Origin of the sequence: Kumtagia ephedrae (assembly GCF_003012745.1) — a bacterium.
Lineage (GTDB): Bacteria > Pseudomonadota > Alphaproteobacteria > Rhizobiales > Rhizobiaceae > Kumtagia > Kumtagia ephedrae.
On sequence record NZ_PXYK01000013.1, the window covers coordinates 107,628 to 164,434 of the forward strand.

Consider the following 56,807-nt stretch of genomic DNA (forward strand, 5'->3'; position numbering starts at 1 on the left):
ACTGGGCGGAGCGGCTGGCGGCAGGCTGCGGCTTCGATGCCGAGGCCGAACGGCTGATTCAGGTATCGGAAGTGCTCGACCGCGTCTACGCATCGGCGCGGAAGTCATGAACCGCCGGTGTTTAGGCTTGCGTCGGGAGTTGGGCCGCGGCCGGGCGTCAATCGAGCTGCTGCAGCATGCGCGCTTCCTGCGAGAGGATATGGACGACCTCCTCGCGCGAAAGATGGGTCAGCATCAGGCTGATGCAGCATTCGAGATAGGTGATCGAGGCGCGCCTCAGGAATGCGGCGGTCTGCGCGGCGGCGATTTCCTCTATCTCTTCGGTCGAGCGCTTCGGCCTGGACATGACGCTGCTCCCTGGCTGTCAGGCCAAAACCATGAGCGGCGGCATTTGTTCCTGCGCGCCGCAGTCACAAGCCTGGGGCGCCTGCCTCGCCAACCGCAGGCAGAATGTTGAGGAGAAGGTGGTTGCCGACCGGCTTTTGCAACATCTTCACGCCGGAAAAACGCAGGGGAAGAGACCCTTCGGCATATCCCGTCAGGAAAGCGAACGGCACGCCTTTGCCGGTTAATGAGTCCGCGATGGCGTAGCTCGTCTCGTTGTTGAGCTGCACGTCCAGCAGCGCGAAATCGATGGTCTTGCGATCGGCGATTACGAGCGCTTCGCGGACGGAAGGCACACTGGCGACGACATCGTGGCCGGCCCGCCTGAGCGCATCGGCAAGATCTTCCGCGATCAGCCATTCGTCTTCGACGATCAGGATACGGAGACGAACGGCCATTTGAATCCTATGGATCGGTCGGAAACGATAGTCTTACCTCTAAACCCTTGGGATCGAATAAGGTTTCCGTGCTGCCGCCGAGGCGGTACTCGATTTCGCCATGGACGAGCGAAAGGCCGAAACCCTTTTCCTTGAGCGGCCCGACCGGCGGACCGTCGATTTCGCGCCAGTTCAGGTGAAACCGCCCATCCTCTACCGACCAGCGAACCTCGACCCTGCCATCCGTCATGCTCAGCGCGCCGTATTTCGCCGCGTTGGTCGCGAGTTCGTGGATCACCATGCCGAGCGACAGACCCTGCTGCGGCTTCAACTTGACCGTCTGCCCGGACAGCGCGAAGCGTTCGGTGCCGAAGGGTTCGGCTTCCTGGCCGACGATCTGCTCGACCGAGGCGTTGGTCCAGTTTTCACGCGACAGCACGGCATAGGCACGCGACATCGCATGCACCCGTCCAAGCAGCGCCTCGGCGAACTCTTCCTTGGTCGATGAGGTCTCTATCGTCTGGTTGACGATGCTGGTGACGACAGCGAGCATGTTCTTGACGCGATGGTTGAGCTCCGAGATCAGCACCTTCTGATGCTCCTCCGCCTCGGCGAGCAGGGTCACGTCGACAAGCGTCACTACGACGCCCTGCGGACGCGCCGCCTGGTCGCGGTAGGGGATGAGCCGCACGAGGTAGTATCTCCCCTGCCGGTCCCGCGCCAATCTGTGCGTAATCGGCTCCCCGGTATCGAAGACGGACTGGATGTCCGCGTGCATGCCGGGATAGTCCAGTTCGTTCGACAACTCGGTCAGCGGCCTTCCTATGTCCGACGGCCGCAGGTTGAAGAAGGACGAAGCCGCCGGCGTGAACGTCCTGATCATCAGGTTGCGGTCGAGGAAGATGGTCGCGATCTGGGTGCTCTCGAAAAGATGTCGGAGGTCGCTGTTCGCCCGGTCGAGCTCCTCTATCTTGCCGGTGAGCTCGACGTTGATCGTGTTGAGCTCCTCGTTGAGCGACTGCATCTCCTCCTTCGACGCTTCGAGCTCCTCGTTCGTCGATTGCGCCTCCTCGTTGACCGACACCAGTTCCTCGTTGGAGGATTTAACCTCCTCCAGCGCCGTCTCGTATTCCTCGATCGTCGATTGCAGGCGCTCCCTGGTGTCGCGCAGCTCGCGTTCGAGGTCGGCCGCTCCATCCGCGTACCGGCCATCGCCATCCGTTTCGGCGCGGTCGCGCCGCTGGGCCATCGCCTCGAACAGCACGAGATAGAGCGGTTCGCCGTTGCCGCGCTCGGCAATCGGCTCGACGGTGATCCTTGCCGTCTCCACATGGTCGTCCGTATCGTCGACCACCACGTTTTCGCGCGTGACCATCCGGCGCGTCGTGACGGCCTCGCGCAGGGCGGCGCGCAGTTCGAGCCGCAGTCCGCGCCGTGCCATGGTGAGCAGCTGCCGGCTGGGGGCGCCCTGCGGCGGCTCCAGGTACCGGCCGGTCCTCGCCGAATAATATACGACGTCGCCTTCCGAGTTGACGACGACATGCGGCGGCGAAAACCGCTCGAGCACGTGCGACTCGACCGCCTGGCGCAGGGGATAGCCGGACAGGCCGCGCTTGGCGTCGCTTGCTTCGTTCGCGGCGGCCGGGTTGCGCCCTTCGCCGATCAGAAGCGGAAGGCGCGCGGCCGGCGATACATGCTCGCGCGCCTGGAAGATGCGCTGCTTCTTGTCGACGGTGACGAAGAGATCGCCGTGCTGGCCGATGCTTTCCGACGTGCCGAGGAAAAGATATCCGCCGGGCTTCAGCGAATAGTGGAAGATCGGGATGACCCGGTTCTGGATGTCGGGACCGAAATAGATCAGCAAGTTGCGGCACGAGACCATGTCCATGCGGGAGAATGGCGGGTCCTTGATGACGCTGTGGGGCGAGAAGATGCAGATTTCGCGCACCTCGTTGGTCAGCACGTAGGCTTCCCCTTCGACCTTGAAGAAGCGCTCCTTGCGCTCCGGCGACAGACCTTCCATCAACCCCGCCGGATATCGAGCGGCGCGGGCCACCGACAGCGCCGGCTCGTCGATATCGGTGGCGAATATCTGGACTTTCGGGACGACCGAAAGCGTTTCCATGTATTCGCGCATCAGGATGCCGATCGAGAAAACCTCCTCGCCGGTGGCGCAGCCAGGAATCCAGATCCGCACAGAGTCGGTCGCGTTCTTGTCCGCGAAGAGTTTCGGGATGACGATCTCCTCGAGCAGCTTGAATGCCTCCGGATCGCGGAAGAAGTTGGTGACGTTGATCAGCAGATCCCGAAAGAGGTTCATGACCTCCCCCGGGTCGTCTCTCAGGCGCTCTATATAGGCGGGAAGGCTCGTTATCTGGCTGACCTGCATGCGGCGTCTCACTCGCCGCAGGAAGGTCTTGGTCTTGTAGCCGGAGAAGTCGTGCCCGGAATGGCCGCGCAGGATTTGGTAGATTTCGTCGCGGGCGCTTTCGAGCTCCGCCGCCTCCCGCTTGCCGTTGGCCTCGACGACATCATCGAGAACGACAAAACTGTCGGCAAACGCCAGCAGCTTCTCACCCATCTCGTCGGCGGGGACGGCGATGTCGATCAATCCGCTGGAGATAGCGCTCTGCGGCATGTCCGGATTGCGCGGTCCGGACTCGTCGGCGGTCTGGGCGATGGTCAGGCCGCCGCGTTCCTTGATCGCCTTGGCGCCAAGGGTGCCGTCCCCGTCTCCACCGGAAAGAATGACGCCGACCGCGTACTCCCCCTGGTCGGCTGCCAGGGAGCTGAAAAAAATGTCGATCGGCTTGCGTTCGCGGTTCAGCGCATTTGGCCGGCGCATGCGCAGCCGGCCCTTCTCGAGAGTGAGGACCGCGTTGTGCGGCATTACATAGACGCTGCCCGCCTCGACCGGCATATCGTCGTCGGCAACGGCGACCGGCATGTCGGTGTAGCGCCCGACGACCTCATGCAAAAGGCTCTCTCTCTCTGGGCTGAGATGGGTGACGATGACAAAGGCCATGCCGGCTTCGCCCGGCAGGCCCCTGAAGAACCCTTCCATGGCGGGAATGCCGCCGGCTGAGGCGCCGACGCCGACGATCGGAAATTTCTCTTTGCCGGCCATCGACCTCTCCCTGCCTGCAGGCGCCCGAGCGGAGAGCCACATGTCAACTTTATGCCTGTGCGGACCGGCAGGCCAGAGGACAACGGGCGGCCGGGCGAAAAGGGTCCGGAACTTTCCTCCCCGGATTCGCATTGGCTTTGGTGCAGCCAATTGGTGACGAACCACGCCGCGATCGAAGTTCGAGGACAACGATCGGCGCCGGCGGCTGCGACGAGGAATGCAACAGAACTCTCCTGTCGCCCGCCGGGGCGGCAGGCCTGCTTTTGCAAGTTCGCCAACACAAGCCGTGGCGGAGGAAGACGATGCAGACGCTCAGCGGAGTGCGAATATTGATCGTCGAGGACGAGTATTCCGTCGCCGACGACCTCGCCCGTTTCTTCACCAAGATGGGGGCGACGATCCTCGGGCCGGCGCCCGATCTGGAACGGGCGATGCAATATACGGAATGCGCCGATGCGGCCATCCTCGACATAAACCTCCACGGCGTCGCGGTCTTCCCCGTCGCGGACAGGCTGATGGAGCGGGAAATCCCTTTCGTGTTCTTCAGCGGCTACGAAGAAGACATCGTTCCCAGCCGCTTGCGTCACGTCTGCAACTTCACCAAGCCGGCTCCCCGTCACAGCCTCTTCGAGGCGCTGTTTCCCGAAGGCAGGCCGGAAGTCCCGCGAGACGACCCCGACGATATCGTCGTCCTTCTGCCCAAGCTGAGACTTGCCGCCCGCCTCATGCTGACCGACGAGAACGCCGCCGACCGCCTTGTCGAACGCACCTTGAAAGACGCGATCCGGACGGTCGACAGGCGCCCGGGCCATTGCTCGGCGGAAGATTGGCTGAACGGCCTGCTGCGGGAAGCAGCCATGGATGGGGCCGAATTCCTCAACTGACGTTCGGCCGGCCGGCTACCGCGGCGTTGTTTGCCGGGCAACGCAATGCTTCAGTCGGCCGATCCATCGGACAGGGTTTCGGACGGCACATCGGCCAAAGCGCGGATTCACGCTCTGCTGGAACCTCGCCGCGCCCCGCGCATTGCAGGTTTGAACCTTCGCTTCCGACCGGGAAAACCTCTCTTGAAGATCTCATCCTCCAGCGCCACTCGCGACGATGCCTCGATCGTCGACCTGATACCGGCATTGCGGGCATTCGCGCGGACGTTCTACCGAAATCCGACCGATGCCGACGATCTGGTTCAGGATACCCTGGTCAAGGCGCTGAACAGCTTCGACAGCTTCGAGCCCGGCACCCGCATGAAATCGTGGATGTTCACGATCATGCGCAACACCTTCTACACGCGCGTAAAAGTCTACAGCCGCGAGGCACCCGGCGCGGCGGATTGCGTCGCCGTCCGCCCGGCCGTCGAGGCCAGCCAGGAATGGTCGGTCAAAAGCCGCGAGGTCAAGGAAGCCATCGACCGCCTGCCTCCCCATCACCGCGAGGTGCTGGTGCTGATCGGCGTGCTCGGCGTGTCCTACGAAGAGACGGCCCAGATCTGCGGCTGCGCCATGGGAACGGTCAAGAGCCGGCTCAACCGGGCAAGGCTGCACATTCTGGCGGAACTGGGCGAAGCGTCGGCCCAGTCGCTGGTAGAATCGGGACCGAAATTCACCTCCGCCCGATATGAGGCCGATACGACGCGGCCGCGCTGAGGTGCAATCCGCCCTTCAGAATCATGCGTCCGAGCGCAACTCAGTTCGGGTTCTTTTGCTGTTTCCTCAGCATCAATTGCTGCTGAAGCTCGATCGCGAGCTTGAGAAGCCGCTCCGGCGTCTCCTCCTCGGCAATGTCTTCCAGGAGCTCCGCCAGCCGGCTTTCGGGGGAAAGCGGGTCGAGGTTTATGCCTGCTGGCACTTCAGGGCGTCTGGCCAAAAGGCGAATCTCGGTTGCAATACGTATTTTAATTTGGCTGCGCCGCCCGGCAATTGCAAGAACCGCTTGTTGGTCGTGCACACCGGAACCAGTCTTTGCTGATAGCGAGCGGCGGAGCCAAGCCGGCTCGCCGGCGGATGCGGCAGGCGCCGTCAGGACGGCAGCCGCAAGCTCCTATGGGGGCCCTGGCTGCGGGCTGCTCCCGCCGAAACCTGCTTGATCGCCCGCGGCACACCGCCCCTGCCGAGACTGAGATAGCGAAATCCGTGCCGCGGCATTTCCTGCGGCTCCAGCAAATTGCGGCAGTCGAAGAGGATGCGGTTGCGCATGCTCAGCGCGAGTCGCGCCAGGTCCAGCGATCTGAACGCCTCCCACTCGGTCAGGATGAGCCCGAGATCGACGTTTTCCAGCGCCGCATAGGGATCGTCGTGCCAGGCGACGGAAGGCAGCAGGGCGGCGGCTTTTGTCTGGGCCCAGGGGTCGAAGGCGCGCACCGACACGCCGGCCTGCTGCAGGATCGGCACGATGGCGAGCGCCGCCGATTCGCGCACGTCGTCGGTGTTGGCCTTGAAGGCCACGCCGAGAATGCCGACGGTCGGATTGCCGATGTCGGACAGTTCCCGCAGCACCCGTTCGGCGATGCCCCGCTTGCGCTTCTCGTTCCGCACGATGAGCGTCTCGACCAGTGGCTGTGGCGCCTTGTGCCGCCGTCCCGTCGCGGCGAAAGCCTCGGTATCCTTGGGAAAACAGGAACCTCCATAGCCCGGTCCTGGCGCCAGGAAGCTCGAGCCGATCCGCCGGTCGAGACCGATGCCCTGCGCCACGGCCGAGATGTCGCCTTCGATTTGTTCGCACAGGTCGGCGACGTCGTTGATGAAGCCGATCTTCAGCGCCAGAAAGGCGTTCGCCGCATATTTGATCAGCTCGGCATTGGTTGTCCCAGTCTCCACCAGTGGGATGCCCTCCCGCAGAAGCGGCTGGTAGAGCTGGATCAGCCTCTGGGCGGCGTCGTGATCGTCGGCGCCGATGACGATGCGGTCGGGGCGCAGGAAGTCCGCCACGGCACTGCCTTCGCGCAGGAATTCCGGGTTCGACGTGACCCAGAAATCGAGCGCTCCGCGCTCCGAGGCGATGATTTCGCGAACCTCGCGCGCCGTGCCGACCACGACCGTGGATTTCAGCGTGACCACCGTCTTCGGCGCGATCGCCGGAGCGATCTGGCGCGCCGCGTTGCGGACGAAAGAAAGGTCCGCCTCGCCCTCGGCTCCCTTGGGCGTGCCGACGGCGATCATGACGATGTCGCGCTCGGCCACTGCATTGGCCAGGTCGCAGGTGAAATGCAGCCTGCCGCGGGTCATATGCCGCGACGCCATCTCGGCGACACCGCTCTCTGCAAAAGGCAGGATGCCACGACGCAATTGCGCGATCCGGTTTCCGTCGATGTCCGCGCAAACCACGTCATGTCCCAGCTCGGCCAGGCACACCCCCGTTGTCAGGCCGACATAGCCCGTTCCGATCATAGCTACCCGCATCGTCTCACTCTTCCGCTTGCAGAACCGGCGGCCTAACCGGCCTTGCGAAGGTATGTTCCTTTTGCGGACCGTGTTTCACGCACGCTGCGGCAAGGCGTCGGCGCCCGGCCGCACACCTCCGAGCCGGCTGCCGGCCGCTGTGTTCGGTTTCCGCGGCATCCTGTTTTCCCTGGCCCTTGGATTGCGGACGCCGGCCGCGCGGCGGCCGGCTTGCCTCCACGGGTCGCTTCCACGTGAAAATCCGAAAGGAACAAACCTGCGATGCGGCGGTTCGGACGCCGCAACCGTTGTCCCAACCGCAGGAGGACATGTGCAACGCATACTGGTGACCGGCGGCGGCGGCTTCATCGGCCGCCATGTGACGCAGGAACTGATCGGCCGGAACTATGAGGTTCGCATCCTGGATTCTCTCATCGAGCAGGTCCATGGCGCGGACCCGATCGACGTGCCGGCCGGTGCCGAACTGATCAGGGGCGACGTCAGGGACGCGGCGATCGTGTCCGAAGCCCTGCGAGGCGTCGATGCCGTCATCCATCTCGCCGCCGAGGTCGGCGTCGGCCAGTCGATGTACGAGATCGCCCGCTATGTCGGCGCGAACGACCTCGGCACCGCCGTGCTGCTGGAAGCCATGATCAAGCGGCCGGTGCGCCGCATCGTCGTTGCGTCCTCGATGAGCGTCTATGGCGAAGGCCTGTACAGGACCGCCGACGGCCGGCATGTCGGAAATGTCCAGCGCGACCTCGCCCGCGTCAAGGCCGGGCTCTGGGATCCTGTATCGGATGGCGGCGAGGCTCTCGCTCCGGTGGCGACCGACGAGCGGAAGCCCGTCGATCTCGCCTCCATCTACGCGCTGACCAAATACGCGCAGGAGCGCGCCGTGATGATCTTCGGCGAGGTCTATGGCGTCGATGCCGTCGCCCTGCGGCTGTTCAACGTCTTCGGTCCGGGCCAGGCCTTGTCCAACCCCTATACCGGCGTGCTCGCCAATTTCGCCTCGCGCCTCGCCAACGGCCAGCGGCCGATGGTGTTCGAGGACGGTCGGCAGAAGCGGGATTTCGTCCACGTGCGCGACGTGGCGCGCGCCTTCCGTCTCGCCCTCGAGAGCCCGCGGGCGGGCGGTCATGTCGTCAACATCGGCAGCGGCCGCGACTACGCCATCGCGCAGGTCGCCTCGATGCTCGCCGATGCGATGGGCGTTGCGGATCTCGAGCCGGAAATCCTCGGCAAGGCGCGTTCAGGCGACATCCGCAACTGCTTCGCCGACATCGGCAAGGCGCGCGAGCTTCTCGGGTACGAGCCGCGGCACCGGCTGGAGGATTCGCTCGACGAAATCGTGCGCTGGGTGCGCGGCAGCGTCGCGCTCGACCGCGGCGCCGAGATGAAACGCGAGCTCGAATCCATGGGTCTCGTTTCATGAGACGGCCGCCAAGAAACGCCCCGATCGCCGTCATCGGCGGCTGCGGGTTCATCGGTTCCAACCTTGCCGACAGTCTTCTGTCCGGCGGCGAGGCCGTCACTGTCCTCGACAATCTCAGCCGGGCCGGCGTCGAGCAGAACCTTTCCTGGCTGCGCCAGCGCCACGACGGCAGGCTGACGGCGAGGATCGCCGATGTGCGCGACTGCGGTTCGCTGGCGGCGACCGTCGCAGAAGCGAAAGCCGTCTTCCATCTGGCGGCGCAGACGGCCGTGACCACCAGCCTGGTCGATCCGGTCGATGATTTCGAAGTCAATGCCCGCGGCACGCTCAACGTGCTGGAGGCCGTTCGCGAGACTGGGCGCGACATCCCCGTCATCTTCGCCAGCACCAACAAGGTCTACGGCTCGCTTTCCGATCTCGGGATGACCGATGTCGACGGCCGCGACATGCCCACCGATGCGACGCTGCGCAGCCATGGCATCGACGAGAACAGGCCGCTCGACTTCAGCACCCCTTACGGCTGCTCCAAGGGCGTTGCCGACCAGTATGTGCTCGACTATGCGAAGTCCTACGGCCTGTCGACCGCCGTCCTGCGCATGAGCTGCATCTACGGCCCGCGCCAGTTCGGCACCGAGGACCAGGGCTGGGTCGCGCATTTCCTGATCCGCGCCCTGAACCGGCAGCCGATAACCATTTTCGGCAACGGCCATCAGGTCCGCGACATCCTCCATGTCTCGGATGCGGTCGCCGCCTACCGGACGCTGCTCGCCGGCATCGGCCGCTTCCGCGGCAAGGCCTTCAATCTCGGCGGCGGCACGGCCAACGCGGTCAGCCTCGCCATGGTGCTCGACCACATATCCCGCATCGTCGGGCGCCGGGTGGAGGTCACGCACGATGCCCCGCGCATCGGCGACCAGCGCTATTTCGTCGCCGACACGCGCCGGCTGGAGACCGCGCTCGGATGGCGGGCCGCCATCGGCTGGCGCGACGGGGTCGAAGACCTCGCGGCCTGGCTGCAACGCAACCGTCCCGGCGAGGCGATGCCGGAAAGATTCGTCGCATGAGACCGGACCGCCGGGGGCGGCTCTCACACGAGGCGGAGAACCCATGCTCCAGCGCCTGAACCGCCGACGGCGGCGCATCCTCATGACTGTCGATGCCGTCGGCGGCGTCTGGCAGTACGCGCTCGGATTGGCGGCGCAACTGGCCGAAGCCGGCCACACGATCATTTTTGCCGGACTGGGACCGCTTCCGGCCGACGGGCAGCGGCGGCAGGCCGAGGCCGTCGCGACCGTCACCTGGCTGCAAACGCCGCCGGACTGGATGGCGGCCGCCGAGGGCGAACTCGACGGGCTGCCCGACGAACTCGCGCGGCTGGTGCGCGACCACGCCGCCGACCTCGTCCATCTCAACGCGCCGGCTCAGGCGGCAGGCCTGTCGCTGCCTTGCCCCGTCGTCGTCGTGTCGCATTCCTGCGTGGTCACCTGGTTCCGCGCAGTGCAGGGCGCCTCGCCGCCCGCTCCCTGGTCCTGGCACAAGCGCCGCAACCGCGCCGGTTTCCGCCGCGCCGACATGGCGGTCGCGCCAAGCGCCAGCCACGCGGCGGCCCTGACCGCCTGCTATGGCGACATCCAGCGCCTCGAGGTCGTCCACAACGCCGTCGCCGCGTTCGACTGCGAGGCGCCGCGCGAAAACGATGTGTTTGCCGCGGCACGCTGGTGGGATGCCGGCAAGAACGGACAGGTGCTCGACGCGGCGGCGGCCAGGACGACATGGCCGATCCTGGCCGCCGGTCCCGCAACCGGGCCGAACGGCGATGTGTTTGCCTTCCGGCACGCGACTTCGCTCGGCCCGCTGCCTCACGACGAGACCCGGCGCCGGATGGCCGCTGCCGGCATCTTCGTCTCGCCGTCGCTCTACGAGCCTTTCGGCCTCGCCGCCCTGGAAGCGGCGCAAGCCGGAACCCCGCTGGTGCTGGCCGACATCCCGACCTATCGCGAAGTGTGGGCGGACGCCGCCCTGTTCTTCCCGCCCCGCGACGCATCCGCGCTGGCGGACACGCTCGACTGTCTGGCTCGGGACGCCGCCCTCCGGCATAGCCTCGGCGCCGCCGCGCTCCGGCGCGCCGGCCGCTACACCATGGCCGGGCAGGCGGCCGCGATGAACGCCGCCTACGCCGAAGCCGCCGCCATCCATGCGGGGAGCCGCTGACATGCGCTTCCTCTTCTACACGCACTCGCTCGTTTCCGACTGGAACCACGGCAACGCGCATTTCCTGCGCGGCGTCATGCGCGAATTGGTCTGGCGCGGCCACGACCCTGTGGCGCTGGAGCCGGAAGACGGATGGAGCCGCGCCAATCTGCTGCGCGACGCCGGCGAGCCGGCGCTGCAGCGCTTCGCCGCGAACTTCCCGGAGCTGGCCTCGCGCACCTACGGCGCCAGCTTCGACCATGAAAGCGTGCTGGCCGACGCCGACGTGGTCGTCGTCCACGAATGGACTGACCCCGTCCTCGTCGCGCACATCGGCAAGGCACGCCGCCATGGCGGGCGCTTCACGCTGCTGTTCCACGACACCCACCACCGCGCCGTGTCGCAGGCTTCCGCCATCTCGGGCCTCGCGCTCCACGACTACGACGCCGTCCTTGCCTTCGGCGAGACGCTGCGCGAGCGCTATCTGCGCGCCGGATGGGGCCGGCGCGTCCATGCCTGGCATGAGGCGGCCGACGTCAGTCTGTTCCGGCCCCGCCCCGAAATCGCCCGGGACGCCGATCTCGTATGGATCGGCAACTGGGGCGACGGCGAACGCTCGGCCGAGATCACGGAATATCTGGTCGAGCCGGCGCGGCGGCTCGGCCTGTCGGCTGTCGTGCACGGCGTCCGCTACCCGGCGAAAGCCCTGGCGGCGCTGGCCGAGGCCGGCATCGCCTATCGCGGCTGGCTTCCCAACGCCGACGTGCCCGGCGCCTTCGCGCGCCACCGCGTGACCCTGCACATCCCCCGCCGCCCCTATGTCGAAAGCCTTCCCGGCATCCCGACGATCCGCATGTTCGAGGCGCTTGCCTGCGGCATCCCGCTCGTCTCGGCGCCCTGGGACGACGCCGAAAGCCTGTTCCGTCCCGGTAGGGATTTCCTGTTCGCGCGCAACGGTGCGGAAATGACGTCGCTGCTGCGCGACGTGCTGCACGACGCCGGTCTCGCCCGCTCCCTCGCAAAGCATGGCCGCGAAACCATCGCGGCGCGCCATACCTGCGCGCATCGCGTCGACGAACTGCTGACCATCCTGGGGCAATGCGGCAGCGCCCGCGTTCTCGACCAACTGGCACCGAAGGAGGCCGCCCAATGAAGATCGCGTTCTACGGATCGAGCCTGCTGTCCTCCTACTGGAACGGCGCCGCGACCTACTACCGCGGGCTGCTCAAGGCCCTCGCGGCGCTCGGCTACGACATCACCTTCTACGAACCCGACGTCTACGACCGGCAGAAGAACCGCGACATGGAGGCGCCCGGCTGGTGTTCCGTGGTGGTCTACGAGCCGACGCCGCAGGCGCTGATGCAGGTCACCGCGAGGGCCCCCGATGCCGACATCGTCGTCAAGGCGAGCGGCGTCGGCTTCGAGGACGAGGCGCTCCTGCTGGAAGCGCTGCGACACGCCCGGCCGGACGCCCTCACCATATTCTGGGATGTCGACGCGCCCGCCACCCTGGCGCAACTCGGGGACGAACCCGACCATCCGCTGCATCGGGCGCTGCGCAAGCTCGACCTTGTCCTCACCTATGGCGGCGGCGATCCGGTCGTCTACGCCTATCGCGCCATGGGGGCGAGGCACTGCATTCCCGTCTACAACGCGCTCGATCCGGACACCCATCATCCCGTCGAGCCCGACCGGCGCTTTGCCTGCGACCTCGCCTTCCTGGGAAACCGCCTGCCCGACCGCGAGAAACGCGTCGAGGAATTCTTCCTCGCGCCGGCCGCCCGCCTGCCGGCCAGCCGCTTCCTCATCGGGGGCTCCGGCTGGGACGACAAGCCGATGTCGCCGAACGTGCGCTGGATCGGCCATGTCGGCACCCGCGACCACAACGCCTTCAACGTCACGCCGAAGGCCGTGCTCAACATCAGCCGCGACAGCATGGCGAGCAACGGCTTCTCCCCCGCCACCCGGGTATTCGAGGCGGCCGGCGCCGGCGCCTGCCTGATCAGCGACGCCTGGCTCGGCATCGACCATTTCCTCAAGCCGGACGAGGAAATCCTGGCTGCCCGCGACGGGCAGGACGTCATCGACATCCTGGCGGACCTCACGGACGACAGGGCGCGCGCCGTCGGCGAGGCGGCACTGCGCCGCGTGCTCGCGGACCATACCTACAGCCACCGCGCGGCGCTCGCCGACGAGATCTTCCGCCGCTTCGCCAAACGCTCGCCGGTGGAGGCCGCCGCGTGATGGCCCCGCTCGACATCGTCTTTCTCGGCCTTTCGCTGTCGTCGTCCTGGGGCAACGGCCATGCCACGACGTTCCGCGCACTTTTGCGGGGCCTGCACCGGCTCGGCCACAGGCTTACCTTCCTGGAGCGCGACGTCGCCTGGTATGCCGACAACCGCGATCTGCCCGATCCGGATTTCTGCGACCTTCGCTACTATCGCTCCGTCGCCGGCCTTTGCACGGACCATCGGGAGCGGCTGCGGTCGGCCGACGTGGTCGTCGTCGGCTCGTTCGTTCCCGAGGGAGTCGCCGTCATCGACACCGTGGCGCCGCTCTGCGCCGGCAGCTTCTGCTTCTACGACATCGACACGCCGGTCACCCTGGCAAGGCTCGCGGCGGGCGACCGCGACTACCTGGCCGGCCGCCAGGTGCCGCTGTTCGACACCTATTTCTCCTTCACCGGAGGGTCCACCCTCGACCGCCTGAGAGAGCAGTTCGGCGCCCGCCGGGCCGAGCCGCTGTACTGCTCCGTCGACGAGGAGCGCTACGCGCCGACCAGCGAGCGGCCGGTCTGGGAACTCGGCTATCTCGGCACCTACAGCCCGGACCGCCAGCCGACGCTGGAGCGCCTGCTGATCGACGTCGCGCGGCGCATGCCGGACCGCCGCTTCGTCGTCGCCGGCCCGCAATATCCGGAGGGTCTGGTTTGGCCGCGGAACGTCGACAGGATCGCGCATCTGCCGCCTTCCGAGCACGCCTCCTTCTACAGCAGGCAGCGCTACACCCTGAACGTCACGCGGGCGGACATGATCGCGGCGGGCTGGTCGCCGAGCGTGCGGCTGTTCGAGGCCGCCGCCTGCTTCTGCCCCGTCATCAGCGACCGCTGGCCGGGCCTCGACGATTTCTTCCCGCTCGGCGAAGCGATCCATGCAGCCGACGGCGCCGACGATGTCTGCGCTGTTCTGACGGAAGAGGCCGAGAGCCAGCGCCTGGCCCTTGCCGAAAATGCGCGGAAGCGGGTGCTCGCGTCCCACACCGGGCTGGCGCGGGCGCGGGAGCTCGTCTCCTGCCTGACGTCCCCTTCCCGCGACAGCAGGTCCGCCGCGCCGCAGGCGGCCTAGTTTCAGGAGGAGCGAATGCCTCGTTCGATGGAATTGCAAACGGCGCTCGTCGCCGGCGGCGCGGGCTTCCTCGGCTCGCATCTATGTGAGTTGCTGCTGGCCGAGGGCCAGCGGGTGATCTGCATCGACAGTTTCGTCACCGGCAACCGCGACAATCTGCGGTCGATCCGCGATCACAAGCGATTTCAGCTCCTGAAGCACGACATCTGCCAGCCGCTCGAACTGCGTGCGCGCGTGGACCGCGTCTACAATCTCGCCTGCGCCGCCTCGCCGCCGCATTATCAGGCCGATCCCGTCCACACGATGCGGACCTGCGTCGTCGGCACGCTCAACCTGCTCGACCTGGCGCAGCGCCACGGCGCGCGCTTCCTGCAGGCATCCACCAGCGAGGTCTATGGCGACCCGGAGATGCACCCGCAGAAGGAGAGCTATGCCGGCAGCGTCAACTGCACCGGCCCGCGCGCCTGCTACGACGAAGGCAAGCGGGCGGCCGAGGCGCTGTGCTTCGACTTTCTGCGCGTCGGTCGCGCCGACGTCCGCGTGGCGCGCATCTTCAACACTTACGGGCCGCGTATGCATGCTGAGGACGGCCGCGTCGTCTCGAATCTCGTCGTCCAGGCGATGAAGGACGAACCGCTGACCGTCTATGGCGACGGCTCGCAGACGCGGTCCTTCTGCTACGTCTCCGACCTCGTCGACGGCCTGCATCGGCTGATGGAAATCGAGCTGCGGCCCGACGGCCCCGTCAATCTCGGCAATCCGGCCGAGTTCACGGTGCGCGAGCTCGCCGAGCTGGTCCTCGACCTGACCGGGTCGCGCTCGCGCATGCGCTTTCTGCCACTGCCGGTCGACGATCCCAGGCGCCGGCGTCCCGACATCGGCCGCGCCGGCAGCTTTCTCGGCTGGAGACCGGTCACGCCGCTGCGCGAGGGACTGCTGAAAACCATCCGGCATTTCCGCGAAACAGAAATCGAAGGCGATGCGGAATCAACTGAAGCGCGCTCAATAAGAAGCAGCGCTGCCTCCAATTTAGCCGTACTTACCTCGCGATAAATACAATCCGGCTCCATCAGCGCGGCTGCCGCAAATGGCGCAGAAGCTTGTCCGCATAGCTTGTCGCGCAGGCTTTTGTCTGGCCGGTCGAAGGCTCGGCCGTCGACCATAGGCCGAGCTGGAAGGCGAGGTAGCACGGAAGCATGGCCGCGATCATGGCGCCCTCCGCTTCCACACCCCCACGGCGAAGCTCGTGGCGCAAGGTCGCGATGTCGTCCTCCGTCAGATCGTGCTCGACGATGGCGCCGGCGACGTCCCAGGCGATATCCTGGCAGCCGATCAGGTCGTGCGCCTCGCAATGATCGACCGCGTCGATCTTCAACAGACCGCACCCTGCCGCCAGCCACTCCCAGCCATGCAAGCGGTTGTCGGTGCGGATGCGGCGGACGCGATCTTCGAGCGAAGCCACGCCGGACAGGCGACGCTCCAGTGCCGAGCCGGCTTCGGCGCCGAGCGCCTGCGAGGTGTTCCAGACCGCCATGTCGCGCAGCTTCTCCAGCGAGGCGCCTACGCCCGGCGCGCCCAGACACTTGCTCCGGCACGCCAGATAGGCGCCGAGCACCTTGAGCAAGACCTTGCGATCGCAAGGCGTTTCGCCGAGCGGGCGCCCCTCGACCCATTTCTGAACAAGAAAGCCGTGGCAAAGGCCAACCGTCTCGGGTCCGAATCCGGCGTGTGCCAGCGCCCGGGCGTCACAAAACTTTCGCTCGCCGACGTCGCCAAGGCCGGCGAACTTGATCAGCCAAAGACCTTCGGCATTGTGCGCCAGGAACTTTCGCCGCGCGAAACGCGTGTCGACCGGCTGCGGTTGGACGGCAGCGGCGGATTGGACTCCCGATAACTCCCGCAGCGACCCGTCGAGCGGCCCGAGCGTCTTCTCCACCCAGCTTCGCAATCCGCCTGCGCCTGAAAGGATGTCGTGCCGGCCTGCCGGGTGGCGCCGGACTGCATCCCAGACCGAACGCGTTTCCGCGGAGGCTTCCGGCCCCGGCTGACCGTCGTGGCTCGGGAAAAAATGGATGCGGCTCGCCGCAACGCCGTGCCCCGACAGCCATCGCGCCACGCTCGCAAAGGAGCTGCCCGACCGGCCCGGCCCTTCGTCGACGATGGCGAATTGCACCTCCGGATCGGCGGCATGAGGCTCGATCAGCTCCGCGTCGGCGCGGACCTCGCGATCATAGGGATGGCCGGCGGGCCGCAGGCTGATGGCCGGCGCCGCTCCGAGCGCGGCGGCAACCAGCGCTCCGAGGCCGAGGCCTATGCTCCTGATCCCGATCGCGACCGTGTTCGCCGCCAGGCCGGAAGCCCGCGCGGCCTCAAGATAGCTCTCCGGATAGAGTGCGTAGTGGGCAAAACCTTCCGCGGTACGCGTCTTGATGACACCGCCACCATGGCTTTGCCGCAGCAGCTCCGACAGCCGGCCGGCATCGACGTCCGCATCAAAACCGCGCCGCCACGAACGGCCGATCGCCGCCGCAAGAAGCAGCAGCAGCATCGCCCCACTTTCCTGCGATGCGGACCTCGCGTCCTTCCCCAGCCGGTCGAACCCGGCGTCGGCGACGCCCTGCACCAGCTCGGCCGCGCGGATGAAGGCGCCCACCAGGGCGGCATGCCGGTCGATCCCCGCCGGCATTGTTTCGACACGCCGCAGTGCGCTGGCGAGCGACGCTTCGACGTCGGCCGCCCGTTCAATCCGTTCGAGGTCGCCATAGACGATCATGAAATCCGCCAGGTCCGGGACTCGTCCAACCTGCGGATGCCGGGTTTGATCCAGTCCGGCCGGCTCCCGTCGAAAAGCGGAGGAACATTCCTTCGCTGTGCTGGTTCGGCCACGAGAAATGTCCCGGCCCTCAGTGGTCGTAAGGACCGGCCTTCGTCCGCCGCAAGGAAGAATGATGACGCGCAAGAAAATCCGCATCGGCATCGTCGGCGTCGGCAACTGTGCCTCGTCGCTGGTGCAGGGCACCCGCTTCTACCGGGACGTCTGCGACAACGAACCCGTGCCGGGCCTGATGCATGTCGAGCTCGGCGGCTACCGCCCGGACGACATCGAGGTCGCCTGCGCCTTCGACGTGGCGAACGGCAAGGTCGGCAGCGATGTCGCCGACGCCATCTTCGCGCCGCCGAACAACACCGCCCGCTTCGCCTCGGTTGAGCCGACGGGAGTCAAGGTGCAGCGCGGGCCGACGCTCGACGGCATCGGCAAATATCTGCGCGGCCCGATCGAGGAATCGGCCACGCCGGAGGCCGACGTGGCGGACGTCCTGCGTGCCACCGAGACGGACATCCTCGTCTCCTATCTGCCTGTCGGCTCCGAACGTGCCACCGCCTGGTATGCCGAGCAGGCGCTCGCCGCGCATTGCGCGTTCGTCAACTGCATTCCGTCCTTCATCGCCTCGCGGCCGGAATGGTCGGCCCGCTTCGCGGAGCGCGGCCTGCCGCTCATCGGCGACGACATCAAGAGCCAGGTCGGCGCCACTATCGTGCACCGCATGCTGACCAATCTGTTCCGCGAGCGCGGTGTCAGGGTCGATCGCACCTATCAGCTCAATTTCGGCGGCAATACCGACTTTTTGAACATGCTGGAGCGCGAGCGCCTGGAATCGAAGAAGATCTCGAAGACCCAGTCGGTCATGAGCCAGCTCGACGTCCCCCTCGAGCCCGACAACGTGCATGTCGGGCCGAGCGACCACGTGCCCTGGCTCGCCGACCGCAAATGGGCCTATATCCGGCTGGAAGGCACCACCTTCGGCGGCGTTCCGCTCAACGCCGAGCTCAAGCTGGAGGTGTGGGATTCGCCGAATTCCGCCGGCGTGGTCATCGACGCCATCCGCTGCGCGAAACTTGCCCTTGACCGCGGCATCGGCGGCGCGCTGGAGGGTCCGTCGAGCTACTTCATGAAGTCGCCGCCGCGGCAGTTCACCGACGCCGAGGCGCGCCGGCGCACGCTCGACTTCATCGCCGGCGAGCAATCGGAATCGCTGAAGGCCGCGGAATGACGACGACGTTCTTCCTATTGCGGCATGCCGCGCATGACGATGTCGGCCGCTATCTCGCCGGCCGCGCGCCCAATGTCTCGCTGGGACCGGCCGGACGCGCCCAGGCGCGGCGGCTCGGCGAAAGGATGTGCCGCGAGGATTTCGTCGCGATCTATTCGAGCCCGCGCGAGCGGACGGCGCAGACGGCCCGCGCCGTTTCCCTGCACTCCGAGATCGGCCCCGTCGAGTTGCGCGACGAGCTCGACGAGATCGATTTCGGGCCGTGGTCGGGCAAGACTTTCGTCGAACTCAATCAGGATCCGGCATGGCGGGACTGGAACAGCCGGCGTGCGGTCGCGGTCACCCCCACCGGCGAGAGCATGCAGGACGTGTGCGGTCGCGTCTGCGCCTGCATGGCCGACCTGCGCAAGAGACACGCCGGCGAAGGCGTCGTGCTCGTCAGCCATGCCGAGGTCATCAAGAGCGCGGTCTGCCATGTCCTCGGCCTTACCGCCGACGGCGGCTTCCGCTTCGACATCGAGCCCGCCTCCATCAGCGTGGTGGCGATGGGCGACTGGGGCGCCAAGCTTCTCAGGCTGAACGAGGGCGTGTGATGTCAATCGACGCGAACGGCTGCGCAGCGTGCGGATATCCCGCGCGCCCGGCCCGCTCGCCCGCGTGGAGAGCCCGGCCATGAGCATGTCCGACCAGGCGGTCCGCCGCCGCATCGAGGAACTTGGGCCTTGGTTCCACAACATCGAGCTGGGCGGGATTTCCACGGCACCCGATCATTTTCTCGGCAACTATCCCTATATGAAGTGGCGCAAGTTCGCGCACGCCATCCCGGCCGATCTCACGGGAAGGACCGTGTTGGATATCGGCTGCAATGCCGGCTTCTACTCCATCGAGATGAAGCGCCGCGGCGCCGAGCGCGTGCTCGGCGTCGATTTCGATGAGACCTATCTCGCGCAGGCACGCTTCGCCGCCGAGATCGCCGAGGCGGACATCGAGTTCCGAAAGCTCTCCGTCTACGACGTGGGCTCCCTGGGTGAGCGCTTCGACATCGTCCTGTTCATGGGCGTCCTCTATCATCTGCGGCATCCCCTTCTGGCCCTCGATCTCATCCGCGACCATGTGGTCGGCGACCTCATGGTGTTCCAGTCGATGCAGCGCGGCAGCGGCGACGTGGCTGCCCTCGACGAGGACTATCATTTCTGGCGCAAGGACCTGTTCGACGAGCCCGGCTTTCCAAAACTGCACTTCATCGAGCATCGCTACGCCAACGATCCGACCAACTGGTGGATTCCCAACCGGGCAGGCATGGAGGCCATGCTGCGCAGCGCCGGCTTCGACATCGCCGCGCACCCTGAGGCCGAGGTCTATATCTGCCGGCCGGCAGGAGCGCCGGCCGGCGAGGGCGCCGTCTATCCAGCCAGAGGAGCGAATAAATGATCGAAGCGGCAATGATCTGGAACGAGCCGAACAACAAGTCCCACTGGGACCCGGAACTCGACCCGGACTGGAGCCGCTACGCCGAGATGGCGATCCTGGCCGCCGATGCGATCGCGCGAGAAAATCCGGATGTGACGAAGGTCCTCGGCGGTATCTCGCCGATCGATCCTGCGTTCATGACCCGCATGAAGGAATTCGGCGTGCTTGACCGCGTCGATGCGGTTGCTGTGCATGGCTTCCCGCTCGACTGGAACCTCTGGCAGGTCCACGAATGGCCGCGGAAGATCGGCGAGATTGGCGCCGTGACCGACCTGCCGGTCTGGGTCAGCGAGGTCGGCATCTCCACCTTCGGCGCCGAGGAAATCCAGGTCTGGGGGTTGAAGCGCACCGCCGAGCTGCTGCTCGGCAAAGCGCCGCGGGTGCAATGGTACAGCCTCTACGATCTGCCGATGGCCTGGGGCGCGACGACCCGTCACCGGGAGGCTGAGGGATCATCCTACTACCGGCATTTCTACATGGGCCTGCTGCGCGAGGACGGCACGCCGAAGCCCGCCCTCGAAACCTTTGCCGGCCTCACCCCCGAGATGGGACTGGTTCAATGGTTCCATTTCGAGGATCCCCGCCTGGATGAAGCGGTCGAATGGATGAAGCGGCTCGGCGTCACCTATATCCGCACCGGCCTCTCCTGGGCCGATAGCTTTCGGCCGAACGCGTTCGACTGGTTCGACCGGCAGATGGAAGCGCTGGCCGATTTCGACGTGACGGTCACCTTCTGCTTCACCCCGGAGCATCGCGGGCTGATGCCCCACCACACCAGCCCGCCGCTGGTGCCCGACGAATTCGCCCGCTTCTGCGGCGACATGATCCGCCGATATGCGCCGGCAATGCCGATCGGTTCCGCGGATATGCAGCAGGGCCCGCCGCTCGGCCTCGTGGCGGCTCAGTAAGACGGATGCCCGCCTCGCGCAAAATCGGCGTGCTGACGTTTCACCGCTGCATCAATTACGGATCCTACTGGCAGGCCCGCTGCCTCGTCGAAGGTCTCCGGTCGATGGGACACGACGCCGTGCTGCTCGACCATCATTCACCGCTCGTGAACCGGCGCGAGTGGCGCTGCGCGCTGCGGCCGCAGGTCGACATTCCCGGCGACACCGTCGGCTACGTGTTGAAGACACGATTGTTCTTCGAGGCTTTTGACCGGCTCCCATGCTCGGCGCGCTTCGATCTCGACGACCCTTCTGCCCTCGCGCAATTCGACCGCATCGTCGTCGGCAGCGACGAGGTCTGGAACCTGCGGCATCCGTGGTATGGCGGCCATTCCATCTTCTATGGTGTCGGGCTCGAGCCTTGCCGCCTGGTGTCCTATGCGGCAAGCTTCGGCAATTATGATGCGGCGGAGGGGCTGCCGTCGCCCTGGACGGACCGACTCGCGACCTTCAGGCGGATATCCGTACGCGACGGCAACAGCGCCAGAATCGTCCGCGACGCGCTCGGCTCCAATCCCGAACTGGTGCTCGACCCCTGCCTGCAATTCCCGCCGGCGGCCGAGCCGGTCGCTGCCGACACGCCCTATGTGGCTGTCTACGGCCACTCCTTCCCCCGCTGGTTCACGGCGATGGTCCGGACCTGGGCCATTTCGATGGGCTATCGGCTGCTGAGCATCGGCTACCGCAACGCCTGGGCCGACGAGCAGCGCATCGCCGCGGGGCCGGAAACCTTTGCGCGCCTGATGGCCGGCGCCGCGGCCGTCGTCACCAACTTCTTCCACGGCTGCGTGTTCTCGCTGTTCAACGCAAAACCCTTCGCCTGCGTCTCGTCGGACTATCGCGCGAACAAGCTGCGCGACCTGACGCAGCTGCTCGGAGCCGGCAACCATCTGGTCGACGAGCATTCCGCCGGCGCGTCCATTGCGGGCCTGCTCGGCGCTCCGCTCGAAGGCGGCATCCTCTCGCGCATCGAGAAGCTGCGTCGCAGGTCGCATGACTATCTCCGCGAAGCCCTCGCCTGAACCGGCGGCCGCCGCGCCTCATGGCCGGCCTGTCGGCCCCCGCGACATCGTCGCCGCCGGGCTGTGCATCGGCTGCGGCAGTTGCGTCGCGCAGAGCGGTGCTCCCGACGCCGCCATGCGATGGGACCGCTATGGCCAGTTGAAACCCTCGGGCGGCGGCTGGCGGAAAAGGCCTTCGGCCGGCTTCACCCGGACCTGTCCGTTTTCCCCTGGCGCGCGCGGCGAGGACGAGCTGGCCCTGCTGCAATTTCCAACGGCCAGGCATGCGGACCCCCAAGTCGGCCGCTTCGAGGCTGCCTATGTCGGCCATGTGGCCGAGGCGGGTTTCCGTGCCGACGGCAGTTCCGGCGGCATGGTCAGCTGGGTCGCCGCAGAACTGCTGCGGCGCGGGCTGGTGGACGGCGTGGCGCACGTGACGGCGGTGCGCGAGCCGCAGCGCGAGCAGCGGTTCTTCCGCTACACGATCTCGCGGACCGAGGCGGATGTCCGCGCCGGGGCGAAGTCGCGCTATTATCCCATCGAACTGTCCGCCATGCTGGAAACGATCCGCTCTACCCCCGGACGCTACGCGGTGGTCGGCATTCCCTGCTTCATCAAGGCCGTCAATCTGCTGCGCCTGGAGGACGATATCTTCCGCGAGCGGATCGCCTTCACGCTCGGCCTCTTCTGCGGCCACATGAAGAGCGCGCGTTTCGTGGAGAGTTTCGCCCTGCAGATGGGCGTCGATCCCGCCGCGATCGCCGGCGTCGATTTTCGCGAAAAAAATCCGGATCGCCCGGCCAATTGGTACACCGCGCAGCTGACGCTCAGCGACGGAAGCGTCCACCGGAAGGACTGGTGGCATCTCGTCGATGGCGACTGGGGTTCCGGCTTCTTCCAGAACGCGGCATGCAATTTCTGCGACGACGTGGTGGCGGAGACGGCCGACATCTCGTTCGGCGACGCCTGGGTGGAGCCGTATTCGTCGGATGGCCGCGGCACCAACGTGGTCGTCGTCCGGTCGCCAGCACTGAACCGCCTGCTCAGCGAGGCTGCGACCGAAGGACGTCTCGACCTGCGCGAGGTCGACGGCGATTTCGTCGGGCAGACGCAGGCCGCCGGCTTCCGGCAGCGGCGCGAGGGATTGTCGTACCGCCTGCGGCTGCGGCGCTTCCCCTTTCGTCTGCGCAAGAGGGTGTTCGACGACCCGCCGCCGATCGAGCTGCGGCGCAGGCTCGTCTATCGCCTGCGCGGAAATATTTCCGCCTGGAGCCACCGCGTGTTCGGGTTGGCGCGGGGAACCGGGCTGCCCTTCCTCTATCTCGGTTGGGCGCGCGCCGCGCTGACCTTGTATCATGGCCTGGTCTATTCCCGGGATCGTTGCGGGTATGTCTTTGATTTGCTGCTGGGGAGAAGGGAGGCGCGGCGACGGCAGGACAGAGACGGGTGAGAGACTGCCCGGCCGATCGGGCCGCGCCGGAAGTTCATACAATCAGGAACAAACATTTATTGCGGAGGTTTGGGAGGCTCGTTGTCTGCGAGAAGTCCCATGCCTCCTGCCTCTCGAAACGGTCTGCCGTGGTCGCGGGGGGATGTCCGGCAGCTTCGACGGATGGCCGCGGCGGGAATGACGGCGGAAGACATCGCCGAGGCGCTGCGCCGGACGAGGATCGGCGTCAAATCGAAAGCGATGTCGTTGGGACTCGCATTGGGACCGCGCGACCAGGGTCCTGCGGAGCGGAGTCGCGTTAAGCTGAAACGGTCCCGCAAGCCGGATTCCGTCTCGGCATCCAAGCGATTACCGGAATGAACCAGTTGCCGCATTCTTCAGCGGATATTCTTCTTCTCTTCCCGCCGATCGCGCATGCTCTGCCGCCCGCAAGCGAAACGTCCGAGGCCTCGGTGTGCGAAACGGCTGTCGCGGCGCCGCTTGCCGCACGGCGCCGGTTGGCTTGGGCAATCAGGCTGCCTTGGCCATCTCATTGGCGGAGGCATCGGCAAGCCCGGTGAGCGCCTCATCGGTCGCGGACTCTTCGTCGAGCGTCTTGTCGAGCAGCTTGACGGCGTCCTTCATTCCGAGAACCTCGGCCCAGCGCTTCAGGGTGCCGTAACGCGTGATCTCGTAATGTTCGACGGCCTGGGCGGCCGATATCAGCCCAGCATCGAGGGCCGGCGTTCCCTTGAATTCCTCGGTGATCTCCTCTCCCTCCTCGATGATGCCATCGATCGCGGGACAGGTCTTTCCCTGGGCGCGCTTGCCGAGAATCTCGAAGACCTGCTGCAGCCGTTCGACATGGCCCTCGGTCTCGTCCTTGTGCTTTTCGAAAGCCGCCTTCAGCTCGGCCGACGACGCGGCGCGCGCCATCTTCGGCAGTGCCTTCAGGATCTTCCTCTCAGCGTAGTAGATGTCTTTCAGAGTATCGTGGAACAGATCATCCAGCGTCTTTTCTTTTGCCATGGGAGTTTCCTTCGAAGCCAGAGTTCATTCACGAGCGTTGCAATGCAGAACCAGAAAGCTCCGACGATTGAAAAGGTTCCTGATCTCTGCACGCCCGAGCTTGGCCTTTGCTTTGCTGGCAAACGAACGGCACGGGAGCTGGCGACGCACTGAAACGGATGGCTCTTGGAACGGCCGGCGGCGATTGACGCGCCGGCTTCGCCTGGCCACCTGGCTTCCCCGGAACGGAAGCGCCTCTCGACGGTTGGCTTGGGCAAGCGTTTTGGAGCGCACGGTGCCGTCCACCGCCATCCGCAGGACCGACTACGACCCGGAAAGCCACAAGCTCTCCGTCTGGTTCGTGCCGAGCGGCGACCGCTACGAATATGAGGGCGTCGAGCCCGAGATCTACGACGCTTTCCGGTGCGCACCGTCCAAGGGCCGGTTCTTCAACGCCTTCATCCGCGACCGCTACAGCTACCGCCTGGTCGAACGGGGAAAACCCGGTTTCGGCGGATGAGAAAGGAACTTGGCAACCCCGTGACGAGAGATCGCCGCTTCCGAGTGAATTGCGCGGCGTCGGCCGGCGCGGGCGGAGGGTGGAACGGAATTACGCTGGCGACATTGTGCACCGGCAGCGTTTTCGGCCTCTCCGCGTTCTAGCGGAGACGAAAGGGCGGAGGGCGCCGGCTTTGAGGAGAAACCGATGAACGTCGCCAACTTGCAGCTCGAAGGCATGATGATGGCGCTCGCCGCGCTCAACAACCTGCTCGTCCACAAGGGTGTGCTGTCGATCGACGAGATCGACCGCGCCCTGCGCACGGTCGAGGCCGACATCACCGGCGACGAGCGCCTCTACGAGGACATGACGCCGGCCAACCGCGACGCCGTCTGCTTTCCGCTCCGGCTGCTGATGATGGCGAACCAGGCGCAGTCCGAGACCGGCGTGCCGGGCTTTTCGGAGCTGGCGAAAATGGTCGGCAGAACCAAGGGATCCTACAACGACCAGATGTAGGGTTCGGGCGACGCCGCAATGACATTTCCGGGCAGCATGAACGCTGGCGGAGAGGGGGGGATTCGAACCCCCGATACCCTTGCGAGTATGCCGCATTTCGAGTGCGGTGCATTCAACCACTCTGCCACCTCTCCGCGGGGCGTGGTCCGCCTTGCGGCGCGGGCACTAGATAGCGACAGCCCTCGCCGGATACAAGGGCCTATCTGCGCCCCCTGCCCGCACGAAGCGAGCCCTGCCCGCAAGGCAGCGTCTTCGCTTCGTATGAGGGGCCCGCACCCGATCCCGACCTGCACTCGGAGCAACCAAAAACCTGCCCGGTGCAGCGGGATTGGCACCAAAACCGGCCGGTTTGCCTTGACTTGCGCCGGCTGTTCCGCTAGGGACGGCGCATCTCCGGCGTGGGGCGTTCCCCGCGCTGGTTTTTGTTTGAACCCATAACGACTGACAAAAAGACGGCTAGATCGCCTGAAGGCGCTCGAAATGCCGGACCGAACAGCGAAAGGCAAGAAATGTTCGCAGTCATCAAGACCGGTGGCAAGCAGTACCGCGTTGCCGCCAACGACGTGATCACCATCGACAGGCTTGCCGGCAATGCCGGTGACGTCGTCGAATTCGGCCAGGTGCTGGCCTTCGGCGAAGGCGACAGCGCCACCTTCGGCGCTCCTTTCGTGGAGGGCGCGACGGTGACCGCGGAGCTGCTCGAGCAGGGCCGCGCCGCTACCGTCATCGCCTTCAAGAAGCGCCGCCGCCAGAATTCGCGCCGCAAGCGCGGCCAGCGGCAGCTGGAGACCACGGTGCGGATCACCGAGATCCTCACCGGCGGGGCCAAGCCGGCGAAGAAGGCAGCCGCCAAGGCCGCCGCTGAGCCAGAAGCCGCCGAAAAGCCGGCCAAGGCTCAGAAAAAGACTGAAGCCGCTGGCGAATCCGAGTAAGTATTAGGACCGAAGGAGCAAAACCATGGCACACAAGAAGGCTGGCGGTTCGTCGCGTAACGGTCGCGATTCGGAATCCAAGCGCCTCGGCGTGAAGAAGTTCGGCGGCGAGGCCGTGCTTGCCGGCAACATCATCGTGCGTCAGCGCGGCACCACCTGGCACCCGGGCACCAATGTCGGCATGGGCAAGGACCATACGCTTTTTGCGCTGCAACCCGGCGCCGTCCAGTTCAACAAGAAAGCCAACGGCCGAACCTACGTATCGGTCAACCCGATTGCCGAAGCCGCGGAATAGCCGGATCCGCACCACAACACCGGCGCCCCATCTCGGGAACCGGTGTCTGGCAAGGCCAGAAAAGGATCAGGGGAGATGGGCCGCCATCTCCCCTTTTTCTTTGGCTGGAGGACTGCCATGGTTGCCGAGAAGGAAGACAGCGAAGACGAAAGTCTGGCGATCGACCGCCCGACGCTTCACACCGAACGTCTCGTCCTGCGCCGTCCCAACGAGGCGGACATTCCCGCTCTCGTGGCGCTGGCCGACAACCGCCACGTCGCCGAGATGCTGGCGCGCATGCCGCATCCCTATGGCGGGGCCGAGGCACGCGCCTTCCTCGCCATGGCCGGGGCCAGCCGCGCCGGCGCCGTCTACGCGCTGACGCTTGCCGGCGGCGGCACGTTTATCGGCTGCGCGGGGCTGAACGCCACCGACCGCGGGCTGGAGCTCGGCTACTGGATCGGCGAGCCCCATTGGAAGCAGGGTTACGCCACCGAGGCGGCGCACGCGCTGGTCGACCTCGGCTTCCACGCCACCGGCGTCAACGTGCTGCACGCGTCCTGCCGGGTCATCAACCCGGCGTCGCGCCGCGTCATCCACAAATGCGGCTTCCAATATGCCGGCCAGGGGATGATGAACTCGCTGGTGGCCGGCCAGGTGCCGATCGAGCGCTACCGCCTCGACCGCAAGACCTGGGCGAGCCTGCGGAACTGGGCGCTGAGCTGAGCGCCGGACCCTCCCCTCGAGGGGAGGGTCCGGCCGCAGGCGGGGGAGGAGTTGTTTTGGCCAAGCTCGAACATTTCTTTGCGTCGAGCACTGCCGCACCGACCCCACCCGGCCGCTTCGCGGCCACCCTCCCCTCACGGGGGAGGGAAACCCTCGCGCTCGGCAGAACTTTCCGCTAGAGCAGGCCCGTCCGAAGAGCCGCCAGAACAAAAGAACCATGAAATTTCTCGATCAGGCCAAAGTCTATATCCGCTCCGGCAACGGCGGCGCCGGCGCGGTGTCGTTCCGGCGCGAGAAGTTCATCGAGTTCGGCGGTCCGGACGGCGGCGACGGCGGGCGCGGCGGCGACGTCTGGGTCGAGGCGGTCGACGGGCTGAACACGCTGATCGACTACCGCTACCAGCAGCATTTCCGCGCCAAGACCGGCGTGCACGGCATGGGCCGCAACATGACTGGCGCCAAGGGCGCCGACGTCACGCTGAAGGTGCCGGCGGGCACGCAGGTCTATGCCGACGACAACGAGACGCTGATCTGCGACCTGACCGAGGTCGGCCAGCGTTTCCGCCTCGCCTCCGGCGGCAATGGCGGCTTCGGCAACCAGCATTTCAAGACCTCGACCAACCAGGCGCCGCGCCGCGCCAATCCCGGCCTGCCCGGCGAGGAGCTGACCATCTGGCTCCGTCTCAAGCTGATCGCCGATGCCGGGCTGGTCGGCCTGCCCAATGCGGGCAAGTCGACCTTCCTCGCCGCCGTCAGCGCGGCAAAACCGAAGATCGCCGACTATCCGTTCACCACGCTGCATCCCAATCTCGGCGTCGCCCGCATCGACGCCCGCGAATTCGTCGTCGCCGACATTCCCGGCCTGATCGAGGGCGCGCATGAGGGTGTCGGCATCGGCGACCGGTTTCTGGGCCATGTCGAGCGCACGCGCGTGCTGCTGCATCTGGTCTCGGCGCAGGAGGAGAGCCCGGCAAAGGCCTACAAGACCGTGCGGGCCGAACTCGCCGCCTATGGCCACGGGCTGGCGGAGAAGCCGGAGATCGTGGCGCTGAGCCAGGCCGATACGCTCGATGCCGACACGCGCAAGAAGAAGGTTTCGGCGCTGAAGCGCGCCGCCGGCCGTGCGCCGCTGCTGCTTTCCGCCGTCACCGGTGAAGGCGTCGAGGTAGCGCTCAGGGCGCTGATCGCCGAGATCGAGGATGCCCGCCAGGCGGAGGCACCCGCCGAGCCCGATGTCCGGTGGCAGAGATAGCTGCGGCTTGTCGATGACCGCGCCTCTTCGCACCCCCCTCTGGCCTGCCGGCCATCTCCCCCGCAAGGGGGGAGATCGGACGGCCGCTTTGCTTTCGCCAATCGCCGGCGGTGCCGGAAGGGCGGTAGGCGCGAAGCTGCCGATCTCCCCCCTTGCGGGGGAGATGTCCGGCAGGACAGAGGGGGGTGCGAAGGAACGCGATGTTCTGCGCGTTTCTCGCCATCGCAAATCTGCGAGTGTTGCATGACCACCCTCTCCCTCAAATCCTACCGCCGCATCACCGTGAAGATCGGCTCGGCGCTGCTGGTCGACCGCGAAAGCGGGCTGAAGCGCGGCTGGCTGGACTCGCTTGCCGACGACGTATCGGCCCTTGCCGCCGGCGGAGCGGAGGTGCTGGTCGTCTCCTCCGGCGCGATCGCGCTCGGCCGCACCGTGCTGGCGCTGGGCAAGCGCGCGCTGAAGCTGGAGGAGAGCCAGGCCGCCGCCGCCGTCGGCCAGATCGCGCTGGCCAGCGCCTGGGCCGACGCGCTCGGCCGCCACGGCCTGCGCTCCGGGCAGATCCTGCTGACGCTGGGCGACACCGAGGAGCGCCGCCGCTATCTCAACGCCCGCGCCACCATCTCCAAGCTGCTGGAACTCAAGGCTGTGCCGGTGATCAACGAGAACGACACGGTCGCTACCACCGAAATCCGCTATGGCGACAACGACCGGCTCGCCGCCCGCGTCGCCACCATGATGGGAGCCGACCTGCTGGTGCTGCTGTCCGACATAGACGGGCTCTACACCGCCCCGCCGGCCCGCGATCCGCAGGCACAGTTCATCCCCATCGTCGAGCGCATCACCCCCGACATCGAGGCGATGGCCGGCGCCGCGGCCTCCGAGCTGTCGCGCGGCGGCATGCGCACGAAACTCGACGCCGGCAAGATCGCCACCCTCGCCGGCACGGCGATGATCATCGCCGCCGGCACGCGGCAGAACCCGCTGATGGCGATCGAGCGCGGCGAGCGCGCCACCTTCTTCAAGCCGAGCGCCAATCCGGTGAAGGGCTACAAGACCTGGATCGCCGGCCAGCTCGAGCCGGCCGGTCGGCTCACCATCGATGCCGGAGCGATCGGCGCGCTGATGGCGGGAAAATCGCTGCTGCCGGCCGGCGTAAGACTGGTCAGCGGCAATTTTTCCCGCGGCGACACGGTGGCGATCCTGACGCCGGAAGGGCGCGAGGTGGCGCGCGGGCTGGTTGCCTACGACGCCGCCGATGCCGTAAGGATTGCGGGGCTGAAGACCGCCGAGATCGAAGCCGTGCTTGGCTACGAGGCACGCTCGGCGATGGTGCATCGCGACGACCTGGTGGTCCGGGAGCGCGAAGAAGCAAGTCAGGGTTGAGCCATGCTGAACAGGCACGACGCGAACGACACGATTGCCATCATGGCCGAGATCGGCCGCAAGGCGCGGGCCGCCGCCCGACCGCTGGCGCTGGCACCGGCCGAGCAGAAGCGCAAGGCCCTGATTGCCATGGCCGACGCCATTTTGCGCGACGAGCCGAAGATCCTTGAGGCCAACGCCATTGATATGAAGAACGGCGAGGAGGCGAAACTGTCGCCGGCGATGATGGACCGGCTGAAGCTGACGCCGGCGCGCATCAAGGCGTTGGCCGAGGGCGTGCGTGCCATCGCCGAGCTGCGCGACCCGGTCGGCGACGTCATCGCCGAATGGGACCGCCCCAATGGGCTGCACATCGAGCGCGTCCGCACGCCGCTCGGCGTCATCGGTGTGATCTATGAGAGCCGCCCCAATGTCACCGCCGACGCCGGCGCGCTGTGCCTGAAGGCCGGCAACCCGGTGGTGCTGCGCGGCGGCTCGGATTCGCTGAATTCGTCCGCCGCCATCCATGCCGCGCTGGCAAGGGGGCTGACCGAGGCCGGCCTGCCGGCCGACGCCGTCCAGCTCGTGCCGGTGGCCGACCGCGCCGCCGTCGGCGAGATGCTGAAGGGTCTGTCGGGCAATCTCGACGTGATCGTGCCGCGCGGTGGCAAAAGCCTGGTGGCGCGCGTGCAGTCGGAAGCCCGCGTGCCCGTCTTCGCCCATCTCGAGGGGCTCTGCCACGTCTATATCGACCGTTCGGCAAAACTCGACATGGCTATCCCGTTGGTCGTGAACGCAAAAATGCGCCGCACCGGCATCTGCGGCGCGGCCGAGACGCTGCTGGTCGACCGCGCCGTCGCCGATACGCACCTGACGCCGGTGCTGGACGCGCTGGCCGAGGCCGGCTGCGAGATCCGTGCCGATGCCGAGGTGCTGAAGCTCTATCCCGCCGCGAAGCCGGCGAGCGAGGCCGACTGGTCGACCGAATATCTCGACGCCATCATCTCGGTGAAGCTGGTCGACGGCATCGGCGGCGCGATCGAGCACATCGAGACCTGGTCGTCGCACCACACCGAGGCGATCCTCGCCGAGGACGCGGCGGCGGTGGAGCGCTTCTTCAACGAGGTGGACTCGGCCATCCTGCTGCACAACGCCTCGACCCAGTTCGCCGACGGCGGCGAGTTCGGCTTCGGCGGCGAGATCGGCATCTCCACCGGCAAGATGCACGCGCGCGGGCCGGTCGGCGTCGAGCAACTCACCTCGTTCAAGTACCGCGTGCGCGGCACGGGGCAGACAAGGCCTTGATTTTGCGGTGGGTTTCGATTCCTATCCGATGACCCACCGTTCCCCGCAGGCTCTCCAGGCGCGCTACCTCGCCATGCCGCATGTCGAGAAGGGCATGCAGGTCGGCCTGTTCGGCGGCTCCTTCAACCCGCCGCATGCGGGGCATGCGCTGGTCGCCGAGATCGCGCTGAGGCGGCTGGCGCTCGACCAGCTCTGGTGGATCGTCACGCCGGGCAACCCCTTGAAAAACGGGCGCGATCTGGCGCCGCTCGGCGAGCGCATCCGGCTCTCGGAAGCGCTCATGCACGATCCGCGCGTGAAGGTGACGGCCTTCGAGGCCGCCCACAACGTGCGCTACACCGCCGACACGCTGGCGCTGATCAAGGCACGCAATCCGGGCGTCGACTTCGTCTGGATCATGGGCGCCGACAATCTGCGCGACTTCCACCGCTGGCAGCGCTGGCGGCAAATTGCCCTTACTTTTCCGATAGCTGTCATCGATCGCCCGGGCGCGACCCTGTCGTTCCTGTCCTCGGTCCTGGCGAAAACCTTCGACCATGCGCGCATCGACGAGGCGGACGCGCCGCGGCTCGCGCGCAGCAAGGCGCCGGCCTGGACCTTCATCCACGGCCCGCGCTCGTCGCTGTCCTCCACCGCGATCCGTGCGAATCGCAATGGCGAGGCGGAAAAAGGGGGATAGATTTCGCCCCGCGCGCCGCGCCGGCCACGTGAAATCATTGGGAAATCAAGTGCCCGGCTGAAGGCAGGCACGAAAAGCCGCGCTTTTGTGTTCACATGGCCGCCGGCACGGCCATGGCCGGTCGTTTCCTCGGCAAAGCGCGCCGCAATTGCGTCGAAAGCCGGTCTCGACGCACGCTCGTCCGGCGATGTCGCTTTTGCAGCGTTGCGGCGACCGCGGCTCGGGCACTTTCGGGCCATGGGCGACACGCTTCTCACTGCCGGCGGGACAAGGGCTGTTGCCGGCAGGGGACCGGCGCCGCTGGTCGCCATCACCAGCATCATCCTGTCGATGACGCTGCTGGCGGTCGGCAACGGCCTGCTGTTCGCCTATGTGCCGGTGCGGCTCGGCGCCTCGGGCTTCGCGCCGACCTGGGCCGGGCTGATCCTCACCGGCCTGTCGGCCGGCGGGCTGGTCGGCTGCCTGCTGACCGGCCAGCTGGTGCGCCGCGTCGGCCATGCCCGCGCCTTCATGACCTACTCGGCGCTGATCATCCTGGCCAACACGCTGATCACCGCCGGCATCGACCCGGTGCTGTGGATCGCCTCGCGCGCCCTCTACGGCTTCGCCATCAACAGCCTGTTCATCGTCGCCCAGAGCTGGCTGAACGACGCGGTCGGCAATGCCATCCGCGGCCGGGTCATGGCCGCCTTCTATATCTGCTACGTGGTCGGGCTGGGGCTGGGCTCGCTGGCGCTGGCCTTCATCGACATCGACACGCCGGCGGCACCCATCGTCGCCGTCGCCTTCGCGGCGCTGTCGATCATTCCGGTCGGGCTCACCAGCCTGAGGCCACCGCCCCCGCCGGAATCGGCCAGCCTCGCCATCGGCCGCGCCTGGCGCATCTCGCCGGTCGGCATAGCCGGCATGCTGGCGGTCGGCGGCCTGTCGATGATGGTCGCCGGCTTCGCGCCGATCCACGCCACCGCCAGCGGCTTCGGCAAGGACCAGGTATCGGTGCTGATGGTCGCCATGCAGTTCGGCACCATCCTGTTCCAGCTGCCGCTCGGCTGGCTGTCGGACCGTACCGACCGCCGCTATGTGCTGGTGGGAACGTCGCTGCTGGTGGCGCTTGCCGGCCTCGCCGCCAGCCAGACGGCCGGCGTTCCGTTCCTGTGGATCGTTGTGGTCTTCGTCATATGGAGCGGCGCGACCGAGACGATCTATTCGATCTCCAGCGCCCATGCCAACGATCGGGCCGGCCAGGCCGACCTCGTCCCGCTCTCCAGCGCCATGCTGTTCACCTGGTCGTTCTCCGGCTTCATCGTCCCCGGCGTGGCGACGGCGCTCACCGCGCTCTACGGGACGGAGGCCTTCATGCATGTGGCGATCGTCATCGCCGTGGCGTTCAGCGGCTTCGTCGCCTGGCGCATCGCCAAGGCGCCGCCGGCGGCGGAACAGTCGGGCAATTTCGCGCCGATGTCGGCGCAGGCCCCCCTGCCCGCCGAACTCGCCTTTCCGCAGGACGACGGCGCCGGACAGCCGGGCCGCTGACCTCGTTGCGCCACCCCGTCGGCTGCTGGTGCCGCATCTCTCCTTTCGACCGGCGGAGGCGCAACGGATGGCAGCGTCGCGCGTTCCTCCGGCAAGATGCGGGCCACGAAGCCCCGTCTGGCGCCCGCAAAGCAAAAAGAGCGGAGACGACTGTCTTGAAACCTTAACCCAGCTGCGCCTATCTTCGGAGCATCCGCTGATTTGGCGGATGATTTGGTTGTTCCTGTCGCGAAAGGAAAGACACTGAGAACAGCACTGCGGAAGAAGGCATACCCCATGCCTTCGCCGGCCGGGATCAGCGGAATGGACTCCGTGTCCCGCGCCCTCGAAACAGTCCTTGCCAGTCTGGAAGACTCCAAGGCCGAAAACATCGTCTCGATCGATCTCCAGGGAAAGTCCAGCCTCGGCGACCACATGGTGGTGGCGTCGGGCCGCTCGCATCGTCATGTGGCGGCCGTGGCGGACCACCTGCTCAAGGCGCTCAAGGATGCCGGCTTCGGCAATGCGCGCGTGGAAGGGCTGGCGGCCGCCGACTGGGTCCTGATCGATTCCGGCGACATCATCGTCCACGTCTTCCGCCCCGAGGTCCGCGAATTCTACAATCTCGAAAAGATGTGGCAGACGCCGGACCTGGAGGAGGGGACGATCCACTGACCGGTTTCGGGCGTCGCGGCCAGGCGGCGCCGGGACTGGCGGCGGGCGGCCACCGCCTGTAAGCAGGCGGCGATGAAGATCGCCGTTTTTGCCGTGGGCCGCATGAAGGCCGGCCCCGAGAGGGATTTGGCCACGCGCTATCTCGACCGCTTCGCCAGGAGCGGTCCGGCGGTGGGCCTCGATTTCGCCGGCCTGACCGAGATCGCCGAGGGCCGCGGCGCAAGCGCAGCCGAGCGCGCCCGCGAGGAAGCGGAACGCCTGCTCGCCTTCGCCGACGACAAGGCCGCGCTGGTGCTGCTCGACGAGCGCGGCAAGACCTTCTCCTCTCCGCAGTTTGCCGAGCGGCTGGCGTTGCTGCGCGACGACGGCCGGCGCCTGGCGGTGTTCGCCATCGGCGGCCCGGACGGCCACGAGGAGCGCCTGCGCCAGCGGGCGGATCTGGTGTGGTCGCTCAGCCCGCTCACCTGGCCGCACCAGATGGTGCGCATCATGCTGGCCGAGCAGCTCTACCGGGCAACGACGATTCTTTCGGGGCACCCGTATCATCGGGCGTGAAGGGCGGCGGGTCTCGCGACTGTCTGTCCTTCGGAACCGATGGGGCGGTTTGACTGGTACGGCTTGGAAGTCCTTATGCGCCGCCGGAGCACTTCGCCACCGGTACGGCATGGATCCTAGGGTCTCCGCGACGGCCTTCGGCCTGCTTCGCCCTAGGATGACGAAGGCAATGGAGTTCGCGGTTAATCGCCAACGCGGGAGATTGGTGGAAACGCTTTTCACATTCGTCATCCTAGGGCGGAGCCGGAGCGAAGCGGAGGCGCAGACCCTAGGATCCATGCCGTACCGGTGGCGAAGTGCTCCGGCGGCAAAGACACAGGTCGATCTTGCCTCGGCTCCCGGCCGAGCTACCATCCCGTCATGACCGGCTATGTCTACATGACCGCCAGCCAGAAGCGCGGCACCATCTATATCGGCGTGACCAACGATCTCGGCCGGCGCATGCCCGAGCACAAGTCCGGACAGGGTTCGCGCTTCTCGGCGCGCTACGGTGTCCAGCGGCTCGTCTGGTATGAAGAGCGTTTCGACGTCCGCGACGCCATCCAGAGGGAGAAATCGCTGAAGCGGTGGCCGCGGCAGTGGAAGATCGAGCTGATCGAGAAGGCGAATCCGGAATGGCATGAGCTGTTCCGAGGACTGGGGTGGTAGGGCGTGCGAGGAGCACCCTCGCGAGATGGTGGTTGGCATCACGCCCGGAGATTCTCAACCGCCGGAGCATGTCACCGCCGGTACGGCATGGATCCTAGGGTCTGCGCCTCCGCTGCGCTCCGGCTCCGCCCTAGGATGACGAAGGAAAAAAGGGCGTCTCCGCCAGTCGCCAACGTCGGCGATTGGCGGAGACGCCCACGAATTCGTCATCCTAGGGCGGAGCGCGAGCGCAGCGAGTGCGGAGACCCTAGGATCCATGCCGTACCAGCGGCGAAGTGCTCCGGCGGTTGAGGCTTTTCATCCGGAGCCGCCGGCAGGACATCCCCAACAACCTCCACACCGCCCCTATTCTCGACAAGATCCTGTCCGAAACGGTGATCTGCGGGGCGATCACGGTATGGTTGATGGTTCGTTAACGACCGGGCCGCTAGATTGCGCAGCGTTTGGAGTGTGCGTTCCGGCAGCATGACAGGATCGGGAAAAGGGTTTGCGGACATGCTCCGCCGCGGCGCGGTTGCAGCGGCCGTGCTGTTGCTTGCCGCCGCCCCGGTGGGAGCCCGTGATGCGGACGGCTCCGACGCCGCGCCTGCCACCGCCGAAGCCGATCCCGCCGCCACCAAGCGCAGCGAGTACGATGCCGTCGCCCGCGAGATCGAGCTGTCGGCGGAGCGCATGGAAAAGCTCGCGGCCGAGATCGCCGGGGTGAAGCAGGATTATACCTCGATCACCGCCGCGCTCATCCAGGCCGCCAAGACCGAGAAGAAGCTCGGCCAGGACATCGACGAGATCTCGGCCAGGCTGCAGGATCTGAACGGCCAGGCCGACACGGTGCGCGCTTCGCTCGCCGCCCGCCGCGGCGTGCTTGCCGAAGTGCTGGGCGCGCTGCAGCGCATGGGCCTAAACCCGCCGCCGGCGATCCTGGTCAAGCCGGAAGACGCCCTGTCATCGGTGCGCAGCGCCGTGCTGCTCGGCGCCGTCGTGCCGGAACTTCGGCAGGAGACCGAAGTTCTGATGGTCGAGATGGCGGAGATGAACCGCATCACCGGCTCGATCGAGGCCGAACGCGCGCGCCTGACCGCCTCCGTCACCGAGCAGCTGGCGGAGAAGCAGCGGCTTGCCTTGCTGCTGGAGGCCAAGCAGAAGCTGCAGAGCGAGACCGAGTCCGAGCTCGCCGCCGAGCAGCGGCGCTCCGAGGATCTGGCGGCCAAGGCCGGCAGCCTGAAGGAGCTGATCGCCGCGCTGGAGCAGCAGGCGGCCAAGGATCGCGCCGCGGCGGAAGCCGCGCGTGCCGCCAAGCGCAAGATCCTCGAGCGCGAGGCGGAGATCGCCGCGCTGCCCGAGAACAACCGCGCCATGGTGTCGCTGCCCTTCGCGGCGCTGCGCGGCCAGCTCGCGACGCCGGTCAACGGCCGCTTCAGGTACCGTTTCGGCAGCAAGGACGATAACGGCGGCGTGATGCAGGGCGACATGGTTGCGACACAATCGGGCGCAATCGTCACGGCGCCCGCCGACGGCAAGGTGCTCTATGCGGGTCCGTTCCGCTCTTATGGACAACTCTTGATCCTCGACGCCGGCGACGGCTATCATGTCGTGCTGGCGGGGATGGACAGAATCACCGTCGCGCTCGGCCGATCGGTGATGGCGGGAGAGCCGGTGGGAGCGATGGGGGAAGCCAGGGTGGCGAGCACCCTGGCAAGCAGTGTGACGAATGGGCCGGAACTCTATGTCGAGTTCCGGAAGGATGGAAAACCCGTCGATCCCTCACCCTGGTGGGCGGAGCGTGTTTCTGGAAGGACAGGAAATGATACGTAAATTGTCGCTTCTGTTTGCCGGCGCGCTGATGGGCGCCTCCGCCATGGGCCTGGTCTACGGCGCGGCGGGGACGACGGCGAACGCGGCGGGCTCCGAGACCTACAAGCAGCTGGCGATCTTCGGCGACATCTTCGAGCGGGTGCGCGCCCAGTATGTGACGCCGCCGGAAGAGAAGGCGCTGGTCGAAAGCGCCATCAACGGCATGCTCACCTCGCTCGATCCGCACTCCTCCTACCTCAATCCGGACGCCGCCAAGGACATGCGCGTCCAGACCAAGGGCGAGTTCGGCGGCCTCGGCATCGAGGTCACCATGGAGAACGAGCTGGTCAAGGTGATCACGCCGATCGACGACACCCCGGCCGCCAAGGCGGGCGTGCGCGCCGGCGACTACATCTCGGCGATCGACGGCACCGAGGTGCGCGGCATGACGCTGAACGACGCGGTCGAGAAGATGCGCGGCCTGGTCAACACGCCGATCAAGCTGACCATTTTGCGCGAGGGCGCCGACAAGCCGCTCGAGCTGACGATCGTGCGCGACATCATCAAGGTCAAGGCGGTCAAGTTCCGTGTCGAGAACGACATCGGCTACATGAAGATCACCTCCTTCACCGAAAAGACTTTCGACGACCTGGAAAACGCCATCAAGGAGATCAGGAAGGACGTGCCCGACGACAAGCTCAAGGGCTACGTGCTCGATCTGAGGCTCAATCCGGGCGGCCTGCTCGACCAGGCGGTCAGCGTCTCCGACGCCTTCCTCGACCGCGGCGAGATCGTCTCGACGCGCGGCCGCGATCCGAAGGACGTGACCCGCTTCGACTCGCGGGCCGGCGACGACATCGACGGCAAGCCGCTGGTGGTGCTGATCAACGGCGGTTCGGCGAGCGCTTCGGAGATCGTCGCGGGCGCCCTGCAGGACCACCGCCGCGCCACCGTGGTCGGCACCCAGTCCTTCGGCAAGGGTTCGGTGCAGACGATCATCCCGCTCGGCGAGAACGGCGCGCTCAGGCTCACCACGGCGCTCTATTACACGCCGTCCGGCAAATCGATCCAGGGCAAGGGCATCACGCCCGACATCAAGGTCGACCAGCCGCTGCCTGAGGATCTCAAGGGTGCCGACGTGTCGCGTGGCGAATCGGACCTGAAGGGCCACATCAAGGGCGTCGAGGAGAGCGACGCCGGCTCCGGCTCGGCCGCCTACGTGCCGCCGGATCCGAAGGACGACATCCAGCTCGGCTACGCGCTCGACCTGCTGCGCGGCGTCAAGACGGACCCGGCCTTCCCGCCCAATCCGGACCGGGCGGTTCTCAACCAGTAGTGTTCGAGGGCGGCGAAGACTTCGCCGCCCTTTCGGAATCGGCGAGCGTACCCGCCTCCGGTCGGAGGCGGGATTTGCCTGAACGGGGGATGGGCAAAGGGCATCGCCGTGTCGTTGACGGATAAGGAAATCGACCGCCCGCTCGGGCAGTCCGCCGGTGCGCGCCCGGCCGCCCGCCGGCCGGTCTCGGCCGGAGCTGTGGTCTCCGGCCTGGCGGTTGTCGCCATCGTCGGCGCCGCCCTGTCGATCGCGCTGCGCGAAAAGCCGTTCCGCCAGCCCGCGCCGGTCGTCACCACCACGCCCGAAGTTGCAGAGGTCGCTCCAGCATCTTCCGCCGCCGCTCCGCCTGCCGACGGCCCCAAGATCATCCAGGTCGATCCGGAGAAGCGGCCGGCGCCGAACGGCGTCGTCGTGATCCGCGATCCCTCGGCGGTCGGCCAGAACCTGCGGGTCGCCCACCTGCCCGAGCGCGACCTGATCGAGGACAGCCCGACCGGGCCGCTGCCGGTACGCGCCGCCGACGGCCGGCGGCCCTTCGACGTCTATGCGCGGCCGTGGTCGGGCACGCGCGGCACCCGCGTCGCCATCGTGCTCGGCGGCTTCGCCATCTCGCAGACCGGCACACAGGCGGCGATCGCCGACCTGCCGGCGGAGGTGACGCTCGCCTTCTCGCCGCAGGGCAACAGCATCGGCCGCTGGATGCAGGAGGCGCGGCGCAAGGGCCATGAGATCGTCATGCAGGTGCCGCTGGAGCCGTTCGATTACCCGAACGTCGATCCGGGCCGCAACACGCTGACAGTCGAGGCCGGCGCGGCGGAGAACCTGAAGCGGCTGCGCTGGGCGCTGTCGCGCACCACCAACTACACCGGCGTGATGAATTTCATGGGCGCGCGTTTCTCGGCCGACCAGGCGGCCATGCAGCCGCTCCTTGCCGAACTCGGCAAGCGCGGCCTCGCCTATCTCGACGACGGCTCCTCGGCCCGCAGCGTCGCCCCGGAGCTGGCGCTGAAGAACGGCGTGCCGCTGGCCGTCGGCGACGCCGCCATCGACGCCACCCGCGACCGCCGCGCCATCCTGCAGAAGCTCGACGAACTGGAGCGCATGGCACGCGCCAAGGGTTTTGCCATCGGCACCGGCTCGGTGTTCGGCGAGACCGTGGAGGCGGTGACGTCCTGGGTCGCCGAGGCGAAGAAGCGCGGCATCGAGATCGTGCCCGTCTCGGCGCTGGCGAGCGATCCGGAGCGGTAGGGGCCTGGCCGTTCATAAATCTCAGGCGTTGCTGCTATAGATCGGCGCTTGCGCCCATAGATTCGTCCGGACCTGCGATGCCCAAATCGAAAAAACCCGTCGATCCCGAAACCCTGCCCTACCGGCCCTGCGTTGGCGTCATGGTGCTCAACCGCGACGGGCTGGTGTGGACCGGCCACCGCATCGCCGAGCCGGACACCGAGTTCGCCGGTACGACGATGCTGTGGCAGATGCCGCAGGGCGGCATCGACGACGGCGAGGACCCGTATCCGGCAGCCCTGCGCGAGCTCTACGAGGAGACCGGCATCAAAAGCGTCTCGCTGCTGGCGGAGGCGCCTCATTGGATAAAATACGACCTGCCGCCGCATCTGGTCGGCGTCGCCTTCAAGGGCAGGTATCGCGGCCAGACGCAGAAATGGTTCGCGCTGCGCTTCGAGGGCGACGAGCGCGAGATCGCGATCAACCCGCCGCCGGGCGGCCACAAGGCGGAGTTCGACGCCTGGGCGTGGAGGCCGATGGCCGAGCTGCCCGACCTGATCGTGCCGTTCAAGCGCCACACCTATGTCGCGGTGGTAGCCGCCTTCCGTCATCTGGTGGGATGAGGTCCGGCGCCCGGCTCGCCGCGGCGGCGGCGCTGCTGATGCGTGCTGCCGTGCCGAGGGCCGGCGCTTCTCCAGCTTGGGTTCCTCGCCCCCACGAAGTGGGGGAGAGGTGTCGAGGGCGAAGCCCGAGACGGAGAGGGGGTGCTCGGCACCCAGCCTTCCACACCGATCGGCTTCTGCAAGGATTCGTGCATTGCGCATCGGAATGGCGTGCATCGTTTCGAGCTCGCGCCGGCTAGCAGCAAGAAAGCCGCGCATCTTCTGTCTTGATGACACGAATCTTGCTGAGGGAATCGTATCCCTCCCGAACAATTGCAGGATTTTGCACCAGACCCGCTGTATCTTGCGCCTCGTTCAGGCCGAGGGGCCGGGAAGTGAGGGACAGGACTCTTGGACGCGCTGCCGTCATTCACGACATTGGATGCCGATCTGGCCGGGGCGATCCTGACGATCGACCTCGGCGCCATCCGCGCCAACTACCGCCTGCTGCGTGACCGGCTGGGCGGGAAGCGTTGCGCCGCCGTGGTCAAGGCCGATGCCTACGGTCTCGGTGCCGACAGGGTGGCGCCGGGCCTGGCGGACGAGGGCTGCGACAGCTTCTTCGTCGCCCATGTCGGCGAAGGCATCGTGCTACGGAAAATCCTCGGCGCAGCGCCGGACATCCATGTCCTCAACGGCCTTCCGCCGGGAGCGGAGGAGGCCTGCATCGCCGCCGGCCTGGTGCCGGTGATCAACAGCGCGGCGCAGCTCGCCGCCTGGCGCGGCAAGGCGGCAGCTTGCGGCCGCATCCTGCCGGCCGCCGTCCAGGTCGACAGCGGCATGGCCCGGCTCGGCATGCCGCCGCAGGAGGTGGAACTGCTGGCCGCCGATCCCGGCGCTTTCGCCGGGATCGAGGTGAAGCTGGTGATGAGCCATTTCGCCAGAGCGGACGAGCCGCATGAGGCGAGCAACGGCGCGCAGCGTGCCGCCTTCGAGGCGCTGGCGCAAAAGCTGCCGGCGGCACCGCGCTCCCTCGCCAATTCCGCCGGCATCTTTCTCGGGACCGACCATCCGTTCGACCTGGCGCGGCCCGGGGCGGCGCTCTACGGCATCAATCCGACGCCGGGCCTGCCCAATCCGATGGCGCCGGTGGTGCGGCTCGACGCCAAGGTCATCCAGACGCGCATCATCGAGCCCGACACCGGCATCGGCTACGGCCATGCCGCGCGGGCCGATCGCCGCATGCAGGTCGCCACCATCGCGCTGGGCTATGCCGACGGCTGGCACAGGCGGGCGGCATCGGCGGCCTTCTTCGACGGCGCGCGGCTGCCCTTCGTCGGCCGCGTGTCGATGGATTCGATCATCCTCGACATTTCCGCCCTGCCGCAGGGCGCGCTCGCGCCCGGCACGCTGGTCGAGCTGATCGGCGAGCACCAGACGGTCGACGAGGTGGCGGCGCAGGCCGGCACCATCGGCTACGAGATTCTCACCAGCCTCGGGCGGCGGTTTCATCGGGTTTACAAGAACGGCTGAGCGGCCGGACGGAATTTTTGGGGCGGCAATGAAAGTCTTGATCCTCGGCAGCGGCGTCATCGGCGTGACCGCCGCGCATTATCTCGCGGAGGCCGGCCACGAGGTGACGGTCGTCGACCGCCAGAGCGGACCGGCGCTGGAGACCAGCTTCGCCAATGCCGGCGAGGTGTCGCCCGGCTACTCCTCGCCCTGGGCCGGTCCCGGCGTGCCGGTCAAGGCGATCAAATGGCTCCTGATGAAGCACGGCCCGCTGGTGATCCGCCCCGCCCTCGATCCGGCCATGTGGAGCTGGGTGTTCCGCATGCTGCGCAACTGCACCTCGGCGCGCTATTCGGTCAACAAGGCGCGCATGGTGCCGATCGCCGAATATGCGCGCGACTGCCTGCGCGAGCTCAGGGCCTCGACCGGCATCGCCTATGACGAGCGCAGCCAGGGCACGCTGCAGCTTTTCCGCACGCAAAAACAGCTCGATGGGATCATCGGCGACATCGAGGTGCTGAAACAGTTCGGCGTGCCGTTCGAGGTGCTGGACCCGGCTGGCTGCATCGCCGCGGAGCCGGCTCTGGCCAGGGTGAAGGGAAAATTCGTCGGCGGCCTGCGCCTGCCGGGCGACGAGACTGGCGACTGCCAGATGTTCACCGAGCGGCTCGCCTCGCATGCCGCGGGACGCGGCGTGACCTTCAAATTCGGCACGACGATCGAGCGGATCGTCGCCGAGGGCGGAAAGATCGCCGGCGTCGCCACCAGCGCCGGGCTGCTGACCGCCGATGCCTATGTCGTGGCGCTGGGCAGCCATTCGCCGAAGCTGGTGCGCCCGCTCGGCCTGTCGCTGCCGGTCTATCCGATCAAGGGCTATTCGATCACCGTGCCGATCGGCGACGAGGGAGGCGCGCCGGTGTCGACCGTCATGGACGAGACCTACAAGGTGGCGATCACCCGGCTGGGCAACCGCATCCGCGCCGGCGGCACGGCGGAGATCGCCGGCTTCGACCTGCGCCTGCACGACAGCCGCAAGGCGACGCTGCTGCATTCGGTCGGCGACCTGTTCCCGCAGGGCGGCGACCTGGAAGGCGCCACGTTCTGGTGCGGGCTCCGGCCGATGACGCCGGACGGCCCGCCGATCATCGGCGGCACGAAATACGGCAACCTCTATCTCAGCACCGGCCACGGCACGCTGGGCTGGACCATGTCGTGCGGCTCGGGCCGTGTGTTGGCCGATATCATCTCCGGCGGGACGCCGGAGATCGACGTGAAGGAGCTGGGCTTGAGCCGCTACGCGGCGTAGGGTCCGGCCGACGACAGAACTGTTCGTCCACCCGCACTGCCCCTCACTGTCCTGCCGGACATCTCCCCGCAAGCGGCTGGGCTATCGGATATGAGTTGTATCGGAGGGGCAGACAGCTCTGCGTCGTCATTCCGGGGCCGCGCAGCGGAACCCGGAATCCAGAGTGCCGACGCTGCTCGAAATTCCTGGATATCTGCGAGGTTTCGCTTTTCCTTCGACACCAACGCTCTGGATTCCGGGTTCCGCGGCGCGGCCCCGGAATGACGGTCATCATCGGCATATGCCGCGTGCGGGAGAGATGTCCGGCAGGACAGTGAGGGGCGGCGCCGGCGGGTCGGACACGCAGCCGGCGGTGCTCCATTGTGCACCTACCGTCCGCCGTCGCCATCGCAATGACGGCCGGCGAGGCGCTGCGACACGGCGAGCCCGATCATCATCGCAACGGCGACGAACAGCAGCAGCACCGGGTAGAGCAGCAGCCGGATGTCGTCCTGCGAGACCTTGAAGACCAGCACCAGGCCCTCCAGGAAGACCGCGATCGAGATGATCGAGATGAACTTGTGGAAACTCGCCCGCGGCAGGAACTCGCGGTCGCGGTTGCGCCAGTCGCGCACCTCCTCGTCGAAGATGTGCTTGGTGACGTCGAGGATGGCGATGGCGATGACGACATAGCCGACCGCATCGATGACGATGTAGCCGAAATCGCCCGACGCCAGCGTCTGATTGGCGTTCATCAGCGCCTTCACCAGCTGATAGGCGGCATAGCCGATCAGCGCCATGGCGAGCGCCACCAGCAGCGCCGCCGCGGCCGCGAACATCACACGGCTTGCCTGTTCCATCGATCCCCCCTGCCTCGAGCGCGCCCTCGACGGGGCGATCGAGCTTATACCGGAAAGCGAGGAAGCGAATCCAGGCGGCCGTTCGCCCCCTCCACCACGCTTCGCGTTTCGAGTGGAGGCGCGGGGCTGGCCGTGCTCCCGTCGGTGGCAGGACGCCCCCTCCACCACGCTTCGCGTGGTCCCCCTCCCCCGTAAACGGGGGAGGATCAAGGGCGCGGCCGGCCGCAATGCCCGGATCCTCCTCTGCGAAACGGGGGAGGGGGACCGCCGAAGGCGGTGGAGGGGGCGCGTCCTGGCTTACGCCGACAGGTTCTTCACGATCGGCAGCTTGCGCACCGTGCGGCCGGTAGCGGCCCTGAGCGCGTTGGCGACGGCCGGGCCGATCGGCGGCACGCCGGGCTCGCCGACGCCGGTGGGCGGCTCGTCGGAGGCGACGATGTGCACCTCGACCTTCGGCATCTGGTCGATGCGCAGCGGCGTGTAGGTGTCGTAGTTCTCCTGGTCGACCACGCCGCCGGTCAGCGTCAGTTCCTCCTGCAGGATGGCGCCGAGGCCGAAGCCGACGCCGCCTTCCATCTGCGCCCGAATCTGGTCCGGGTTGATGGCGATGCCGCAATCGACCGCGCAGACGACCCGCTCGACGGTGAAATCGTTGCCGCCGCGATAGGCGATCTCGACGACCTGCGCGACATAGGTGGCAAAACTCTCGTGCAGCGCCACGCCGCGGAAGCGGCCTTCCGGCAGCGGCGTGCCCCATCCGGCCTTTTCCGCCGCGAGCCTGAGCACGCCCGCGTGGCGCGGATGCGCATCCAGCATCGACAGGCGGAACTCGACGGGATCGCGGCCGGCGGCGGCGGCGAGGTCGTCGACGAAGGTCTCGATCACATAGGCGGTGTGGGTCGAGCCGACGGAGCGCCACCACAGCACCGGAATATTCACATCCGTGGTGGTGAGGTCGACCTTCACGTTGGGGATCGCATAGGGCAGGTTCGAGGCGCCCTCGACCGAGGTGGCGTCGACGCCGTTCTCGACCATCGCGGCGAAGGGCGAACCGCCGAGGATCGACTGGCCGACGATGTGGTCGGACAGCGCGACGAGCTTGCCGTCCTTGTCGAGGCCGCCCCTGACGGCATGCACATAGGCCGGCCGGTAGCGGCCGCCGCGCATGTCGTTCTCGCGGGTCCACTGCACCTTGACCGGTCTGCCGGGGCCGAGCGCCTTGGCCACCGCGACCGACTCGACGATGAGGTCGCCGTCGGAGACGGCGCGCCGGCCGAAGCTGCCGCCGGTCTTCAGGACGTGCAGTCGGATCTTGTCCGGCGTGGTTCCCGCCACCTGCGCGGCGATCGCCTGGTAGAGGTCCGGCATCTGGTGGCCGCCCCATATGTCGACGCTGCCGTCTTCGCCGATGCGGGCGACCGCGTTGAGCGGCTCGATCGACGCATGCACCAGATAGGGGAACTCGTAGTGCCCCTCGACCACCTTGGCGGCGCTTGCGAGCGCCGCCGCCGCGTCGCCGTCGTCGCGGGCGCTGGCCGCCGGCGGACCGTCGGCGAGCCGGTTGTACTCCGCCATGATCTCGGCGGTGCCGCGCGTCTCGGCTTTCGACTCGTCCCATTCGACGGTGACCGCGTCGCGACCCCGCAGTGCCGTCCACATGTTGGTGGCGACGACCGCGATGCCGCGCGGCGTCTCGACCACCTCGACCACGCCGTCTAGCGCCTTGGCCTTGCCGGCGTCGAAGCTTTTCACCGTCGCCCCGAACTTCGGCGGGTGGATCATCACGGCGGTGAGCAGCCCGTCCATCTTCACGTCGATCGTGTAGGGCTGGGTGCCGTTGGCCTTGCCGGGGGAATCGTAGCGCTTGAGCGTGTCCGAACCGATCTGGGTCCACTTGTCGCGGGATTTCAGCGGCACGTCCTGCGGCGCCGGCAGCTCGGCAGCCGCGGCGGCCAATTCGCCGAAGCTGGCGCGCTTGTCCGACCCGTGCGAAACGACGCCGGCGGCGACCGCGATCTCGGCTTCGGGCACGTTCCACTGCTTCGCCGCGGCCGCGACAAGCATGGCGCGCGCCGCGGCGCCGGCCTTGCGGTAGCGCTCCCAGGACGAGGTCATGGAGGTGGAGCCGCCGGTGCCCTGGGCGACGCCGCCCCAGGCCAGATTGCCGTAGAGCGCCGGATTGCCGGAGCCGCCGACGACGTCGACCTGCTTCCAGTCGCCGTCGAGCTCTTCCATGACCAGGGTGGCGATGCCGAAATAGGAGCCCTGCCCCATCTCGAATTGCGACGAGCGGATGACGATCCGGCTCTCCGGCGTGATCTCGACATAGGTCTGGAACGGATTGCCGGCGTCGGCCGCCGCCGGCGCTGGCTGCGCGCCGGCCGGTTCGGCGGCAAGGAGGCGGTAGCCGACGGCGAGGCCGGCGGCCGCCGCGGCGGTGCCTAGCAGGAACTGGCGGCGGCTCGGCCGCACGCTGCTGGGATCGATGCGGGATTGCAGCATGGCTCAGGCCTCCAGGCGGTGGGCGGCTTCGTGGATCGCGGCGCGGATGCGCTGATAGGTGGCGCAGCGGCAGAGATTGCCGCTCATCGCCGCATCGATGTCGTCGTCGTTGGGTTTCGGCGTCTCGGCAAGCAGCGCCGTGGCCGACATGATCTGCCCGGACTGGCAGTAGCCGCATTGCGGCACGTCGAGATCGGCCCAGACAGCCTGGACGGTCTCGCCGACCTTGCCGGCCAGGCCCTCGATGGTGGTGATGCTGGCGCCTTCGATGTCGCCGACCATGGTCTGGCAGGAGCGCGTCGCCACGCCGTCGATATGGACGGTGCAGGCGCCGCATTGTGCCATGCCGCAGCCGAATTTCGTGCCGGTCAGGCCGACAATGTCACGGATCGCCCACAACAGGGGCATTTGCGGGTCGGCGTCGAGGCTTCGCGCCTCGCCATTGAGGGTGAAAGCGACCATTCTTATTCTCCAGATGGAAGGAAATAGAATTCGAAGATGGGCTGTCGCATTCCGCCTCGGCTGGCTGGCCAAACGACAGGGTCGAGGCGTAGCTATTCGCGCACGTAGGACCGCCGGCGGGGATCAACAAGGCTGGCTCAAACTGATCGCGGGATCGTGAAGAGGCGACCGGCCGCAACCCTCAGACGAACAGCGCCCGCTCCTTCTCCACGGCCTGGGCGATGAAGCCGGCCACCGCCTGGATGCGCGACAGGCCGCGCATCGATTCGTGATAGACCAGCCAGTAGGCGCGGCGGATCGGCGGCGCGGCGGCGACCTCGACGAGGTCGGCATGGCGGCGGGCGATGAAGGTGTGCAGGATGCCGATGCCGGCGCCCGAGCGCACCGCCTCCACCTGGCCGAGCGCCGAGGAGATGGCGAAGCGGCTCTCCCAGTGCGGGCTGAACTCGCTGGCATAGTCGAGCGTCGGGCTGAACACGAGGTCGGGCACGTAGCCGACCAGCCGGTGCGCCGAAAGCCCGGCCGCATCGTCGGGCAGACCGCGCGCCTCGGCATAGGCGCGCGCGGCGAACAGGCCGAGCGAATAGTCGACAAGCTTGACGGCCACCAGCCGGCCCTCGGTCGGCCGCTCCGTGGTGATGGCGATGTCGGCCTCGCGCCGCGACAGCGAGAAGGAGCGTGGCACCGGCACCAGCTGGATCCTGAGTTCCGGATGAAGCTCTGTGAGCTGGCCGAGCCGCGGCGCCAGGAAGGCGACGCCGAAACCGTCCGGCGCGCCGATGCGCACGGTGCCGGAGACGGCGTCGCCCTCGCCCGCCACCTCGGCGCGGGCGGTGATCATCTCCGCCTCCATGCGCTCGGCAACGCTGAGAAGGCGCTCGCCGGCCGGCGTCAGCTCGCTGCCGGTGGTGAGCCGGCGAAACAGTTTTGTCCTGAGCGCCTCCTCCAGCGCGGCGACGCGCCGCGACACGGTGGCGTGGTTGAGGTCGAGCCGCTTCGCCGCGCCGAGGATCTGCCCGGCGCGGGCGACGGCGAGGAAGATGCGCACGTCATCCCAGTTCATGGGACGGCATCCTCGTTGGGCGAAGGTTGCGCTCCTCCGCACCCCCTCTGTCCTGCCGGACATCTCCCCCGCAAGGGGGGAGATTACGCCGGCCGCTTTTGTTTCGCCAATCGCCACGGTTGCAGGAAAGGTGCCGAGCGCGAAACTGCCAATCTCCCCCCTTGCGGGGGAGATGTCCGGCAGGACAGAGGGGGGTGCGGAGGAGCGCAAGCATCAAATCCGCTATATATGCGAAAATTCGTGGCCGATCAAAGTGGCCTATCAATTTCCGCACAACGGCTGCGATTTCCCTCGCGTTGCCATCGTCCGCGTAAAGACCGACAATGCAGGCACCTAATTCCAGGGAGCGAAACCATGATCGAATATGGCCATTTCATCGGCGGCAAGCACGTCGCCGGCACCAGCGGCCGCAAGCAGGACGTGATGCAGCCCATGGACGGCACGGTGCGCGGCACGGTCGCGCTCGCCTCCAAGGCCGAGCTGCGCGCCGCGGTGGAGAACGCCAAGGCGGCGCAGCCGGCCTGGGCCGCCACCAACCCGCAGCGCCGCGTGCGCGTGCTGATGAAGTTCCTCGAACTCGCCAATCGCGAATACGACGCGCTGGCCGACATCCTGGCGCGCGAGCACGGCAAGACCATCGCCGACGCCAAGGGCGACATCCAGCGCGGACTGGAAGTGGTCGAGGTGTGCATCGGCGCCCCGCACATGATGAAGGGCGAGTTCACCGACGGCGCCGGTCCCGGCATCGACGTCTATTCGATGCGCCAGGCGCTGGGCGTGGTCGCCGGCATCACCCCGTTCAACTTCCCGGCCATGATCCCGCTGTGGAAGATCGCGCCGGCCATCGCCTGCGGCAACGCCTTCATCCTGAAGCCGTCGGAGCGCGATCCGGGCGTGCCGCTCAGGATCGCCGAGCTGTTCATCGAGGCCGGACTGCCGGCCGGTATTTTGAACGTCGTCAACGGCGACAAGGAGGTGGTCGACGCCATCCTCGACGACCTCGACGTCAAGGCCGTCGGCTTCGTCGGCTCGACGCCGATCGCCGAATACATCTATTCGCGCGGCTGCGCGGCCGGCAAGCGCGTGCAGTGCTTCGGCGGCGCCAAGAACCACATGATCATCATGCCCGACGCCGACATGGACCAGACGGTCGATGCGCTCATCGGCGCCGGCTACGGCTCGGCCGGCGAGCGCTGCATGGCGATCTCGGTCGCCGTGCCGGTCGGCAAGGAGACCGCCGACCGCCTGATCGAGCGGCTGATCCCGCGCGTCGAGAGCCTCAAGGTCGGCCCGTCCACCGACGCCTCGGCCGATTTCGGCCCGCTGGTGACCAAGCAGGCGCTGGACCGCGTCAAGGGTTACGTCGATCTCGGCGTCGAGGAAGGCGCCAAGCTCGTCGTCGACGGCCGCGGCTTCAAGATGCAGGGCTACGAGAACGGCTACTACATGGGCGGCTGCCTGTTCGACGACGTGACCGCCGACATGCGCATCTACAAGGAAGAGATTTTCGGCCCGGTGTTGTCGGTGGTGCGGGCGAAGAACTACGAGGAGGCGCTGCGCCTGCCCAACGAGCATGAATACGGCAACGGCGTCGCCATCTTCACCCGCGACGGCGACGCCGCCCGCGACTTCGCGGCAAAGGTGCAGGTCGGCATGGTCGGCATCAACGTGCCGATCCCGGTGCCGATCGCCTACTACACCTTCGGCGGCTGGAAGGGTTCCGGCTTCGGCGACCTCAATCAGCACGGCCCCGACGCCTTCCGCTTCTACACCAAGACCAAGACGGTCACCTCGCGCTGGCCGTCCGGGGTCAAGGAAGGCGCGGAGTTCGTCATCCCGACGATGAATTGACGCGGGGCGCCCGCGCGTCGCGCGCCGTCACGCCGACCTTTGAAAAGGCGCCGGGAGTTCGGGCTCCCGGCGCCTTTTCCATGACGGCCCTTGCGGTTCAAGCTGCCGCACACCCGACGACCATCTCGAAATCCCGCAGGAATCCGGGACGGCGAAGCCGCCGCGGATTGACGGCCGACAGCATCCGATACCACCCGGTAGGGATTTTGCCCTACAAGCGAGTGGCCGGAGACACTACCTCCCACCCGACGGCCATTCCATGACACCGGTCCGTTCCCACCGATAGCCGCCACCCACCCGGAGCCCTTGCCTTGGAAAGCCTGCTGGAAACGACAGAGACCTTCATCCGCACGCATCAGGCCTGGGCGGGCCTGATCGTCGGCCTGATCGCCTTCGGCGAATCCATCGTCCTGCTTGGGCTCGTCATTCCCGCGACCGGCCTCATGCTGGTCGTCGGAGGGCTGATTGGCGGCGGCCTGATCGACCCCGTGCCGGTGCTGGCCGGCGCCGTCGTCGGCGCGGTGCTCGGCGACGTCGTGTCCTACGTGATCGGCCAATGGCTTGGCCCGAGCGTGGTCCACAGATGGCCGCTCAGGCACTATCGCGAGCGCGTCGCCCGGGTCCGCCTGTTCTTCCGGAAGTACGGCTTCATGGCCGTCTTCTTCGGCCGCTTCTTCGGACCGCTGCGCTGCACCGTGCCGCTCGTCGCCGGCATGATGGGCATGGAGCAGCGGCGTTTCCAGGCAGCCAACATTGCGTCGGCCGTCATCTGGGCGCCGATGATGCTCGCGCCGGGCTGGCTTACCGCCAGGGGCGCGGAGCAGTTCGGCGAGCTCGGCGAGGCGCACTGGCTCGGCCTGGCGGCGCTGGTGACGGTGGCGGCCACCCTGTTCGTGGTGATCGGCGGGTGGATCGCGCGCCGCACGACTCCGGCACGCCGGCGATCCAGCCCGTTGCGATGATCTGTCGCTAAGCTGAATCGACGCGGCGGACGGCTGCTCGACCGTCGCGAGCTATATCCTCTGCAAAACTCAGGCGCCTTCCGGCAGTTGGGGAAGGAAGAAGCGCGACGACGCATGGTTCATGAGATCGCAGCCCTGCCAGCGAACCTTTGCCGTACGGCCGTCCTCCTCCGCCGGTGGAACCTTATCGGAGACCGGCACGTTCCCCTGCACCGGCGCCGTACGGGCGCCGGCCTATCGGCCCGGATCGTCCCTGCCGTGAGCCGCCGGCTGCCCGCCGCGCGGAACGCGGCGGCACAGGAGGTGCCCATGGCACGGAAACCCTCAGCCAAACTTGCGACGCTGGCGCTTGGCGGCCTTGCCGCCGCCGGCTTGGTCTTCGCCACCGGAATGTCGGGCTCGCAGGCCCAGCAGCAACGTGTCCAGGGCGCCTGCTTCGCCCATGACGAGCTGCAGGCGGGGCTCGCCCGCGACTACCAGGAGCGTCAGTCCGCCTATGGCCGTGTCGGCGACGAGGCGATCATGGAAATCTATGCCTCCGAGGGCGGCACCTGGACCCTGGTGATGACCAGCGTGACCGGCGAGAGCTGCATCGTCGCCGCTGGCGACGGTTGGGAGCCGGCCGTCATCAATGTCGGCCGCGGCGCCTGAGCGGGTGGCCCGGGCCACTTCGGTCTAATTGGCAGCGGCCGTGTCCGCCCAGATGCCGGACTTCTGCCGGCGCGCGTCTTCCTCTTCGTCGCGGTAGCGCGCCTTTCCCTTCGGCGCCAGCGCGAAGCCGGCGGCGGCGAGCGAGCCGCCTATGTCCTTGTCGCCGCTGCGCACGCATTCCACGAGCAGAAAGCCGTCGCGCTCGCCATGCGGAGCGCAGCGGACCAGATTGCCGCCGAGCAGCCGGTTGAGCGCGACGCGGGCGCGCAGGCCGCAGGCCCAGCGCTGGCCGTCCGCCGACCGGCAGGTCTTGGCCGTGGGGATCGGCTCGAGATCGGCCAGACGGTATTTCCTGCCCTCCTGCATGAAGCTGACGCTGTCGATGACCTGGTAGGGCACCGCGCGTTTGAGCTTCAGCGGATAGCGGTCCGGCTTGACCGCGGAGTTCTGTGCCGGCTTCGCCGGCAGACGCTCGAGCGAGGGATCGACGGTCTCCACGCGCTTCGGCTTGTCCGACCACAACTCGCCGCTCGCCTGCGCGAGCGAAGCCGCCTGCGCCGGCATGCCAGGCGCCAGCATGAGAACCGTGGCCAGTACCAGCCCATGTCGGCAAAGGGCATGCCGTTGCCAGTTCATGCTTCCTCCCGTCGTTTCTGAACCGCGAGCTCGTAGGTCCGACCGCGGTGATATCCAATAGGCCGAGGGAGGCTGCCCTGCCGCCATCGCGACGCGAGCAACCTCCCCCGCACCCATTTTAACCGATTCCGCCCCCCGGCAAACCGCTTTCGCCGTGGCATCCACCAAAACGTCGGCTATGGGTGAACAATCGCGCGGTAGCGGTCCGATCGCGAGCGGTACCCTCGCCCCGCCCGGGCCGGACGACCGCAACGAAGTCGGGCGCCGGGCGTTTGGGGATGTCCGCTGCAACAGGGGATACCGGTGCTGACATGGCCGCAGACGCTTTCGGTCGCCGTCATCGTCCTGATGATGGCGACCTTCATCTGGGGCCGCTTCCGCTATGATCTCGTCGCCGCGCTGTCGCTGCTCGCCGCGCTCGCCGTCGGGGTCGTCCCGCTCGACAAGGCGTTCAGCGGCTTCAGCGACGACATCGTCATCATCGTCGGCAGCGCGCTGCTGGTCAGCGCCGGGGTCGCGCGCAGCGGCATCATGGAACTGGCGATCCAGCGCTTCGCGCCGAACCTCTCCTCCGTGCGGGCGCAACTGGCGCTGCTGGTGATCGTCGTCGCGCTGCTGTCGGCCTTCGTCAAGAACATCGGCGCGCTGGCGATCATGATCCCGATCGCCTTCCAGTTCGCGCGGCGCTCCGGCGCCTCGCCCTCCGTCTTCCTGATGCCGATGGCCTTCGCCGCGCTGCTCGGAGGGCTGATGACGCAGATCGGAACATCGCCCAACATCGTCGTGTCGCGGCTGCGCGAGGAGATCACCGGCGAGAGCTTCACCATGTTCGACTTCACGCCGGTGGGCCTGTCGCTGACAGCAGTCGGCATGGCGTTCCTGGTGCTGTTCTATTGGATCCTTCCCGATCGCACCCGCCAGGACGCGTCGGTGCATCATGCGCTCGACATCAAGAACTATGTCGCGGAGGCCAAGGTCACGGATGGTTCGGCTGTCGCCGGCAAGACGGTCGGCGATCTGCTCAAGATCGCGGCGGGCGAGGCGGTGATCACCTCCATCGTCCGGGACGGGGGCCTCAGGATCACGCCCTTTCCCGACGCCGTGCTGCGCAGCGGCGACCGCCTCATCATCGAGGGCGACCCGCAGGCGCTCGACCGGCTTGTGGCGCAGGCGAAGCTCAACATCACCGGCGACAGGACGCTGAGCAGCGCCGACCGCGCGGCGGAGATCATGGCGATCGAGGCGGTCATCGGCGAGGGCTCCAGCCTGCTCGGCTGGTCGGCGCAGGATCTGCTGCTCTATCACCGCTTCAACATCAACCTGCTGGCGGTGAGCAGGCGCGGCGAGCGGCTCGACCGCGACCCCGGCACGATCGTGTTCCGCCTCGGCGACGTCATCCTGCTGCAGGGCAACCAGGCCGACCTGCCGGATTTCCTGCGCGAGTTCCATCTGCTGCCGCTGGCCGAGCGGCCGCTGCTGATCGGCAGCGCCCGGCGCGGCGCCGTGCCGGTGGCGATCCTGGTGGCGGCCATGGGCACGACCGCGCTCGGCTTGCTGCCGGTGCCGGTGGCCTTCTTCGCGGCGGCGGTGGCCATGCTGCTGTTCCGGGTCGTGCCGCTGCGCGAAGCCTATGGCGCGGTCGACGGTCCGATCCTCGTCATGCTGGCGGCGCTGATCCCGGTCAGCGATTCGCTGCGCACCACCGGCGCCACCGACGTGCTGGCGGCGGTGCTGGCCGATGTCGCCGCCGGGCTGCCAGCCTATGGCGCGCTGGCGCTGATCCTGGTGACGGCGATGGCGGTGACGCCGTTCCTCAACAATGCGGCCACCGTGCTGGTCATGGCGCCGATCGCCGCCGGCTTCGCCTCCGGCCTCGGCTTCAGGCCGGAGGCCTTCCTGATGGCCGTGGCGATCGGCGCCGGCTGCGACTTCCTCACGCCGATCGGCCACCAGTGCAACACGCTGGTGATGGGACCCGGCGGCTACAGGTTCTCCGACTATCCGCGGCTCGGCCTGCCGCTGTCGGTGATCGTCGTGCTGGCAGCCGTGCCGCTGCTGATGCTCGTGTGGCCGGTACGGTAAGCGTCGACCACTCAGATATGCAGCGCCTGGCCGAGCGCCTTCAGCGCCGCCTCCTGGAAGGCCTCGCCCTGGGTCGGATGGGCGTGGATGGTGCCGGCGATGTCCTCCAGCCGGGCGCCCATCTCGATCGCCATGCCGAAGGCGGCGGCAAGCTCCGACACGCCCTGACCGACCGCCTGGATGCCGAGCACGACGTGGTTGTCGGCGCGCGCCACCACCCGGACGAAGCCGTCCTCGCCATGCCTGGTCATGGCGCGGCCGTTGGCGGAGAACGGGAATAGGCCGATCTTGAGCTCGCGTCCCGTAGCCTTCGCTTCATCAGGCGACAGGCCGGCGCTCACCACTTCCGGATCGGTGAAGCAGATCGCCGGGATGCAGCGCTTGTCCCAGCTCCTTTTGTGGCCGGCGACGATCTCCGCCACCATCTCGCCCTGCGCCATCGCGCGGTGCGCCAGCATCGGCTCGCCGGTGACGTCGCCGATGGCGAAGATGCCGCGCATGGAGGTGCGGCACTGGTCGTCGATCCGGATGAAGGCGCCGGCGCGGGCGAGATCGAGCTCCTCCAGGCCCCAGCCTTCGACGGCCGGCTTGCGCCCCACCGCGACGAGAATCTGCTCCGCCGCCAGCCGGCGCTCCGTGCCGTCGGCGCCGGCGATGGTCAGGTCGCCTGCCCCGGCAAGACCTTGCGCCTTGGCGCCGAGCAGCACCTCTACGCCGAGCGCGGCGAGCCGCTTGGCGACCGGCTTCGCCAGCTCGCTGTCGTAGAGCGGCAGGATGCGGTCGGTCGCCTCGACCACCGTCACCTTCGATCCGAGCTTGGCATAGGCGATGCCGAGTTCCAGCCCGATATAGCCGGCGCCGACCACCGCGAGGCTGCCCGGCACCTTCTTCAGCGACAGCGCCTCGGTGGAGGAGATCACCGCTCCACCGAACGGCAGCGACGGCAGCTCCACCGGCACCGAGCCGGTGGCGATGACGATCGTCTCGGCGCGGATCACCTGAATACCGGTCTCGGTCTCGACCTCGACCGTCTTGCCGTCGCGGAATCTTGCCCAGCCATGCACGGTCTTGACGCGCGCCTTCTTCAGAAGGCCGCTGACGCCGCTGGTGAGCCGCCCGACGATGCCGTCCTTCCAGGCGACCGTCTTTGCCAGGTCGATCGCCGGCGACGCCGCCGAGATGCCGAGCAGGCCGTTGCCGTTCGACGCCGCCCTGCGGACGATGTCGAATTCCTCGGCCGCGTGGATCAGAGCCTTGGATGGGATGCAGCCGATGGTGAGGCAGGTGCCGCCCGGCTTCTTCGCCTCGACGATGACGGTGTCGATGCCGAGCTGACCGGCGCGGATGGCCGAGACATAGCCGCCCGGCCCGGCGCCGACCACGAGGAGCTTGCAGGAGATTTCTTTCATGGGCGGTGCTCCTGCCGGAATGGTCCGACGCTGCGCTCCGTCCCACCCCCCTCTGTCCTGCCGGACATCTCCCCCGCAAGGGGGGAGATTGGCAGTGTCGGCCTCGCCGTCTCGCCTGTAACGTTGACGATTGGCGAAGCGAAAGCGGCCGTCTCAATCTCCCCCCTTGCGGGGGAGATGTCCGGCCCATTCGACAAGCTCAGGACAGAGGGGGGTGCGAAGGAACGCGATGCTGACCGAGAAATCATCCCTCACCCCTCCACGAAGATCAGCGCCGGCGTTTCCAGCAGCGCCTTGATGCGCTGGACGAAGACTGCGGCGTCCCAGCCGTCGACGACGCGGTGGTCGAAGGAGGAGGAGAGGTTCATCATCTTGCGCGGGATGAACTGCGTGCCGTCCCAGACCGGCCGCACCATGATCTTGTTGACGCCGACGATCGCCACTTCCGGATGGTTGATCACCGGCGTGGTGGCGACGCCGCCCATGGCGCCGAGCGAGCTTATGGTGATGGTGGAGCCGGAAAGTTCTTCCCGCGTCGCAATGCCCGCCTTGGCGGCCTCCGCCAGCCGATTGACCTCCGCCGCACAGTCGAACAGGTCGCGCGCCTCGGCATGACGCACCACCGGCACGACGAGCCCGGACGGCGTCTGCGCGGCGATGCCGACATGCACGGCGCCGTGGCGGTGGATGACGCCGGCCTCGTCGTCGAACAGCGCGTTGATGCCGGGCTGCTCCTTCACCGCCTTGACCATCGCCCGCATCAGGAACGGCAGGATGGTCAGCTTCGGCCGGTCCGGGCGCTTCTCCTTGTTGAGCGCGGCGCGCAGCTCCTCCAGCGCGGTGACGTCGATCTCCTCGACATAGGTGATGTGCGGGATGCGCGCCTTCGCCAGCGCCATCTTCTCGGCGATCTTCCTGCGCAGCCCGACGACCTTGATCTCCTGCACCGACGTATCCTGCGCAAGCCCGGCAGGGCGGGCAGGCTGCGGCCCGCGGGCCAGGAAGCCGTCGAGGTCTTCATGGGTGATGCGGCCGGCCGGTCCGGTGCCCGGCACCTGGCGCAGGTCGATGCCGGTCTCGCGGGCGCGCAGCCGCACGGCCGGCGAGGCCAGCGGCTTTTCACCCTCGGGGCGCGGCGCGCCGGCGGTGGCGGGTTTTGCCGCAACACCCCCACCCCTGACCCCTCTCCTCAAGGGGGAGGGGGATCCGGTTTGCGTGCCCTCGCCGTCCGCGGAAACCGGCCGTTGCGGTTTGCCTGCCGCGGCGGCGGGTGGTCCCCCTCCCCCTTGAGGGGAGGGGTCAGGGGTGGGGGTATTCTTGGCGCGCGAGGCAGCCGGTTCGGGCTTGACCTCCCTGGCCGCCCCGGCCGCTGCATTGCCGTCGCCCGCCACCTTCAGCCGCACGATCGGCGAGCCGACGGCGATGGTCTCGCCGATCTCGCCGCCCAGCCACACGATCTCGCCCTCGACCGGGGAAGGAATCTCGACGGTCGCCTTGTCC

Annotated in this window: 52 protein-coding genes, 1 tRNA gene and 1 pseudogene (2 of these 54 cut by a window edge); 39 read left to right on the forward strand and 15 right to left on the reverse strand. The window is 67.3% G+C overall.

What is annotated here, in order from left to right:
- Positions 1 to 110, forward strand: the 3' end of a protein-coding gene (locus C7I84_RS14950) for a Gfo/Idh/MocA family protein (RefSeq protein ID WP_106773052.1). The gene continues 886 nt to the left of window position 1, outside the view; only the last 110 of its 996 coding nucleotides appear in the window; the start codon falls outside the window, past its left edge; it ends in the stop codon at positions 108 to 110.
- 47 nt (positions 111 to 157) lie between these two features.
- Here the strand turns inward: C7I84_RS14950 and C7I84_RS14955 are convergent, their stop codons facing one another.
- From C7I84_RS14955 to C7I84_RS14965, 3 genes are all read right to left on the reverse strand, one after another.
- Positions 158 to 346, reverse strand: coding sequence for a hypothetical protein (locus C7I84_RS14955; protein WP_106772998.1), 189 nt, complete (start codon positions 344 to 346; stop codon positions 158 to 160).
- A 64-nt stretch (positions 347 to 410) separates the two neighbouring features.
- Entirely contained in the window at positions 411 to 782 is a 372-nt protein-coding gene (locus C7I84_RS14960) for a response regulator (RefSeq protein WP_106772999.1), read from the reverse strand.
- Positions 783 to 789: 7 nt separating this feature from the next.
- Positions 790 to 3,888, reverse strand: a complete 3,099-nt coding sequence (locus tag C7I84_RS14965; protein ID WP_106773000.1) for a CheR family methyltransferase — start codon at positions 3,886 to 3,888, stop codon at positions 790 to 792.
- Positions 3,889 to 4,019: 131 nt separating this feature from the next.
- Here C7I84_RS14965 and C7I84_RS14970 point away from each other — a divergent pair, with 131 nt between their 5' ends.
- Entirely contained in the window at positions 4,020 to 4,772 is a 753-nt protein-coding gene (locus C7I84_RS14970; RefSeq protein ID WP_245428444.1) for a response regulator, read from the forward strand.
- Positions 4,773 to 4,961: 189 nt separating this feature from the next.
- Complete coding sequence (locus C7I84_RS14975) at positions 4,962 to 5,531, forward strand: sigma-70 family RNA polymerase sigma factor (RefSeq protein WP_245428452.1); 570 nt, start codon at positions 4,962 to 4,964, stop codon at positions 5,529 to 5,531.
- Between the two features lie 40 nt (positions 5,532 to 5,571).
- Here C7I84_RS14975 and C7I84_RS29710 read toward each other — a convergent pair whose 3' ends face one another.
- A complete protein-coding gene (locus C7I84_RS29710) occupies positions 5,572 to 5,832 on the reverse strand; it encodes a hypothetical protein (protein WP_133170102.1) in 261 nt (86 codons plus the stop codon).
- A gap of 71 nt (positions 5,833 to 5,903) precedes the next feature.
- Complete coding sequence (locus C7I84_RS14980; RefSeq protein WP_106773003.1) at positions 5,904 to 7,283, reverse strand: UDP-glucose dehydrogenase family protein; 1,380 nt, start codon at positions 7,281 to 7,283, stop codon at positions 5,904 to 5,906.
- Between the two features lie 310 nt (positions 7,284 to 7,593).
- On the opposite strand from C7I84_RS14980, the gene C7I84_RS14985 reads away from it, so the two are divergent.
- Genes C7I84_RS14985 through C7I84_RS15015 form a run of 7 tightly spaced genes read left to right on the forward strand, consistent with a single transcriptional unit; the run spans position 7,594 to position 15,287 of the window.
- Positions 7,594 to 8,700 carry an NAD-dependent epimerase/dehydratase family protein gene (locus tag C7I84_RS14985; protein ID WP_106773004.1) on the forward strand — a complete coding sequence of 369 codons (1,107 nt, stop codon included), beginning with the start codon at positions 7,594 to 7,596 and terminating at the stop codon, positions 8,698 to 8,700.
- A complete protein-coding gene (locus tag C7I84_RS14990) occupies positions 8,697 to 9,764 on the forward strand; it encodes an NAD-dependent epimerase/dehydratase family protein (RefSeq protein WP_106773005.1) in 1,068 nt (355 codons plus the stop codon). The genes C7I84_RS14985 and C7I84_RS14990 overlap by 4 nt, the downstream gene beginning before the upstream one ends.
- Positions 9,765 to 9,807: 43 nt before the next feature.
- Positions 9,808 to 10,911 carry a glycosyltransferase family 4 protein gene (locus C7I84_RS14995; protein ID WP_106773006.1) on the forward strand — a complete coding sequence of 368 codons (1,104 nt, stop codon included), beginning with the start codon at positions 9,808 to 9,810 and terminating at the stop codon, positions 10,909 to 10,911.
- Position 10,912: 1 nt separating this feature from the next.
- On the forward strand, positions 10,913 to 12,043 hold the full coding sequence (locus tag C7I84_RS15000) for a CgeB family protein (RefSeq protein ID WP_106773007.1): 1,131 nt from the start codon (positions 10,913 to 10,915) through the stop codon (positions 12,041 to 12,043).
- On the forward strand, positions 12,040 to 13,134 hold the full coding sequence (locus tag C7I84_RS15005) for a CgeB family protein (protein WP_106773008.1): 1,095 nt from the start codon (positions 12,040 to 12,042) through the stop codon (positions 13,132 to 13,134). Before C7I84_RS15000 ends, C7I84_RS15005 begins: the two co-directional genes overlap by 4 nt.
- A complete protein-coding gene (locus tag C7I84_RS15010) occupies positions 13,131 to 14,234 on the forward strand; it encodes a CgeB family protein (RefSeq protein ID WP_106773009.1) in 1,104 nt (367 codons plus the stop codon). The genes C7I84_RS15005 and C7I84_RS15010 overlap by 4 nt, the downstream gene beginning before the upstream one ends.
- 15 nt (positions 14,235 to 14,249) lie before the next feature.
- Positions 14,250 to 15,287, forward strand: coding sequence for a UDP-glucuronic acid decarboxylase family protein (locus C7I84_RS15015; protein WP_165816089.1), 1,038 nt, complete (start codon positions 14,250 to 14,252; stop codon positions 15,285 to 15,287).
- Between the two features lie 16 nt (positions 15,288 to 15,303).
- Here C7I84_RS15015 and C7I84_RS15020 read toward each other — a convergent pair whose 3' ends face one another.
- Positions 15,304 to 17,226 carry a hypothetical protein gene (locus tag C7I84_RS15020; protein WP_133170103.1) on the reverse strand — a complete coding sequence of 641 codons (1,923 nt, stop codon included), beginning with the start codon at positions 17,224 to 17,226 and terminating at the stop codon, positions 15,304 to 15,306.
- On the opposite strand from C7I84_RS15020, the gene C7I84_RS15025 reads away from it, so the two are divergent.
- The 6 genes from C7I84_RS15025 to C7I84_RS15050 all read left to right on the forward strand — a co-directional run bounded on the left by C7I84_RS15025 (position 17,183) and on the right by C7I84_RS15050 (position 23,154).
- Positions 17,183 to 18,286, forward strand: coding sequence for an inositol-3-phosphate synthase (locus tag C7I84_RS15025; protein WP_106773053.1), 1,104 nt, complete (start codon positions 17,183 to 17,185; stop codon positions 18,284 to 18,286). The two genes, C7I84_RS15020 and C7I84_RS15025, sit on opposite strands and share 44 nt — an antisense overlap.
- Positions 18,283 to 18,879: a histidine phosphatase family protein gene (locus C7I84_RS15030; protein ID WP_106773012.1), complete on the forward strand. Its 597-nt coding sequence runs from the start codon at positions 18,283 to 18,285 to the stop codon at positions 18,877 to 18,879. The genes C7I84_RS15025 and C7I84_RS15030 overlap by 4 nt, the downstream gene beginning before the upstream one ends.
- A 79-nt stretch (positions 18,880 to 18,958) precedes the next feature.
- The gene (locus C7I84_RS15035; RefSeq protein WP_106773013.1) at positions 18,959 to 19,717 is read left to right on the forward strand and encodes a TIGR04290 family methyltransferase; all 759 of its coding nucleotides are present in this window, start codon (positions 18,959 to 18,961) and stop codon (positions 19,715 to 19,717) included.
- Positions 19,714 to 20,664: a glycoside hydrolase 5 family protein gene (locus tag C7I84_RS15040; protein ID WP_245428445.1), complete on the forward strand. Its 951-nt coding sequence runs from the start codon at positions 19,714 to 19,716 to the stop codon at positions 20,662 to 20,664. The genes C7I84_RS15035 and C7I84_RS15040 overlap by 4 nt, the downstream gene beginning before the upstream one ends.
- A gap of 5 nt (positions 20,665 to 20,669) precedes the next feature.
- Positions 20,670 to 21,725, forward strand: coding sequence for a polysaccharide pyruvyl transferase family protein (locus C7I84_RS15045; protein ID WP_106773014.1), 1,056 nt, complete (start codon positions 20,670 to 20,672; stop codon positions 21,723 to 21,725).
- Positions 21,697 to 23,154 carry a Coenzyme F420 hydrogenase/dehydrogenase, beta subunit C-terminal domain gene (locus tag C7I84_RS15050; RefSeq protein ID WP_245428447.1) on the forward strand — a complete coding sequence of 486 codons (1,458 nt, stop codon included), beginning with the start codon at positions 21,697 to 21,699 and terminating at the stop codon, positions 23,152 to 23,154. Before C7I84_RS15045 ends, C7I84_RS15050 begins: the two co-directional genes overlap by 29 nt.
- Before the next feature lie 510 nt (positions 23,155 to 23,664).
- Here the strand turns inward: C7I84_RS15050 and C7I84_RS15055 are convergent.
- The gene (locus C7I84_RS15055; protein WP_106773015.1) at positions 23,665 to 24,162 is read right to left on the reverse strand and encodes a YciE/YciF ferroxidase family protein; all 498 of its coding nucleotides are present in this window, start codon (positions 24,160 to 24,162) and stop codon (positions 23,665 to 23,667) included.
- Between the two features lie 274 nt (positions 24,163 to 24,436).
- On the opposite strand from C7I84_RS15055, the gene C7I84_RS15060 reads away from it, so the two are divergent.
- Positions 24,437 to 24,661: a KTSC domain-containing protein gene (locus tag C7I84_RS15060; RefSeq protein ID WP_106773055.1), complete on the forward strand. Its 225-nt coding sequence runs from the start codon at positions 24,437 to 24,439 to the stop codon at positions 24,659 to 24,661.
- 186 nt (positions 24,662 to 24,847) lie between these two features.
- Complete coding sequence (locus C7I84_RS15065; RefSeq protein ID WP_106773016.1) at positions 24,848 to 25,156, forward strand: hypothetical protein; 309 nt, start codon at positions 24,848 to 24,850, stop codon at positions 25,154 to 25,156.
- Between the two features lie 44 nt (positions 25,157 to 25,200).
- On the opposite strand, the gene C7I84_RS15070 is transcribed toward C7I84_RS15065, so the two are convergent.
- Positions 25,201 to 25,290, reverse strand: a tRNA-Ser gene (locus tag C7I84_RS15070).
- A 375-nt stretch (positions 25,291 to 25,665) separates the two neighbouring features.
- Between C7I84_RS15070 and rplU the strand changes: the two are divergent.
- From rplU to C7I84_RS15160, 17 genes and pseudogenes are all read left to right on the forward strand, one after another.
- Positions 25,666 to 26,085, forward strand: a pseudogene (gene rplU, locus C7I84_RS15075) (50S ribosomal protein L21); the annotation flags it as partial.
- A gap of 28 nt (positions 26,086 to 26,113) precedes the next feature.
- Positions 26,114 to 26,383 carry a 50S ribosomal protein L27 gene (gene rpmA / locus C7I84_RS15080; protein WP_106773018.1) on the forward strand — a complete coding sequence of 90 codons (270 nt, stop codon included), beginning with the start codon at positions 26,114 to 26,116 and terminating at the stop codon, positions 26,381 to 26,383.
- A gap of 117 nt (positions 26,384 to 26,500) precedes the next feature.
- Entirely contained in the window at positions 26,501 to 27,088 is a 588-nt protein-coding gene (locus C7I84_RS15085) for a GNAT family N-acetyltransferase (protein ID WP_165816090.1), read from the forward strand.
- 217 nt (positions 27,089 to 27,305) lie between these two features.
- Positions 27,306 to 28,340, forward strand: a complete 1,035-nt coding sequence (gene obgE / locus C7I84_RS15090) for a GTPase ObgE (RefSeq protein ID WP_106773020.1) — start codon at positions 27,306 to 27,308, stop codon at positions 28,338 to 28,340.
- Positions 28,341 to 28,583: 243 nt separating this feature from the next.
- Entirely contained in the window at positions 28,584 to 29,723 is a 1,140-nt protein-coding gene (gene proB / locus C7I84_RS15100; protein ID WP_106773021.1) for a glutamate 5-kinase, read from the forward strand.
- 3 nt (positions 29,724 to 29,726) lie between these two features.
- Positions 29,727 to 31,007 (forward strand): glutamate-5-semialdehyde dehydrogenase, encoded by a 1,281-nt coding sequence (locus C7I84_RS15105; RefSeq protein ID WP_106773022.1) that lies wholly within the window; start codon positions 29,727 to 29,729, stop codon positions 31,005 to 31,007.
- Between the two features lie 28 nt (positions 31,008 to 31,035).
- Positions 31,036 to 31,686: a nicotinate-nucleotide adenylyltransferase gene (locus C7I84_RS15110; protein ID WP_245428448.1), complete on the forward strand. Its 651-nt coding sequence runs from the start codon at positions 31,036 to 31,038 to the stop codon at positions 31,684 to 31,686.
- Positions 31,687 to 31,923: 237 nt separating this feature from the next.
- Complete coding sequence (locus C7I84_RS15115) at positions 31,924 to 33,219, forward strand: MFS transporter (protein WP_106773023.1); 1,296 nt, start codon at positions 31,924 to 31,926, stop codon at positions 33,217 to 33,219.
- A 276-nt stretch (positions 33,220 to 33,495) separates the two neighbouring features.
- The gene (gene rsfS / locus C7I84_RS15120) at positions 33,496 to 33,873 is read left to right on the forward strand and encodes a ribosome silencing factor (RefSeq protein WP_106773024.1); all 378 of its coding nucleotides are present in this window, start codon (positions 33,496 to 33,498) and stop codon (positions 33,871 to 33,873) included.
- A 72-nt stretch (positions 33,874 to 33,945) separates the two neighbouring features.
- Positions 33,946 to 34,428, forward strand: a complete 483-nt coding sequence (gene rlmH / locus C7I84_RS15125; protein WP_106773025.1) for a 23S rRNA (pseudouridine(1915)-N(3))-methyltransferase RlmH — start codon at positions 33,946 to 33,948, stop codon at positions 34,426 to 34,428.
- 360 nt (positions 34,429 to 34,788) lie between these two features.
- Positions 34,789 to 35,076 carry a GIY-YIG nuclease family protein gene (locus C7I84_RS15130; protein ID WP_106773026.1) on the forward strand — a complete coding sequence of 96 codons (288 nt, stop codon included), beginning with the start codon at positions 34,789 to 34,791 and terminating at the stop codon, positions 35,074 to 35,076.
- 495 nt (positions 35,077 to 35,571) lie between these two features.
- Positions 35,572 to 36,888: a murein hydrolase activator EnvC family protein gene (locus C7I84_RS15135; protein ID WP_106773027.1), complete on the forward strand. Its 1,317-nt coding sequence runs from the start codon at positions 35,572 to 35,574 to the stop codon at positions 36,886 to 36,888.
- On the forward strand, positions 36,878 to 38,203 hold the full coding sequence (locus C7I84_RS15140) for a S41 family peptidase (RefSeq protein WP_106773028.1): 1,326 nt from the start codon (positions 36,878 to 36,880) through the stop codon (positions 38,201 to 38,203). Before C7I84_RS15135 ends, C7I84_RS15140 begins: the two co-directional genes overlap by 11 nt.
- 108 nt (positions 38,204 to 38,311) lie before the next feature.
- Positions 38,312 to 39,451 carry a divergent polysaccharide deacetylase family protein gene (locus tag C7I84_RS15145; protein ID WP_106773029.1) on the forward strand — a complete coding sequence of 380 codons (1,140 nt, stop codon included), beginning with the start codon at positions 38,312 to 38,314 and terminating at the stop codon, positions 39,449 to 39,451.
- A 77-nt stretch (positions 39,452 to 39,528) separates the two neighbouring features.
- Positions 39,529 to 40,053, forward strand: coding sequence for an RNA pyrophosphohydrolase (locus C7I84_RS15150; RefSeq protein ID WP_106773030.1), 525 nt, complete (start codon positions 39,529 to 39,531; stop codon positions 40,051 to 40,053).
- A gap of 390 nt (positions 40,054 to 40,443) precedes the next feature.
- Entirely contained in the window at positions 40,444 to 41,565 is a 1,122-nt protein-coding gene (gene alr / locus C7I84_RS15155) for an alanine racemase (protein ID WP_207771008.1), read from the forward strand.
- Positions 41,566 to 41,593: 28 nt separating this feature from the next.
- On the forward strand, positions 41,594 to 42,850 hold the full coding sequence (locus C7I84_RS15160; RefSeq protein ID WP_106773031.1) for a D-amino acid dehydrogenase: 1,257 nt from the start codon (positions 41,594 to 41,596) through the stop codon (positions 42,848 to 42,850).
- Between the two features lie 368 nt (positions 42,851 to 43,218).
- Here the strand turns inward: C7I84_RS15160 and C7I84_RS15165 are convergent, their stop codons facing one another.
- From C7I84_RS15165 to C7I84_RS15180, 4 genes are all read right to left on the reverse strand, one after another.
- A complete protein-coding gene (locus C7I84_RS15165; protein ID WP_133170104.1) occupies positions 43,219 to 43,689 on the reverse strand; it encodes a GNAT family acetyltransferase in 471 nt (156 codons plus the stop codon).
- A gap of 297 nt (positions 43,690 to 43,986) precedes the next feature.
- Positions 43,987 to 46,191 (reverse strand): xanthine dehydrogenase family protein molybdopterin-binding subunit, encoded by a 2,205-nt coding sequence (locus C7I84_RS15170; protein ID WP_106773033.1) that lies wholly within the window; start codon positions 46,189 to 46,191, stop codon positions 43,987 to 43,989.
- Between the two features lie 3 nt (positions 46,192 to 46,194).
- A complete protein-coding gene (locus C7I84_RS15175) occupies positions 46,195 to 46,653 on the reverse strand; it encodes a (2Fe-2S)-binding protein (protein ID WP_106773034.1) in 459 nt (152 codons plus the stop codon).
- A 181-nt stretch (positions 46,654 to 46,834) separates the two neighbouring features.
- Positions 46,835 to 47,716: a LysR family transcriptional regulator gene (locus tag C7I84_RS15180; protein ID WP_106773035.1), complete on the reverse strand. Its 882-nt coding sequence runs from the start codon at positions 47,714 to 47,716 to the stop codon at positions 46,835 to 46,837.
- Positions 47,717 to 48,070: 354 nt separating this feature from the next.
- Between C7I84_RS15180 and C7I84_RS15190 the strand changes: the two genes are divergently transcribed.
- From C7I84_RS15190 to C7I84_RS15200, 3 genes are all read left to right on the forward strand, one after another.
- A complete protein-coding gene (locus C7I84_RS15190) occupies positions 48,071 to 49,567 on the forward strand; it encodes a CoA-acylating methylmalonate-semialdehyde dehydrogenase (protein ID WP_106773036.1) in 1,497 nt (498 codons plus the stop codon).
- Between the two features lie 311 nt (positions 49,568 to 49,878).
- Positions 49,879 to 50,529, forward strand: coding sequence for a DedA family protein (locus C7I84_RS15195; protein WP_106773037.1), 651 nt, complete (start codon positions 49,879 to 49,881; stop codon positions 50,527 to 50,529).
- 309 nt (positions 50,530 to 50,838) lie between these two features.
- The gene (locus C7I84_RS15200; protein WP_106773038.1) at positions 50,839 to 51,180 is read left to right on the forward strand and encodes a hypothetical protein; all 342 of its coding nucleotides are present in this window, start codon (positions 50,839 to 50,841) and stop codon (positions 51,178 to 51,180) included.
- Between the two features lie 24 nt (positions 51,181 to 51,204).
- On the opposite strand, the gene C7I84_RS15205 is transcribed toward C7I84_RS15200, so the two are convergent.
- Complete coding sequence (locus tag C7I84_RS15205) at positions 51,205 to 51,816, reverse strand: thermonuclease family protein (protein WP_106773039.1); 612 nt, start codon at positions 51,814 to 51,816, stop codon at positions 51,205 to 51,207.
- A gap of 306 nt (positions 51,817 to 52,122) precedes the next feature.
- On the opposite strand from C7I84_RS15205, the gene C7I84_RS15210 reads away from it, so the two are divergent.
- The gene (locus C7I84_RS15210) at positions 52,123 to 53,898 is read left to right on the forward strand and encodes an SLC13 family permease (protein WP_106773058.1); all 1,776 of its coding nucleotides are present in this window, start codon (positions 52,123 to 52,125) and stop codon (positions 53,896 to 53,898) included.
- An 11-nt stretch (positions 53,899 to 53,909) separates the two neighbouring features.
- Here the strand turns inward: C7I84_RS15210 and lpdA are convergent, their stop codons facing one another.
- Positions 53,910 to 55,307, reverse strand: coding sequence for a dihydrolipoyl dehydrogenase (gene lpdA / locus C7I84_RS15215; protein WP_106773040.1), 1,398 nt, complete (start codon positions 55,305 to 55,307; stop codon positions 53,910 to 53,912).
- 251 nt (positions 55,308 to 55,558) lie between these two features.
- Positions 55,559 to 56,807: the 3' portion of a dihydrolipoamide acetyltransferase family protein gene (locus C7I84_RS15225; protein ID WP_106773042.1), read on the reverse strand. It continues 125 nt past the right edge of the window; 1,249 of the gene's 1,374 nt are visible here — the last part of the coding sequence; its start codon lies off the right edge, out of view; the stop codon is at positions 55,559 to 55,561.

Excerpts from the sequence above, each read along its gene's own strand:
- C7I84_RS14955 (WP_106772998.1), bottom strand. The coding sequence starts at position 346 with ATGTCCAGGCCGAAGCGCTCGACCGAAGAGATAGAGGAAATCGCCGCC.
- C7I84_RS14960 (WP_106772999.1), bottom strand. The coding sequence starts at position 782 with ATGGCCGTTCGTCTCCGTATCCTGATCGTCGAAGACGAATGGCTGATC.
- C7I84_RS14965 (WP_106773000.1), bottom strand. The coding sequence starts at position 3,888 with ATGGCCGGCAAAGAGAAATTTCCGATCGTCGGCGTCGGCGCCTCAGCC.
- C7I84_RS14980 (WP_106773003.1), bottom strand. The coding sequence starts at position 7,283 with ATGCGGGTAGCTATGATCGGAACGGGCTATGTCGGCCTGACAACGGGG.
- C7I84_RS14990 (WP_106773005.1), top strand. The coding sequence starts at position 8,697 with ATGAGACGGCCGCCAAGAAACGCCCCGATCGCCGTCATCGGCGGCTGC.
- C7I84_RS14995 (WP_106773006.1), top strand. The coding sequence starts at position 9,808 with ATGCTCCAGCGCCTGAACCGCCGACGGCGGCGCATCCTCATGACTGTC.
- C7I84_RS15000 (WP_106773007.1), top strand. The coding sequence starts at position 10,913 with ATGCGCTTCCTCTTCTACACGCACTCGCTCGTTTCCGACTGGAACCAC.
- C7I84_RS15005 (WP_106773008.1), top strand. The coding sequence starts at position 12,040 with ATGAAGATCGCGTTCTACGGATCGAGCCTGCTGTCCTCCTACTGGAAC.
- C7I84_RS15015 (WP_165816089.1), top strand. The coding sequence starts at position 14,250 with ATGCCTCGTTCGATGGAATTGCAAACGGCGCTCGTCGCCGGCGGCGCG.
- C7I84_RS15025 (WP_106773053.1), top strand. The coding sequence starts at position 17,183 with ATGACGCGCAAGAAAATCCGCATCGGCATCGTCGGCGTCGGCAACTGT.
- C7I84_RS15030 (WP_106773012.1), top strand. The coding sequence starts at position 18,283 with ATGACGACGACGTTCTTCCTATTGCGGCATGCCGCGCATGACGATGTC.
- C7I84_RS15035 (WP_106773013.1), top strand. The coding sequence starts at position 18,959 with ATGAGCATGTCCGACCAGGCGGTCCGCCGCCGCATCGAGGAACTTGGG.
- C7I84_RS15040 (WP_245428445.1), top strand. The coding sequence starts at position 19,714 with ATGATCGAAGCGGCAATGATCTGGAACGAGCCGAACAACAAGTCCCAC.
- C7I84_RS15045 (WP_106773014.1), top strand. The coding sequence starts at position 20,670 with ATGCCCGCCTCGCGCAAAATCGGCGTGCTGACGTTTCACCGCTGCATC.
- C7I84_RS15050 (WP_245428447.1), top strand. The coding sequence starts at position 21,697 with ATGACTATCTCCGCGAAGCCCTCGCCTGAACCGGCGGCCGCCGCGCCT.
- C7I84_RS15055 (WP_106773015.1), bottom strand. The coding sequence starts at position 24,162 with ATGGCAAAAGAAAAGACGCTGGATGATCTGTTCCACGATACTCTGAAA.
- C7I84_RS15065 (WP_106773016.1), top strand. The coding sequence starts at position 24,848 with ATGAACGTCGCCAACTTGCAGCTCGAAGGCATGATGATGGCGCTCGCC.
- rpmA (WP_106773018.1), top strand. The coding sequence starts at position 26,114 with ATGGCACACAAGAAGGCTGGCGGTTCGTCGCGTAACGGTCGCGATTCG.
- C7I84_RS15085 (WP_165816090.1), top strand. The coding sequence starts at position 26,501 with ATGGTTGCCGAGAAGGAAGACAGCGAAGACGAAAGTCTGGCGATCGAC.
- obgE (WP_106773020.1), top strand. The coding sequence starts at position 27,306 with ATGAAATTTCTCGATCAGGCCAAAGTCTATATCCGCTCCGGCAACGGC.
- proB (WP_106773021.1), top strand. The coding sequence starts at position 28,584 with ATGACCACCCTCTCCCTCAAATCCTACCGCCGCATCACCGTGAAGATC.
- C7I84_RS15105 (WP_106773022.1), top strand. The coding sequence starts at position 29,727 with ATGCTGAACAGGCACGACGCGAACGACACGATTGCCATCATGGCCGAG.
- C7I84_RS15110 (WP_245428448.1), top strand. The coding sequence starts at position 31,036 with ATGACCCACCGTTCCCCGCAGGCTCTCCAGGCGCGCTACCTCGCCATG.
- C7I84_RS15115 (WP_106773023.1), top strand. The coding sequence starts at position 31,924 with ATGGGCGACACGCTTCTCACTGCCGGCGGGACAAGGGCTGTTGCCGGC.
- rsfS (WP_106773024.1), top strand. The coding sequence starts at position 33,496 with ATGCCTTCGCCGGCCGGGATCAGCGGAATGGACTCCGTGTCCCGCGCC.
- rlmH (WP_106773025.1), top strand. The coding sequence starts at position 33,946 with ATGAAGATCGCCGTTTTTGCCGTGGGCCGCATGAAGGCCGGCCCCGAG.
- C7I84_RS15130 (WP_106773026.1), top strand. The coding sequence starts at position 34,789 with ATGACCGGCTATGTCTACATGACCGCCAGCCAGAAGCGCGGCACCATC.
- C7I84_RS15135 (WP_106773027.1), top strand. The coding sequence starts at position 35,572 with ATGCTCCGCCGCGGCGCGGTTGCAGCGGCCGTGCTGTTGCTTGCCGCC.
- C7I84_RS15140 (WP_106773028.1), top strand. The coding sequence starts at position 36,878 with ATGATACGTAAATTGTCGCTTCTGTTTGCCGGCGCGCTGATGGGCGCC.
- C7I84_RS15150 (WP_106773030.1), top strand. The coding sequence starts at position 39,529 with ATGCCCAAATCGAAAAAACCCGTCGATCCCGAAACCCTGCCCTACCGG.
- C7I84_RS15160 (WP_106773031.1), top strand. The coding sequence starts at position 41,594 with ATGAAAGTCTTGATCCTCGGCAGCGGCGTCATCGGCGTGACCGCCGCG.
- C7I84_RS15165 (WP_133170104.1), bottom strand. The coding sequence starts at position 43,689 with ATGGAACAGGCAAGCCGTGTGATGTTCGCGGCCGCGGCGGCGCTGCTG.
- C7I84_RS15170 (WP_106773033.1), bottom strand. The coding sequence starts at position 46,191 with ATGCTGCAATCCCGCATCGATCCCAGCAGCGTGCGGCCGAGCCGCCGC.
- C7I84_RS15175 (WP_106773034.1), bottom strand. The coding sequence starts at position 46,653 with ATGGTCGCTTTCACCCTCAATGGCGAGGCGCGAAGCCTCGACGCCGAC.
- C7I84_RS15180 (WP_106773035.1), bottom strand. The coding sequence starts at position 47,716 with ATGAACTGGGATGACGTGCGCATCTTCCTCGCCGTCGCCCGCGCCGGG.
- C7I84_RS15190 (WP_106773036.1), top strand. The coding sequence starts at position 48,071 with ATGATCGAATATGGCCATTTCATCGGCGGCAAGCACGTCGCCGGCACC.
- C7I84_RS15200 (WP_106773038.1), top strand. The coding sequence starts at position 50,839 with ATGGCACGGAAACCCTCAGCCAAACTTGCGACGCTGGCGCTTGGCGGC.
- C7I84_RS15205 (WP_106773039.1), bottom strand. The coding sequence starts at position 51,816 with ATGAACTGGCAACGGCATGCCCTTTGCCGACATGGGCTGGTACTGGCC.
- lpdA (WP_106773040.1), bottom strand. The coding sequence starts at position 55,307 with ATGAAAGAAATCTCCTGCAAGCTCCTCGTGGTCGGCGCCGGGCCGGGC.